General features: G+C 61.4%; 36 protein-coding genes and 1 pseudogene (1 of these 37 only partly in view). 19 read left to right on the top strand and 18 right to left on the bottom strand.

What is annotated here, in order from left to right:
• Window positions 1-122 precede the first annotated feature (122 nt).
• From QYH43_RS09855 to QYH43_RS09820, 8 genes and pseudogenes are all read right to left on the bottom strand, one after another.
• A pseudogene (locus tag QYH43_RS09855) lies at window positions 123-582 on the bottom strand (transposase).
• 175 nt (window positions 583-757) lie between these two features.
• Entirely contained in the window at window positions 758-2,560 is a 1,803-nt protein-coding gene (locus QYH43_RS09850) for an ABC transporter ATP-binding protein (RefSeq protein ID WP_301156954.1), read from the bottom strand.
• Window positions 2,557-3,402: an ABC transporter permease gene (locus QYH43_RS09845; protein ID WP_301156953.1), complete on the bottom strand. Its 846-nt coding sequence runs from the start codon at window positions 3,400-3,402 to the stop codon at window positions 2,557-2,559. The genes QYH43_RS09850 and QYH43_RS09845 overlap by 4 nt, the downstream gene beginning before the upstream one ends.
• A gap of 10 nt (window positions 3,403-3,412) precedes the next feature.
• Window positions 3,413-4,474, bottom strand: a complete 1,062-nt coding sequence (locus QYH43_RS09840; RefSeq protein ID WP_301156952.1) for an ABC transporter permease — start codon at window positions 4,472-4,474, stop codon at window positions 3,413-3,415.
• Entirely contained in the window at window positions 4,467-6,038 is a 1,572-nt protein-coding gene (locus QYH43_RS09835) for an ABC transporter substrate-binding protein (protein WP_095057702.1), read from the bottom strand. The genes QYH43_RS09840 and QYH43_RS09835 overlap by 8 nt, the downstream gene beginning before the upstream one ends.
• Before the next feature lie 10 nt (window positions 6,039-6,048).
• Window positions 6,049-7,248, bottom strand: coding sequence for an LLM class flavin-dependent oxidoreductase (locus tag QYH43_RS09830; protein ID WP_301156951.1), 1,200 nt, complete (start codon window positions 7,246-7,248; stop codon window positions 6,049-6,051).
• A gap of 221 nt (window positions 7,249-7,469) precedes the next feature.
• On the bottom strand, window positions 7,470-8,201 hold the full coding sequence (locus QYH43_RS09825) for a class II aldolase/adducin family protein (protein WP_301156950.1): 732 nt from the start codon (window positions 8,199-8,201) through the stop codon (window positions 7,470-7,472).
• 15 nt (window positions 8,202-8,216) lie between these two features.
• Window positions 8,217-9,272 carry an ABC transporter substrate-binding protein gene (locus tag QYH43_RS09820; RefSeq protein ID WP_301156949.1) on the bottom strand — a complete coding sequence of 352 codons (1,056 nt, stop codon included), beginning with the start codon at window positions 9,270-9,272 and terminating at the stop codon, window positions 8,217-8,219.
• A gap of 1,198 nt (window positions 9,273-10,470) precedes the next feature.
• Between QYH43_RS09820 and QYH43_RS09815 the strand changes: the two genes are divergently transcribed.
• From QYH43_RS09815 to QYH43_RS09750, 14 genes are all read left to right on the top strand, one after another.
• Window positions 10,471-11,739 carry an acyl-CoA dehydrogenase family protein gene (locus QYH43_RS09815; RefSeq protein ID WP_301156948.1) on the top strand — a complete coding sequence of 423 codons (1,269 nt, stop codon included), beginning with the start codon at window positions 10,471-10,473 and terminating at the stop codon, window positions 11,737-11,739.
• Window positions 11,740-11,923: 184 nt separating this feature from the next.
• Complete coding sequence (locus tag QYH43_RS09810; protein ID WP_095151358.1) at window positions 11,924-13,705, top strand: ABC transporter ATP-binding protein; 1,782 nt, start codon at window positions 11,924-11,926, stop codon at window positions 13,703-13,705.
• Window positions 13,698-15,566 (top strand): ABC transporter ATP-binding protein, encoded by a 1,869-nt coding sequence (locus QYH43_RS09805; RefSeq protein ID WP_095057696.1) that lies wholly within the window; start codon window positions 13,698-13,700, stop codon window positions 15,564-15,566. The genes QYH43_RS09810 and QYH43_RS09805 overlap by 8 nt, the downstream gene beginning before the upstream one ends.
• A gap of 368 nt (window positions 15,567-15,934) precedes the next feature.
• Complete coding sequence (locus tag QYH43_RS09800) at window positions 15,935-17,095, top strand: LLM class flavin-dependent oxidoreductase (RefSeq protein WP_301156947.1); 1,161 nt, start codon at window positions 15,935-15,937, stop codon at window positions 17,093-17,095.
• 20 nt (window positions 17,096-17,115) lie between these two features.
• Window positions 17,116-18,168 carry an ABC transporter substrate-binding protein gene (locus tag QYH43_RS09795; RefSeq protein ID WP_095151361.1) on the top strand — a complete coding sequence of 351 codons (1,053 nt, stop codon included), beginning with the start codon at window positions 17,116-17,118 and terminating at the stop codon, window positions 18,166-18,168.
• Between the two features lie 36 nt (window positions 18,169-18,204).
• A complete protein-coding gene (locus QYH43_RS09790) occupies window positions 18,205-19,263 on the top strand; it encodes an ABC transporter substrate-binding protein (protein ID WP_095057693.1) in 1,059 nt (352 codons plus the stop codon).
• Window positions 19,264-19,637: 374 nt separating this feature from the next.
• Entirely contained in the window at window positions 19,638-21,908 is a 2,271-nt protein-coding gene (locus tag QYH43_RS09785; protein WP_095057692.1) for a TonB-dependent receptor, read from the top strand.
• A 317-nt stretch (window positions 21,909-22,225) separates the two neighbouring features.
• Window positions 22,226-24,688, top strand: coding sequence for a TonB-dependent siderophore receptor (locus tag QYH43_RS09780; protein ID WP_301156946.1), 2,463 nt, complete (start codon window positions 22,226-22,228; stop codon window positions 24,686-24,688).
• A gap of 225 nt (window positions 24,689-24,913) precedes the next feature.
• Window positions 24,914-25,675 carry an ABC transporter permease gene (locus tag QYH43_RS09775; RefSeq protein ID WP_095057690.1) on the top strand — a complete coding sequence of 254 codons (762 nt, stop codon included), beginning with the start codon at window positions 24,914-24,916 and terminating at the stop codon, window positions 25,673-25,675.
• A 9-nt stretch (window positions 25,676-25,684) separates the two neighbouring features.
• Window positions 25,685-26,446, top strand: a complete 762-nt coding sequence (locus QYH43_RS09770) for an ABC transporter permease (RefSeq protein WP_095151365.1) — start codon at window positions 25,685-25,687, stop codon at window positions 26,444-26,446.
• Between the two features lie 11 nt (window positions 26,447-26,457).
• Window positions 26,458-27,252: an ABC transporter ATP-binding protein gene (locus tag QYH43_RS09765; protein ID WP_301156945.1), complete on the top strand. Its 795-nt coding sequence runs from the start codon at window positions 26,458-26,460 to the stop codon at window positions 27,250-27,252.
• 57 nt (window positions 27,253-27,309) lie between these two features.
• Entirely contained in the window at window positions 27,310-28,122 is an 813-nt protein-coding gene (locus QYH43_RS09760; protein ID WP_301156944.1) for an energy transducer TonB, read from the top strand.
• A gap of 86 nt (window positions 28,123-28,208) precedes the next feature.
• Window positions 28,209-28,931, top strand: coding sequence for a MotA/TolQ/ExbB proton channel family protein (locus QYH43_RS09755; RefSeq protein ID WP_095057686.1), 723 nt, complete (start codon window positions 28,209-28,211; stop codon window positions 28,929-28,931).
• A 1-nt stretch (window position 28,932) separates the two neighbouring features.
• Window positions 28,933-29,334 (top strand): biopolymer transporter ExbD, encoded by a 402-nt coding sequence (locus QYH43_RS09750; RefSeq protein WP_301156943.1) that lies wholly within the window; start codon window positions 28,933-28,935, stop codon window positions 29,332-29,334.
• 140 nt (window positions 29,335-29,474) lie between these two features.
• Here QYH43_RS09750 and hpaC read toward each other — a convergent pair whose 3' ends face one another.
• Entirely contained in the window at window positions 29,475-29,987 is a 513-nt protein-coding gene (gene hpaC, locus QYH43_RS09745) for a 4-hydroxyphenylacetate 3-monooxygenase, reductase component (protein ID WP_095057684.1), read from the bottom strand.
• Between the two features lie 260 nt (window positions 29,988-30,247).
• On the opposite strand from hpaC, the gene QYH43_RS09740 reads away from it, so the two are divergent.
• Window positions 30,248-30,877 carry a response regulator transcription factor gene (locus QYH43_RS09740; protein WP_095057683.1) on the top strand — a complete coding sequence of 210 codons (630 nt, stop codon included), beginning with the start codon at window positions 30,248-30,250 and terminating at the stop codon, window positions 30,875-30,877.
• A gap of 93 nt (window positions 30,878-30,970) precedes the next feature.
• Here QYH43_RS09740 and feaR read toward each other — a convergent pair whose 3' ends face one another.
• From feaR to QYH43_RS09695, 9 genes are all read right to left on the bottom strand, one after another.
• Entirely contained in the window at window positions 30,971-31,891 is a 921-nt protein-coding gene (gene feaR, locus QYH43_RS09735) for a transcriptional regulator FeaR (protein ID WP_095056729.1), read from the bottom strand.
• A gap of 152 nt (window positions 31,892-32,043) precedes the next feature.
• Complete coding sequence (locus QYH43_RS09730) at window positions 32,044-32,994, bottom strand: PDR/VanB family oxidoreductase (RefSeq protein WP_095056730.1); 951 nt, start codon at window positions 32,992-32,994, stop codon at window positions 32,044-32,046.
• Window positions 32,995-33,397: 403 nt separating this feature from the next.
• Window positions 33,398-34,138 (bottom strand): SDR family NAD(P)-dependent oxidoreductase, encoded by a 741-nt coding sequence (locus QYH43_RS09725; protein WP_095151371.1) that lies wholly within the window; start codon window positions 34,136-34,138, stop codon window positions 33,398-33,400.
• 10 nt (window positions 34,139-34,148) lie between these two features.
• Window positions 34,149-34,649 carry an aromatic-ring-hydroxylating dioxygenase subunit beta gene (locus tag QYH43_RS09720; protein ID WP_301156942.1) on the bottom strand — a complete coding sequence of 167 codons (501 nt, stop codon included), beginning with the start codon at window positions 34,647-34,649 and terminating at the stop codon, window positions 34,149-34,151.
• Complete coding sequence (locus QYH43_RS09715) at window positions 34,646-35,929, bottom strand: aromatic ring-hydroxylating dioxygenase subunit alpha (RefSeq protein WP_301156941.1); 1,284 nt, start codon at window positions 35,927-35,929, stop codon at window positions 34,646-34,648. Before QYH43_RS09715 ends, QYH43_RS09720 begins: the two co-directional genes overlap by 4 nt.
• Before the next feature lie 23 nt (window positions 35,930-35,952).
• Window positions 35,953-37,101, bottom strand: coding sequence for an amidase (locus QYH43_RS09710; protein ID WP_095056734.1), 1,149 nt, complete (start codon window positions 37,099-37,101; stop codon window positions 35,953-35,955).
• Window positions 37,098-37,568: a nuclear transport factor 2 family protein gene (locus QYH43_RS09705; RefSeq protein WP_095056735.1), complete on the bottom strand. Its 471-nt coding sequence runs from the start codon at window positions 37,566-37,568 to the stop codon at window positions 37,098-37,100. The genes QYH43_RS09710 and QYH43_RS09705 overlap by 4 nt, the downstream gene beginning before the upstream one ends.
• 3 nt (window positions 37,569-37,571) lie before the next feature.
• On the bottom strand, window positions 37,572-37,943 hold the full coding sequence (locus QYH43_RS09700; RefSeq protein WP_053161170.1) for a hypothetical protein: 372 nt from the start codon (window positions 37,941-37,943) through the stop codon (window positions 37,572-37,574).
• A gap of 37 nt (window positions 37,944-37,980) precedes the next feature.
• Entirely contained in the window at window positions 37,981-39,144 is a 1,164-nt protein-coding gene (locus QYH43_RS09695) for an acyl-CoA dehydrogenase family protein (RefSeq protein ID WP_095056736.1), read from the bottom strand.
• A gap of 352 nt (window positions 39,145-39,496) precedes the next feature.
• On the opposite strand from QYH43_RS09695, the gene QYH43_RS09690 reads away from it, so the two are divergent.
• From QYH43_RS09690 to mauD, 4 genes are all read left to right on the top strand, one after another.
• Window positions 39,497-40,969, top strand: coding sequence for a nitrogen regulation protein NR(II) (locus QYH43_RS09690; RefSeq protein WP_095056737.1), 1,473 nt, complete (start codon window positions 39,497-39,499; stop codon window positions 40,967-40,969).
• 330 nt (window positions 40,970-41,299) lie between these two features.
• Complete coding sequence (locus QYH43_RS09685; RefSeq protein ID WP_095056738.1) at window positions 41,300-42,448, top strand: amine dehydrogenase large subunit; 1,149 nt, start codon at window positions 41,300-41,302, stop codon at window positions 42,446-42,448.
• A gap of 11 nt (window positions 42,449-42,459) precedes the next feature.
• On the top strand, window positions 42,460-42,999 hold the full coding sequence (locus tag QYH43_RS09680) for a MauE/DoxX family redox-associated membrane protein (RefSeq protein ID WP_301156940.1): 540 nt from the start codon (window positions 42,460-42,462) through the stop codon (window positions 42,997-42,999).
• A 5-nt stretch (window positions 43,000-43,004) separates the two neighbouring features.
• Window positions 43,005-43,370, top strand: partial view of a methylamine dehydrogenase accessory protein MauD gene (gene mauD, locus QYH43_RS09675; RefSeq protein WP_301156939.1) — the 5' portion only. The gene runs 261 nt beyond the window's last position; 366 of the gene's 627 nt are visible here — the first part of the coding sequence; it begins with the start codon at window positions 43,005-43,007; its stop codon lies off the right edge, out of view.

Genomic DNA, 43,370 nt, shown 5'->3' with positions numbered 1-43,370 from the left:
CCCTTGTAGGAGCTGGCTTGCCAGCGATGACGGCGGCACATCCACCATCGCAATCGCCAGCAAGCCGGCTCCTACAGGACCTTGTTCACAACCATCCCTTGTAGGAGCTGGCAAGCCGGCTCTTACAGCCATTTCGCGTCCCATAACGGGTAATCATGTACTCGCCTGACAAGGCCTGCTGGTATGCGGTTGGCAATGACGTAACGTGCCACCGCCAGCAAATCTTCTTCACGTCGAATTGCCCGGTCGTGAAAGCCTTTTTTGCCATAGGCGGCCACTGCGTCCCAGGTGGGCATTGATGGCTCGTGCACTGCGAGATTTAGTAGCCAGCATCAACGCCGGCAGCGTGCTGTTCTTCAGTTCCACCAACCAATGGAAATGGTCGGGCATGACCACCCACGCCAGTGAGTCGGCCCATTCTTCTGCCTGGGTTTGGCGAAATTGATCCACCACCAGACGCCCCGTACGCCAATTGGCAAATACGGGATCACGGTGATAGGTGACGGCGGTGAGCAGGTAGATTTGCCCGGATTGGGAATAGCGCCCGGCGCGCAGGCGATTGGCGTGGGGAAGATCAGGCATTCCATTGCCCTCCTGTGTTTGAGACAAAAACAACAGGCTAGTAGGCAGGAGAAAGATCGTCGTCAAGCTCTGGTTCTGGATGTTTCTGGGCGGCCGCTATCGCCAGCAAGCCGGCTCCTACAATGGATCGTTGTGAATACAATCCCCGTAGGAGCCGGCTTGCTGGCGATTGGCGTCACCGCAATGTCGGCGAGTTTTCCAGCAATGTGCGCGTATAGGCCGCTTGCGGTTGGTCCAGTACCGCATCCACCCGCCCTTGCTCCACCACACGACCCAATTTCAACACCAACACCCGGTCGGCAATGGCGCGAACCACACCCAAGTCATGGGTGACGAACAGCAGCGTCAGTCCTTCTTCTTGCAGTTGCCGCAACAGCGCCAGGATCGACGCCTGCACCGAGACGTCCAATGCCGAGGTGATTTCATCGCAGATCAGTAGCCTTGGTTCGCAAATCAGCGCCCGGGCAATCGCCACGCGCTGGCGCTCGCCACCGGACAGGCTGTGGGGATACTGCGACGCCATCGATCCCGGCAGAGAAACCCGCTTGAGCACGGCATCCACGCGCACCCGGGCCGCGTCACCCTTGATGCCGAAAAAGTGCTCCAGCGGCGCACTCAGGGTCTGGAAAACCGTTTGACGAGGATTCAGCGCCCGATACGGATTCTGAAAGATGTACTGGATCTGATGACGCTGTCCGCCGTCACGCTTGCGCGCCGACAGGCTCAACGACTCGCCCGCATACCGCAACTCGCCCTCGGCGTTTTCGCCCAGCCCGGCAACGGCACGCGCCAGACTGGTCTTGCCCGAGCCGGACTCACCGACCAACGCCAGGCACTCACCCGCCGCCACGCGCAGAGAAACGTCAAACAACACCTGACGGTCGTAGGCCACGTTCAGGTCCTTGATTTCCAGCAGCGGCGTGCGCGCCTGTGCTTCGGCGACGGGCAACACCGGGCTTTGAGCAATCGGCGTCAAGGGCTGAAGATGCGGGGACAGGCAGGCCACCCGCTGCTGTGACGACAGGTCCTGCAATAGTGGCTCACCCGTCGAGCACCCGGCCAGGCGACGTGCGCACCTGGGTGCGAAGGCACAACCTGGCGGCCGTTGCCCCGGTGCCGGTGCATGCCCGGCAATCGCCAGCAATTCACGGCGCTGCGCCACATCCGGTATCGCCGCCAACAACCCTCGGGTATAGGGATGAGCCGGCCGGTTGAACAATGCTTCGCGGCTGGCGACTTCGACCAGACGCCCGGCGTACATCACCATCACCCGGTCTACCAGGTCCTTGATCACCGCCAGGTCGTGGGACACATACACCGCCGCGACGCCCAGGCTTTTGCACAACCGGCGCAACGTGGCCAGGATGTGCGCCTGGGTCGTGACATCCAGCGCGGTGGTGGGCTCATCGAGGACGATCAGCGCCGGGCGCAAGACGAACGCCAGCGCCAGCATCACCCGCTGCTGCTGGCCACCGGACAGTTGATGGGGAAAACGCTGCAAAAACTCTGCATCTTCCGGCAAACCCACATCGCGCAAGGTCTCGACGATGCGCTGCCGTTGCGCGGCGCGATCGAGGCCGGTCTGATGCGCCTCCAGCGTTTCACGCAGCAAGCTGCCAATGCGCAGCGCCGGATTGAGCGCGGTCGCCGGGTCCTGGGCGACATAGCCGATCAGACTGCCCCGGGCCCGGCGCAAGGCTTCGCCCTGCAGTGTCAGTAACGACTGACCGGACACTTCGACCTGCCCACCGACAATCCGCGCGCCGCGCCGGGCATGCGCCAACAACGCGGTGGCGAGCGTGGTCTTGCCCGAACCGGATTCACCGACCAATCCCAGAATTTCTCCGGCCTGCAGACTGAAGGTCACGCCCGACAACACATCGATCTGCCCCGCCAACTCGACGCGCAGTTCCCGAACCTGCAACACTTGCGCGCTCGCCACAGTGGGGCGCGCCTCGATCCCGGCAATGGCATTCATGGTTGTTTGTCTCCGATCCGTGAGGTGCTGCGGCCGATGCCTTCAGCCAGAATATTGGTGCCATAGGCGAAGATGCCGATCAGGATCGCCGGGGCCAATACCGCCCACGGCTGTACCAGCAACCCCGCCTGATTTTCATTGATCATCAGCCCCCAATCGGCGGTCGGCGGGGCCACGCCGTAACCGAGAAAACTCAGGCCCGAGAGCATGCCCACGCCCCAGGTCAACATGTTGCCGAAGTGCACCAGCAGCGGCGTGAGGATGTTCGGCAGGATTTCCTTGAACAGAATCCGCCGCTTCGAATAGCCCATCATCTGCGCAGCCTCGACGAACTCCTGCCCCGCCACTGCCACCGCGCTGCCACGGGCCAGGCGAATCACTCCCGGTGTGAACGCGATGGACACGGTCAACACGATCAGCCAAGGCGCGCGCCCCAGCATCGAGACGATCAACAGCACCAGAATCAGGTCGGGAAAAGCCAGCGACACGTCCGCCAACCAGGTGATCAATTGGTCCAGGCGCCGCCGGGAAAATCCCGCCAACAGGCCCAGCGTGCTACCGGTCAACAGTGCGATCGAGGCCGCAGCCACCGACATCCACAGCACCGACAGGCCGCCACTGAGCAAGCGCGACAACACGTCATGCCCGAGGAAGTCATAGCCCAACCATGCTGCACCCACAGGTGCGCCGTACACCGAGCCGACCATTTCCGTCGGGCTGTGTGGAGCTAAAAAAGGGCCAAACAACGCCAGCACCACCACCGACAGAGTGATCAGCGCACCCTTGCGGGTTTGCGGTTCCGCCAGCCACAGTTGCCAGCGCAAACGTCGGGAGTCAGTCATGCATCACCTCTTAAGGCGCCTTGGATGGGGAGCGACGCCACCAGGGCTGGATGCCCCGACGATTGCGCCGGATCATGGTTACCCGCCGTGCAGTACGCAGTTTCGGGGTCAGCAGCACCGTCAGCAGATCCGCGAACAGGTTGATCAGCACCACGCCCAGGGTGATCACCAGCACAATGGCCTGGACCATCGGCAAGTCGCGCATCTGAATCGCCGAGTTCAACGAGGTGCCGATACCCGGATAGCTGAAAATCACCTCGGCCAGCAGCGCCCCGCCGATCAGCGTACGCAAGGTCAGGGCTACGCCCTGGATCGCCGGAATCAATGCATTGGGCAACGTGTGCCGCCAGACGATTCGCCACTCGGGAATCCCCCGTAATCTGGCAGCGACGACATAGTCGGACTCCAGCGCTTCGATCATCGACGCCCGCACCATACGCGTGAGGTAGGGCAAGGCCGAAAGACTCAGGGCCAGCACGGGCAGTACCAGAAACTGCAATTGGCGCAGGAGCGATTTGTCGGGGTCGAGAATCGACACCGCTGGCAGCACGTCCATGTGCGGCATGGAAAACAGCAACACCAGGCCGATGGCCAAGAGAAAACCCGGCGTGGCCTTGAGGAAAATCAACAGCGACAGGCTCCAGCGATCCAGGCGACTGTCACGCCGCAAGGCCAGTGATACGCCGAGCAGTAACGCCGCTGGCACCACCACGGCAATCACGCCTGCCAACAGCGCCAACGTGTAGCCGAAGCGGCCGAACAGGATGCTGCCGACCGGCGCATTGGAGTCGAGCGACACGCCCAACTCGCCGCTCAGTGCGTGGCCGAGCCAGCGCAGGTATTGCTCGAGAATCGGCCGATCCAGGCCCAACTGCTTTTGCAGCGTGAGGATGCTTTCCAGCGGTGCGTCCGGGCCCAGGATCACCCGCGCCGGGTCCGAGGGCAGTGCCTGCGTGGCAATGAACACCACCAGGCTGATGACCCATGCGGTCAGCAGGCCATAGCCCAATCGTCCGATGAACCAGGACAACCAGGCTGGCGTGCGCGGGGTTTTGCAGGATGGCTCAGGCATGGTTCACCCACATCTCATCGAAACGCCATGAAGCAAACGTCGTCTGTTCAGGCGCCAACCCTCCGACCCGAACAGAGGCAGCATCCAGCACGTCATTGAAGCCCCAGATCAGTAAGCCGCCGCGCTCGTGCTGAATGCTTTGAGCCTCATGCACCAGCAGCTTGCGCCGCTCCAGATCGGGCTGCGCCAGAGCCTGTTGGTACAGCGAAGTGAAGCGCTCATCGTGGAAATTGCTGCGGTTGTAAATAGCTTGCGGCGCGTCGTTATGCAGCGCCGACGCCAGGAAACCCCGAGCCGGCGTCGAGCCCGGCGATATCAACCAGTTTTCCCGTTGCGGGCCGTTGAACACCGAGCCATCGACCTGGGTGACCTTTATCTCGACCCCGGCTTTTTTTGCTTGCTGGGCGAACACCAGCGCCGCATTCACGCCCGGGCCCGGCGTGGTGGTCAGCTCCACCCGCAGATCGTCTTGCCCAGCCTGGCGCAGCAGGGAACGCGCCTGTTCCAGGTCGTACGGTCGCTGGGCAATGCTGTGGTTGTAAGTCGGGTCGTGGGGGGAATACAGGTCATTGGCGATCCGCCCGAAACCATTGAGCCCACGGTCGACCAGTTCGCGACGGTCGGCCAGCAGCCGAAATGCCTGACGCACACGCTGATCCTGAAACGGCGCCTTGGCCAGATTCAGGTTGAAACCGGTAAACGATGTGCTAGGCGAGGCGTATAACTTGAGACGTGAATCGGCCTTGAGCAGCGCGCTGTGTTCGGCCTGCACGCCGCTGGCGACATCGATTTGTCCGGCTCGCAAGGCCGCGGCGCGGGACACCTGATCCTTGAACTCGATGATTTCAAGCTCATCGGCATAGGGTTGACCGGGTTTGTAGTAGTTTTCGAAACGCTGGTAGAGCGAGCGCTGACCCGGAATGAAACTCTTGAGCTTATAAGGCCCGGCCCCCACCGGATTGCTGATCGGGTCGTAATCGGTGGGGACGATGCCACCAAAACTGATCAAGGTTTCATCCAGCGGATAGAAGCTTTGGCCCTCCTTGAAGCGAATTTCAATGGTGCGCTCGTCCAGTTTGCGCAAGGCATTGCGGTCGATCGCGCCCACCAACCCGGCAAATGGCGAGGCCAGTTTCGGGTCCGTCAGGCGCAGGATCGAGAACAGCATGTCGTCGGCACCAATGCTCTTGCCGTGGTGAAACTCCAACCCCGGTTTGATGCGAATGGTCCAGGCGCTGGCATCTGCGTTGGGCTCGGCAAATTCGGCCAGGGCCAGACGCGTGCTGACATCGGTGTTCCATTCCCAGAACTTGCTGTACAACGCCCAGCCGCGAATGATCCCGCCGCCCACCGGTTTGTGCGCATCGAGGTTGCCGGATTGGTCGCCATCAATGATGCCCACCCGCAAGCGCCCGCCGCGCACCGGAGTGCTGGACAACGCTGCTGCGCCACTGACGGCCGCGCCACTGTCGCAACCGCTGAGCAGGCTGCTGCCGAGTATCAGGCCACCGCCGACCGCCAGGCCGTTACCGAGAAACCTGCGACGGGAAAATCCTTCTCTCATGACTGACTCCTCAGGCCTGCTCGACTACGTTGGCGCGTTGCAGAACCGGCGTCTCAGCCCGCAGGCGCGGCACCTCGAAACCGTGATCCAGGTCGAGCAACGGGAACAACAGATCGGCCACGCGGTGCGCTTCATCGATCAACGGGAAGCCTGAGAAAATGAACGCCGACGTGCCTTGCGCTTCGTATTCACGAATGCGCTCGGCGACCTGCTCGGCGCTGCCTACCAGATAAGTGCCAGCGGCCGGACCGAGGATATTGAAGCCGAACAGGCTCGGGCCGAGCCAGACGTTGGGGTAGATCTCCAGATCCCGTGCCTTCGGCAGGCGACCTGCACGAATGGCTTCGACGTTGCGCTGGATTTGCGGGTCGTCGCTGTGGAAGCTTTCCAGGGTTTGGCCGGGGGGCAGTTGCCGTTCGATGGCCGTGCGTGCAGTTTGCAGCGACGTACGCTGCAAGAGTTTTTCGGCATGAGCCCAGGCTTCCTCTTCGGTCTCACGGACGATGATTTGCAGGCGCGTGCCGAAGGTCAGCTCACGGCCGATCTTCGCCGCCTCCGCCGCCACTTTGCGAAACTTCTCGCCAAGCTTTGGTGGGGTGTTGGCGAAACTCAGGTAGACGTCGAGCAACTGCACCGAATGGGCAATGCCAGGGCCCGAGGTGCCAGCGCCCCACAAAGGAATGCCGGGTTTCTGTTTCGGCGGATGCCACCCGCCCAAGGGATGACTGGCAGCCGCTGGCGAGCGAGGGGCGAGTTTGACGTATTGACCGTCATAGCCTGAGGTGTCGCCGGCGTAGAAGTTTTGGAAGGCGCGCCAGTATTCGAGGCTGAAGTCATAGCGCTCATCGTGCGGGTAATGCACGCCGAGGGTAGCCAGGCCGGCGTCGTTGCCGTTGACGACGTTGAACAACAGACGGCCGTTGGAAAATTGATCGAACGTCAGCGCCCACTTGGCCAACACCGCTGGCGACAACTCGCCGGGGTGCTGCGCCACCAGAAAACGCAGGCGCTGGGTGGCATCGATCAACGCGGCAGAAACAGCCAGGCTTTCGTTGGGACTGGAACCCAGCAGCGACCCGTAATACCCCAGGCGATCACTGGCCACAGCCAGTTGCTTCAAATGTTCGAAATCGGTTTTCCAACGCCCTTCCGGTTCCCACGGATAAGGTCCGTCGGGGGTGGTGAGGTACCAGAGAATTTTTACAGCCATGGGCGTGTTCCTTGTTTATGTGTCGACCGTTCGGCCGCCATCGCCAGCAAGCCGGCTCCTACAGTTCAATCGCGTAAACCCGATGCATCGCTACAAACCCGATCCCTGCAGGAGCCGGCAAGCCAGCCGCCCACAGTTCAATCGCGTAAACCCGATGCATCGTGAAAACCCAATCCTTGTAGGAGTCGGCTTGCTGGCGATGGGGCCATCCAATACCGGGTTCAAGTGCGGCGATCGATCGCTGGCACCAGGCCCAGTTCGGTAGCGTGTTCGTACAGGCCGCTCATTTTCCATTGCTGGGTCAGAACGCCCGGACCATAGGGACGGGAACCGCCCACGGCATCGGCGAGCAATTGCAGTTGCGCGCCCTCTTCCAGCAACAGGATGAATTCGGCGGTGGCGCGCAAGCCTTGCTTGCCCCACACGGTGGAGCCGCCGTTGGCTTCAAGAATCGCCAGGTTGAAGGGGTTCTCGGCAATCTTGTCGAGGATGAAATCGACTTCCGGCTGACGACGGTCGATGTACACCGGCAGCTCCCGGGCCAGCTGGTAGCGCTGCACCGGCACGTAGTGAAATGGCAGGGTGCGATGGGTCTGCGCCCACGCGCCGAGGTACGGCGAATGCACATGGGACACCGTGGTGATGTCGGCATGCTGCTGGAACAGTTTGGTGTAGCGACCAAAACCGCCCTTGCCTTTGCCGTAGATCACCTTGCCTTCAAAATCGGTGACCGTCGCTTGCAGCGGTTTGCGGTAATTCCATGGACCGCCGTAGTTGACCGACACCAGCAGCTCCTGGCCCGGTACACGTTCGACGAAACCGACGGTGCCATTGGCAGTGATGGTGTTGGTTTCACGGAATACGGTGAAGGCTTCCTCAGCCTCGATCAGCACCTTGTCGATAAAGTTCTTCAGTTCTTCGCTGATCAATTGTTCGTTGATAAGTACGGTCATGGCAGATCTCCAGATTCAGGCGCGGCGCTTGGCCAACAGTTCATGGGCGGCTTGCAATGGACGCGGATCAACCCAGTCGGCGATGGAAAAATCGCGTTCCAGGAAGCCGTGCAGATACAGAAAGTCTTTCTGGGTATCGAGAAACTCCAGTCGCTGCGAGGACAGATCCGGTGCCAGCGTGGTGTGGAAATCGCCACGATAGGCCTCGGCGACTCCGGCGCTGCCGGCGCGGGTTTCCTCCTCGAGAATCGCGTTCAGTGCCTCGCGGTTATTGGCAGCCCAGTCAGCGGCGTTGAGGGTTTGCGCGAGAAAACGCACCACCAGGTCGAAATGGTTGTCGAGCAGGCTTTGGTGGACGGTGATCGGGCGCGGCGTGCCGTTGTTGATGCGATAGCGCGGCTCGGCGATCAGATCCAGGTCGATACCCACCACCAGCCCGAGACGCCGCGCGGCGTCGGCGGCGGAAGCGCCTTTGACGTAGACCGCATCCACCTCACCGCGAACCAGGTAATCGAGGCCCGACCACAGACGCTGCAACCCTTCCTGCGGATTGGCCGCACGCTCCTGGTCCTGCAGGGCGACTTCTACCAGCTCGACATCATCGAACCCCAGCCCGGCCAGGCTCAGCGCGCCTTTGTAGCCGTGCAGGCTCATGGCCCGAGCGATGCTCCCAGGACGGGTTTCACCCCAGGCGGGAAGCGCCAGTCGCTTGCCTTTGAGATCCTGCGGCCGGCTGATGCCGGAGTCCGGGCGAACCAGGATGGTCTGCCATTCTTCAATCCAGGTCAGGCCGATCAAGCGACTTGGCGCACCGGCCGCCCGTGCCGCCAATGCCGGTACGTTTCCGCCTTCGCGAAACAGCCCCGGAAGTTCGTGATCGTAGTGGTGATGACCCAGTTGACGGGCCTCCTGCAAGGTCGAAACCGGCAGGCCATCGGCGGCGAATTCGTCGCTGAGCCAACCGAGTTTGTAGGCGATTCCGGAGGCCGTCGGCACTGGGCAACGGGTGAACCAGATCTGGTCCAGATCGGTCTGGGTATCGGGTCGGGGTTGTTTGGCAGCAAGCGTCATGGGCAGCTCCATCGGGTTAGAAGTCAGTCGCGGTGACTGTTGCCAGAGCTATTGCAGTGCCCGTGCCAAAAGCTGAAAACCCCGATTTCAAAGGCCTTCAGACCTTCGCACGCCAATGCCGACCTCCCAACTGCTGGCCTGCCAGCAGCGTTGCGCGGCGACTGCTGCTGGTCGAGCAATCGGCGCAATCGCGCTGCTTCTCCAGAAGCACACGACACCCCTTCGCCACTCCAGCCCCTCCGCCTGGCTCGCTTTCAAGCCCTTGGCGCAGAACTTGCTCAAGGCCCTATCAACATCCGAGAAACCTGTAGGAGCTGGCTTGCCAGCGATTGGCCTTCGAACCTTGCGCCGCATTCAAGGACGCCATCGCCAGCAAGCCGGCTCCTACAAGGGGAATTTTGAAACACCGACAAACCTGTAGGAGCTGGCTTGCCAGCGATTGGCCTTCGAACCTTGCGCCGCATTCAAGGACGCCATCGCCGGCAAGCCGGCTCCTACAAGGGGAATTTGAAACACCGCAAAACCTGTAGGAGCTGGCTTGCCAGCGATTGGCCTTTGAACCTTGCACCGCACTCAAGGACGCCATCGCCAGCAAGCCGGCTCCTACAAGGGGAATTTTGAAACACCGACAAACCTGTAGGAGCTGGCTTGCCAGCGATTGGCCTTCGAACCTTGCGCCGTATGCAAGGACGCCATCGCCAGCAAGCCGGCTCCTACAAGGGGAATTTGAAACACCGCAAAACCTGTAGGAGCTGGCTTGCCAGCGATTGGCCTTCGAACCTTGCGCCGTATGCAAGGACGCCATCGCCAGCAAGCCGGCTCCTACAAGGGGAATTTGAAACACCGAAAAACCTGTAGGAGCTGGCTTGCCAGCGATTGGCCTTCGAACCTTGCACCGCACTCAAGGACGCCATCGCCAGCAAGCCGGCTCCTACAAAGGAAATTTGAAAACACCGACAAACCTGTAGGAGCTGGCTTGCCAGCGATTGGCCTTCGAACCTTGCGCCGCACTCAAGGACGCCATCGCCAGCAAGCCGGCTCCTACAAGGGAAATTTGAAACACCGCAAAACCTGTAGGAGCTGGCTTGCCAGCGATTGGCCTTCGAACCTTGCGCCGCACTCAAGGACGCCATCGCCAGCAAGCCGGCTCCTACAAGGGTTTCACATGGGCAGCAGATCAATTATCAGAGGTACACCAATGAGCAATGTTGAACATCATCCCGCCGGCCAACTGACCCAGGAGCAGGCCCCTATTCGCCTGCTGCAAAGCGAGGCCCAAGCCATCGCCGTGGCCAGAGAAATCGCCCTGGAGATTGCCGAAATCGCCGCCGATGCCAGTCAGAACGGCCAACTGCCCAAGCGTCAGGCACAACTGTTGTCCGAGAGCGGCCTGACCGCCATTGGCGTTCCCAAGGTTTTTGGCGGACTCGGTGCTTCGGTGGAAACCATCGTCGAAACCGTGCGCCTCATTTCAGTCGCCGACGGCGGAGTCGGCCAGTTGCTGCAAATCCACAACGTTATGCTGCGGGGGATTTTCACCGGGTATTCCGATGAGATCCGCGACCGGCTGATCCGCGATGTATTGGCCGGCAAACGTTTCGGCAATGCCTTGGCCGAAGTGGGCGGCAAGAACAAGTTCGCGCTCAAGACCCGAGTCGAGCGTCGTGCCGACGGCAAGCTGATCCTCAATGGGAGCAAGTTCTACTCCACCGGTTCCTATCTGGCCGAATGGATCTCCCTGACGGCGGCCAGCGATGACGGCGGTGCCGGGGTGCTGCTCAACCGCAACGCCAAAGGCCTGACCCTGGTCGATGACTGGGAAGCGTTTGGCCAGAAAAACTCGGTCAGCGGCACCGTGATCTTCGACAACATCGAACTTGACGAAGGCTTCGTCTCGCAGCGCAAAGGCCCGATGAAACGCACAGGCCTGACCTTCCCGCAGATTCTCCATGCGGCCATCGACACCGGCATTGCCGAGGGCGCGCTGTCGGCCGCCGTGCAATATCTCAATCACAACGCCCGACCCTGGGTGGAAAGCGGCGTCGATCAGGCCAATCAAGAACCGCACATCATCAAGCAGATCGGCGAATACGCCGTGGCCTTGCGGGGCGCGCAATCCTTGCTCAGGGACGCGGCACGGGTGTTTGACCAGCACGAACTGGACCCGGACAACAAGGAATTGCAGGACGAACTGATTCTCTCGGTGGCCACTGCCCGCGCCCATTCTGATTCGGCCTCGCTGAAGATCTCCAGCGACATTTTCTCCCTGCTCGGCGCCAGCTCATCACTGACCAAATGGAACCTCGATCGCTTCTGGCGCAACGCCCGGGTCCACACCACCCACGACCCGATCCGCTGGCGCCTGCATCACGTCGGCAACTACTACCTCAATGGTGTCGATCCGGGCGAGTACACCGCAATCCTCAATGCCAAGGAAAAACAGGGCGCCACCAGCCCCGGGCGATGATTTGACCACACCATCGCCAGCAAGCCGGCGCCTACAAGGGAAATTTGAAAACACCGCAAAACCTGTAGGAGCTGGCTTGCCAGCGATGAGGCCTAAGAAGTTTGCGCCGCAATCAAAGACGCCATCGCCAGCAAGCCGGCTCCTACAGGTGCGTGCGGTGCGGCACTTATCACAGAGCAATTACATGATCGAAAAACACCCTCTATTGCGCAGCCTGGCGATTTACCGGGAGATGCCCTGGCGCTTCGCACTGGTAGCGGCGCTGTTCATTGCAGCGAACCTCGGATTGGTCTGGCAGCAATGGCTGATCGGGCACGCGGTGAACGATGTCAGCGCCGGTCGCGCGGTGATCCGGCATGCCGATGGCAGCCTGGATGCCAGCCTCGGCTGGTACTGGCTGTGGCTGATGCTCGCCGTGGCGCTCGGCCGTGGCGTTTTGCAATACGCCGCCAGCGTGTTGTCGCTGGTCCTCAGCCAGGAACTGCTGACGCGTCTGCGCGAACGCATCCTGCAACAGGTACAAACGCTGCACCTGGGTTATCACTGGCAACACGGTATGGGCGAGATGATTACGCGCACCACCCGCGATGCCGACAAGGTTCGCGATGCGCTCATCAGCTTCTGGCGGCAGGTCGTGGAAACGCCACTGGTGGTGCTGGCAGCTGTCGGCCTGCTGGGTTGGTACAACCCGCTACTGGGTCTGGTTCCGTTGCTGCTGACCGTGTTCGGCCTATGGATTTTCGTGCGCCAGACCGAACGACTGGTCAGTCTCGATCGAGCCGTTGGCGAAGCCTATGACCGGGTCAATCAAGACCTCAGCGAGGGCATCAGCGGCGTGCGCGTGATCAAGTCGTTTGGCCTGGAACACAGCCGCAGTCAGCGCTTCGCCGCACAAGTGGCGGTGTTCGCCGACCACGCCCGTCAAGCCCTTGCCTATTCCAGCTCGCGTATCCCCCTGCCCCAGGCAGTCGTTGCATTGGGCCACGTGTGGATTCTGATTTACGGCGCTCATCTGGTGGCAACCGGCCAACTAGGAATCGGTGAATTGGTCACCTCCCTGTTGATCGCCACCACCCTGGTGTTTCGCATCGAAGGTATCGGCCGCGTCATGCAGACATTCGCCGATGCCCGTTCCAGCGCCGAGCGCATCTGGCAACTGTTGGACGAACCGGCCGCGATTCGAAGTGGTGACAACAGCCTGCCCGATTCGCCGCTGGGGTTGAAATTGGAGCACGTCAGCGTCAGCGCTCCGGGTGGTGGGCTTGAGATTCTGCGTCACTGCTCGCTGACGTTGCAGCCCGGAGAGATCGTCGCTCTGGTGGGTGCGACCGGCACCGGTAAAAGCCTTTTGGCCAGCCTGTTGCCGCGTTTGAGCGATATCAGTTCCGGTCGTTTACTGATCGGTTCGGACAGTGCGGGCTGGCAGGACATTCGTCAGTTGAACCTGGACGAATTGAGACGCCGGGTGCATGTGGTGCCGCAAGAAAGCTTTTTATTTTCCGACACGCTCGCGGCCAACCTGCGCCTGACAGCGCCACACGCCAGCGACCAACAGTTGCGTCACGGCTTGAGCCTGGCGGCTGCTGAAGACGTACTTGAACGTCTGCCCCAAGGTTTGGCCACGCCGCTCGGTGATCGTGGCGTGACGCTTTCTGGAGGTCAGCGCCAGCGCTTGAGCCTGGCCCGAGCGCTGCTCGGCGAGCCGGATATCCTGTGCCTGGACGATGCCACCAGTGCGCTGGATGCGATCAGCGAACGCCAGGTACTGAACAACATTCGTCAGCTGCGCCGTGATCAAGGCCGGGCCACCACCTTGCTGGTGATCTCCAGCAAGCTCTCGACCATCCTCTTGGCGGACCGCGTGCTGATGCTCCAGGACGGCCGGATCGCCGCCAGCGGCACCCATGCTGAACTCTTGAAGACCCATCCGGATTACCGCGACCTGCTAGGGATCGATCATGGCTAACCCAATCGCCGGCAAAGCCTTGAGCGATATCGAAATTGAAGAAATGCTGGCCAAAAAAGCCCTCGACCGCAGCATGTTCAGTCGGCTGCTACCGCTGCTGAAACCGATTCGCCGACACATTGTCGGCGTCATCGGCATCGAGCTGCTGCTGGTATTCACGGTGTTCCTGCGCCCCTGGTTCGTCCGTGAATTGCTCGACCGAGGGCTGATTCAACACAACGATCACTGGTTGCTCGATGAGCGACTCGTACTCTGGCTTGGCCTGGGATTGGCGGCCAGTTGGCTCGGGCGCTTTCTACTCGCGGGGGTTTCGCAGTTCGTGGCCGGTAGTGCGGCGATCCGGGTGTTGAATGACCTGCGGGTTCGGGTGTTTGCGCATGTCCAGAGCCTGAGCGTCAGCTATTTCGACCGGACCAAGGCCGGACGGATCATTTCCCGTGTCGACCGGGATGTCGATGCCCTCGAACCGTTGCTGATCCAGGGACCACCCGAGTTGTTGGGCGCTTTGCTGCGTTGCGCACTGGCGTCAGTGATGTTGTGGCGAATCGATCCACGGTTCTTTCTGAGCCTCGCTGCCACGGTGCCTTTGCTGGTGCTGGCGACCTGGAGTTTCAAACGCATCTCCCAGCGCAACTGGGCCAAGGTCGCGGAGAACCGCAGCCGCTTCACCGCGCATCTGGTGGAGAGTGTGAGCGGAGCGCGCATGTTGCAGCAGTGTGCCCAGCAAGCCCCGAACCTGCGGCGCTATCGCGGTCTGCTGGATGACTTCAATCAGGCGCTGATCCGCGGCAGCCTGCGGTCCGGCTGGTTCGCACCCTTTACCGCCCTACTCAGCTCGGCTGGCATGGCAGTGCTGTTGCTGGTGGGCGCTTACGGTCTGGCGCAGGCGGATGTGACCGTGGGCCAGATCGCGGAGAGTCTGTTTTATGTATTCCTGTTCCTCGGGCCATTGCAGGAGCTGTCGGACCTGTTCGAACGCTATGCCACGGGTTCGGCTTCGGCACAGCGAATCTTCCTGTTGCTCGACACGCGTGCGGAAATCAACGACAACGCTACACCGCAGCGCGTGGGCAAAGCTCGAGGTGAAGTGAGTTTTGAACGAGTGCGGTTCAGTTACGATGCCAGCAGTGCGTCGCCGGTGATCAACGATCTTGACCTGCACATTCCTGCCGGTGAGGTGCTGGCGATTGTCGGCCCCTCGGGTCATGGCAAGAGCACGCTGGTGCAGTTGCTCACGCGCTTCTATGAAGTGCAGTCGGGCGCAGTCAGGCTGGATGGCATTGATGTTCGCAACCTGACCCAACATGAACTGCGGCGTAACGTCGGCGTGGTCCTGCAAGACAATGTGTTGTTCAGCGGCAGCATCCTCGACAACCTGCGTCTGGCATCGCCCCATGCCGATGACGCGAGTCTGATTGCCGCAGCCCGGGAACTGGGCGCGGACGAAGTGCTGGAGCGTTTGCCACACCAATACCAGACCGAAGTCGGGCCACTGGGTGGGCACTTGAGTCATGGGCAACGGCAATTGGTCTGCCTGGTGCGCGCCTACCTTGCAGACCCGGCGGTGCTCGTTCTGGACGAAGCGACCTCTGCCGTCGACATCCATACCGAGCGTCGGATCCAGCGAGCGTTTCGCCGACTCTGCGAAGGTCGCACCGCCATCATCATCGCCCATCGCCTGGCCACCATCCGCGATGCCGACCGTATCGCGGTCATTCGTCAGGGGCGCCTGGTCGAACAAGGCCCTCACAGCCAATTGATCGATCAGGGCGGTGCTTATGCGGCGCTGTACCAGACGTACCTTCGCAGTGCCGAAGCCGGTTCGTCCATTGATGAGATCGTCGCCACAGCATCAGCGTGATTGAGGTCGCCATCGCCAGCAAGCCGGCTCCTACAAAATCGGGTTCACAACGCGGACTTGTAGGAGCTGGCTTGCCGGCGATGGCGCCCTCAAGATCGCATAAATTCCAGTGGCCTCATCGCCAGCAAGCCGGCTCCTACAGATGCACGGGCGATTAACATTGCTTGTTGCACCCTGAACACCCATTGCTGACGGGCTGCTGCTACAGCAGCACCGTCGCCTGCCTTCCCTCCGGGATTCCCCGCCAAACGTCCGGCCCTACTGGCCAGAACCCCCGCTTTTCGACCATGGCATGTCCGTTGCAATCACCCCCACAAGACGTCCTCGCACCTGCGCGAGGCAACGGGTAATTGAATCAGGAGCACCCCATGAGCACTGAATTTTTCTGGCGCCTGCCGCTGGGCACCGATGGTCCGCAACTGACCACCGACAAACACAACCGCGGCAACCCGCACTATCGCCCCGGCAACATCGCACCCGGGCGCCTGCCAAACGGTGAACCGGATGACTTCACCTACATCGATTACATCGCCCAAGTCGCCAAGGCCGCCGAACTGGCCGGTTTCGAAGGCGCCTTGTTGCCTACCGGCCCCGAGCCATGGATCGCCGCAGCCGCCCTCGCCCGGGAAACCCGACGCATCAAATTCCTGATCGCGTTCCAGGCCACCTGGACCTTGCCGGCCTATGCCGCGCAACAAGCGGCTATCTTGCAGAACCTCAGCCGCGGTCGCCTGGAGTGGAACATCATCACCGGCGGCAACCCAGCCAGTCAGCGGGCCAATGGCGACTTCCTGGAACATGACCTGCGCTACAAACGTACCGGCGAATTCCTCGACATCATCCAGGGGCTTTGGCAGAACGAGCGTTTCTCCTACGACGGCGATATCTATCAGCTGGAGAACGGCGCCCTGCCCCACGGTCTGCAAAATGAGCGCAAACCCGGGGTGTATTTTTCCGGTTTCTCCGACGCAGCCCTCGACGTGGCCGCCAAACATGCCGACGTCTACCTGAACTGGGCGGAGCCCATCGACAAGCTCAAGCCGCACATCGAACGCGTGCGTGAACTGGCAGACAAACAGGGTCGCAGCGTGCGCTTCGGCCTGCGGGTAGACCTGTTCGCCCGGGAAACCGAAGAGTTGGCGTGGAAAGATTTGCGTCGCCAGTTCGACAGGCTCGAAGGCAAGAGCAGCGCGGTGGCCAAGGGTTTCACCAGTGGATCCGATTCGGTCGGTGGCGCACGCCAGACCGCCTACCACCAGAACATCGACCGCTTCGACGACCTGATCATCGGACCGAACCTGTGGGCCGGTTTCGCCAAGGCCAAACCGGGTCCGACCGTGGGTCTGGTGGGCAGTCACGAGAACATCGCCGAACGCCTGGTGGAGTACCGCGACGCCGGCTTCTCGACCTTTATCCTCGCCGGCAACCCCCACTTGGAAGAAGCCCTGCGTATCGGCCAGGAAGTCCTGCCGCTGGTGCACCAACGCCCTGCCGTCCAAACGGCATCTCAATTGAAAGCCAGCGCCTGAGCGCTGCGGGAGAAACACTGATGACTCAACCCCTCGACACGCTGTGGTACACCCGTTGCCCGGTCCCTACCGGGCTGGGCATTGCCGTGCAAAAAGGCTGGCTGCAAGACACCGTCGGCGCGCTGGGCACGCAAGTCCAGTCACTGCGCGAATCCAGCGACCAGGCCGTGCGTGAGTCGCATTTCGACCATACCCTGCGCAACTCGGTACGCCACGGTGGCAACATCCCGGCAATCTGGGCCCGTGCCCAAGGCCGTGAGACGCGGGTCATCGGCCTGTCGTGGGCCGACGAAGTGCAATTGATCCTGACCCGCCCCGACAGCGGCATCAACACCGTCAAGGACCTCAAGGGACGCCGTTTCGGCTTGCCTGACTGGGCCGGCGCGCAGATCGACTTCACCCGTGCCCAGGCCCTGCGCGGCCTGGAAAACGCCCTGAAACTCGAAGGCCTGCAGGTCGGCGATGTGCAACTGGTGAATTTCCAGTACGCCGGCACCTTCAGCGACCCGCAGGTGAGCACCGTCAACGGCACGCCGGTCAGCACCCAACGTGTCGAAGGTCGCAACCTTGAGTTGGTCGGCTTGTTGCGAGGTGAAGTCGACGCGATCTTCCTCAAGGGCGCCAGCGCCGCCCGGCACGCCCATGAATTCGGCCTGCACACGGTCATCGACACCGGCTCGCACCCCGAACCACTGATCCGTAGCAACAACGGCACCCCGCGCACCCTGGCGGTGGACCTGAACCTGCTGGACCAGCATTTCGATGTCGCCACCGGGATTCTCGATTCCGTGCGGCGCGCCGAACACTGGGCCCACAAAAATCCGCAGGACACCCGCCGCTACCTCGCCCACGAAACCAACAGCAGTGAGTATTGGGTCAGCGCCGCGTATGGCGACGACGCTCACCTGCGCCTGCGCACTGAACTGGATGAACAGGCGATCGACGCCTTGCAGGACTTCACCCACTTCCTGCATCGCTGGCGCTTCATCCCGAAAAGCTTCGACGTGCGCGACTGGATCGATCGTCGACCGCTGGATGCGTTGCTGCAAACACCCACCGCACTGGCCGGATAACCCGCCAGGTTTCATGGATTCGAACTGAAGGCCTTTATGAGCAAGCCACTCGATACGCTTTGGTACACCCATAGCCCTGTTCCCACGGGGCTTGGCATCGCCGTGCAGTCCGGTCGACTGGCGGAAGCCTTTCTGCCGTTCGGCACCAACATCCAATCCCTGCGCGAGTCCAGCGAGCGGGAAGTTCGCGAAGCCCATTACGACCATCACCTGAAAAACTCGGTGCGTCATGGCGGCAATATCCCGGCCATCTGGGCCTATGCCAGCGGCGTACAAACCCGGGTACTGGGGCTGTCCTGGAGTGACGAGGTGCAGTTGATCCTGACCACCGAGGAAAGCGGAATCAAGAGCATTCGCGACCTGAAAAACCGTCGTTTCGGCCTGCCGAAATGGGCCAACGTGCAGATTGACTTCACCCGTGCCCAAGCCCTGCGCGGCCTGGAAAACGCCCTTAAGCTCGAAGGCCTGACAGTGGCCGACGTCGAACTGGTGGACTACCCCTATGGCGGGACCTACAGCGACGATCAGAAGCAGCATGTCTATGGTTCGGAAGTCAGCCTGGAAGTCACCCGCGTCAGCAAGCGCAACAATGAGCTGATCGGTTTGCTGCGCGGTGACATCGACGCGATTTTTCTCAAGGGCGCGCATGCGGTGCACCTGGCCCATGAGTTCGGCTTGCAGGTGGTGGTCGATACCGGCTCCCATCCGGACCCGCTGATTCGCTCGAACAACGGCACGCCCCGAACCCTGACCGTGGACACCCATTTGCTGCACGAGCATTTCGACGCCAGCGTGAAAATCGTCGATACCGTGCTGCGCACCGAGCAATGGGCCTGGGCCAATCCGGATGAAACCCGACGCTTCCTGGCCCGTGAACTGAACACCAGTGAGTATTGGGTAGCCGCCGCCTACGGTGAAGACGCCCATCGGCGCTTGCGCACCACGCTGGATTCGCGCTCCATCGAAGCGTTGCAGGATTTCACCGATTTCCTGCATCGCTGGGATTTCATCCCGCGACGATTCGATGTGCGCGACTGGATCGATTTCAGCGTGCTGGAAAATGTCATTGGCTCCACTTCCCGCCTGGCGGTTTGAGTGCCTCATCGCCTGTAATACCGCCATCGCCGGCAAGCCGGCTCCTACATGGTTTGCGCACGACCGGTAGGAGCCGGCTTGCTGGCGATGGCGTCCCCACGGCCAATGAATTGCTGGCCAGGCAACACTCTTTCCTGCGACGCCTGCTGCTCCAGCAACACCCACCAAACAACTTTCTGCTGAATAGCTGACAGGCTCTTGAACTCGCCCGCAGCCTAACTAAAAAAACGCTGGAAAATCTCCACAAACACAACTTTCAATAACAACATAACCCTTTAAATACAGTCACTTAACAAAACAAAATCACTCGTAAAACCTCTTGGCACGATCTCTGCTCTACCCCTACTAGCGAAACTTTATTGGGGGAAATATAAATGCATAAACTTAATCCGATCACCAAGAGTATCTGGCTAACCTTGTTGCTGGCCGGGGGCGGCGTCAGCGAGGGATTGCTGGCAGCAGAAGCCACAGAAGTGGACAGCCAGAAAACCGCAACCGAGCCTTCGCTCAAGACCGTGACCGTCACCGCCCAACACAAGGAAGAAACCCTGCAGGAAGTGCCGGTGGCCGTCTCCGCGGTACAAGGCACCAGCCTGGTGGCCGACGGCGTGCGCAACATGGGCGACATCACCACTTTCGTGCCCAACGCCTCGGCAAAAAACCCGGACGGCGATGGCCGGCCACGTTGGTACATCCGTGGTCTCGGCACCGGGGATACCGGCGCTGCAACGGTTTTCCCCGTGGGGATCTACGCCGATGACGTCTATCTGAACGCGCCCATTGCCGGCGGTGGGCCGCTGTTCGACCTGGAACGCATCGAAATCCTGCGAGGTCCGCAAGGCACGCTGTACGGCAAGAACACCACGGCCGGTGCGGTGAATGTCATCTCCAAAAAACCGACCTTCGACACGGACGGTTTCGGCACGATTGGATTTGGCACCAAGAACGAACGCATCGTCAGCGGCGCTCTGGGGGGAGCGCTGGTGGATGAGAAGCTCGCGGCGCGGGTCTCGTTGTATTCCGAAGAGCGTGACGGCTTCCAGGAGAACCTGGTGGACGACAACACTTACGGCGACGTCAACAAGAAAGCCGTGCGCCTGCAGTTTCTGGCGCAGATAAATGATGATCTTGAGGCGCTGCTGAAGATCCACAGTCGCGAGTACAAAGGTGATGGCAGCAACGGCTCGCTAACCTTGGGCCGTTACTACAATGTGGGCTATGAAAGACCTAGCGGGCGCGATATCGCCATCAACGTGAATGAAGATTCCAAACTCAATCACGACGGCACTTCGCTGACCCTGAACTGGCAATTGGGCGATTACACCCTGACCTCGATCAGTGCCTATGACTACATTCGCGGGCAGTCCACCAGCGACGCCGACTACACACCTTATGAGGTCAACGGCGCGGCGAGTGCCGATAACAAATACGCGCAGTATTCCCAGGAACTGCGCCTGGCCTCGTCGCAGCAGGAAACCCTGCGCTGGTTGCTGGGTGCGCACTACTTCCACGAAGACCTCGACAGCTCCGCACAGCGCATTATCACACCCGGCCCGACGCCTAACGGCACCGGTTCGAATCAGACGCGCGGCGCCACTGCCTTCCGTGACTTGAGCTACGACCACACCACAGACAGTTATGCGTTGTTCGGCAACTTGACCTACGACTTCACCGATAACTTCTCCGTGACCGGCGGCCTGCGCTGGACCCAGGAAAAGAAAGACATCGATCTTGACCTGACCCAACTGACCCGCATCACTGCCAACGGCCCATTGGTGCCGCTGCCCGGTGTCGGTACCAACGGCAATCGTCAGGAGGACAAGACCTGGGAAGCCTGGACCTATGACCTGACGCCGGAATACCGGATCAACGACAACGTGCGGGTGTTCTTCCGGTATGCCCATGGCTTCCGTTCCGGTGGCTTCAACACCGGGCTGTCGACCAGCCTCGCGCAGTTGACCACGGTCGATCCGGAACAGCTCGATGCCTATGAGCTGGGCCTGAAATCCGAATGGTTCGATCATCGCCTGACGGCCAACGCCAACATCTTCTACTACGACTATTCGGACATCCAGGTGAACCTGTTGACGGTCAACAACGGGGTGCTGACCACCGCGTTGACCAACGGCGCCAAGGGCACGGTCAAGGGCGCAGAGCTTGAGCTCGAGGCGCAACCGACGGAATACCTGCACTTGCGTGCGGCGGTGTCCTTCCTCGACACCGAGTACACCGACTTCAAGAACACCAACCCCAACACAGGTGCAGTCACCGGCGACTACAGCGGCAACAGCTTCGTGCGCTCGCCGCGTAACGTGGTGGCGCTGGGTGGCGACTACACCTTCCCGCTGGAGATCGGTGGCAAGCTGGTGGCCGGCGGCGACGTGAGTTTCCGCGACAAGGAATACTTCCTCGCCGATCGCCAAAGCAGCGTCGACAAGACCCTGACTCAACCGCATTACACCCTGGCCAACACCCGCCTGACCTGGTTCAGCCCGGATGAGAAGCTCAGCGTCACCGGTTTCGTCAACAACGTCACCGACCGTCGCTATCAGGTCCATGGCCGTCCAAACGGCACCGTTGGTCAATACGTCATCACCTACGGCGACCCACGCACCGTTGGCCTGAGCGTGACCAGCCGCTTCTGATCCCTGTAGGAGCCGGCTTGCCGGCGATTAGGCCCCCAGCCTTGCATCGCCATGGAGGCCGCCATCGCCAGCAAGCCGGCTCCTACAGAAAACATGTCGATTTCCGGGCCGCCGGTATCCACGCAAAACCCATCGATTTCCGGGCCGCCGGTATCCATTCAAACAATCGATTTCCGGTCCTCCGGAACCACACAAAACCCTGTAGGAGCCGGCTTGCCGGCGATGAGGCCCACAGACCTTGCATCGCTCTGACGGCCGCCATCGCTGGCAAGCCAGCGCCTACAAGGGGTCTTCATACGTCTGGAAGGAATTTACCCATGTTCCATCACACCCCGCTGGCCGGCGCTATCGCGCTGGTCGTTGGCAGCTTTGCCATACCCGTCGTTGCTGCCGAAACCCAACCCGCCGCAAGCAGCGAACACCTGGACACCGTGGTAGTACTCGGCACGCGGCGCAGTGATGTCACCGCTCTGGAAAGCGCCGCACCGATTGATGTGCTCACCAGCAAACAACTTGAAGAAACCGGTGCCAGTGACCTGTCCGGCGCCCTCACCGCCCTGTCGCCTTCGTTCACCTACCCGCAATCGCCGCAAGGTGCATTTGCCGGCTCCATCGCCCAAGGCGCATCGCTGCGCGGCCTGGCTTCCGACCAGGTGTTGGTGCTGGTCAACGGCAAGCGCCGTCATACCAGCGCCAACGTCACTCGCCAAAGCCTGGTGAATGGGCGTGGTGCGGCTGCCGTCGATTTGAGCCTGATCCCCCTGAGTTCAATCCAGCGCGTGGAGATCCTGCGTGACGGCGCTGCGGCCCAGTACGGCTCCGACGCCATCGCCGGGGTGATCAACATCGTGCTCAAGGAGAAAGACGACGGCGGCAACCTCGGCTATCGCTTCGGCGGCTACGACAAGGGCGATGGCATCCAGCGCAAACTCAGTGGCTGGAAAGGCCTGGCCCTGCCCAACGACGGCTTCCTGACCCTGAGTTTCGACGCTGGCAGCCAGGACCCGGCCAGCGACACCAACCCGGACAACCGGATCTTTTATCCCGGTTCCACCAGCATCAACACACCCCGCGAGCAGAACAACCGCTACCGCACCTGGCGCTGGGGCTCGGGCAATGTGTCGGACCAATACAACTTCGCCGCCAACAGTGAAGTCGGCATTGGCGACGGCCTGACCGCCTACGGGTTCGCCACCTACTCGCATAAAAACACCGATGCCGAAGGCTTCTTCGACCCGCCCACGACGCTGCGCAACAACTACGGCAGCACCGCGTTGCAGCGCTACCCGGACGGCCGCCTGCCGGTCACCCGCTACTCGCTCGAAGACTATGCGTTGACCGGTGGCGTACGCTACGAAACCGAACAACTGGGCAAGTTCGACTTCGCCATCAACCACGGCGACAACACCCTGGATTCCACCGACCGCAACGCCATCAACCCCAGCTGGGGCGTCACCAGCCCGGAGAAAATCTACACCGGTGAACGTGAGGCCGATCAGACCAACGCGACCCTGGACTGGGTGCGGGACTTCCCCACCGACCTGTTGTTCAAACCCCTGACCCTCTCCGCCGGCCTGGCCTGGCGCGAGGAGAACTACGAGCTCAGCGCGGGCGAAGCCGCAGGTTGGCAGAACGGGCCGCTGTTCAACACCGTCGACCCGATCACCCGTCGCCGCATTCCGGGTTACTACTCGGGCATTACCCAGGTCGACGCCGCGTCACTGGACCGCAATGTACTGGGCGCCTACGTCGATATCGAAGGTCAGGTCACCGAGAAATTCCAGGCCGGCGTCGCGGTGCGTACCGAGCACTACTCGGACTTCGGCGACACCACCAACGGCAAACTGTCGCTGCGATATGACTTCACCCCGCAGATTGCCGCCAGGGCCACTGCCAGCACCGGCTATCGCGCGCCGTCACTGGTGCAGAGCGGCTTGTCCTCGTTCAGCGTGCAGGTGGTCGAGCAACCGCCCGGCAGTGGCAATTACGTCGAGGTGCAGCAACGCACGCTGCGCGCCGACAGCCCGGAAGCCGCGTTGTTGGGCGGTACCTCGCTGAAGCCGGAAGAGTCCACCAGCTACTCGCTGGGCCTGGTCTGGCGCCCGCTGGCCAACGCGTCGGTGACGCTGGATGCCTACCGTATCGATATCGACAACCGCATCACCCTGTCCGACCAGTTGCCCGCATCGGTGGTCTCGCCGATTTTCGCCGGCACGCCTTACTCGAACATTCAGAGTGCCGCGTTCTACACCAACGTCGCCGACACCCGCACCGATGGTGTCGAACTGGCCGGCAACTATCAGCTGGACTTGCAGCAATTCGGACGCCTGAACCTCAACGCCGGCGTGAGCCAGAACAACACCAAAATCACCGCACTGCGTGATGTCGGCAACATCAAGGGCTCGCAGATTGTCGGGCGCACTACCCAGGGCCTGATCGAAGACGGCACGCCAGACTCCAAATTGATCCTCAGTGCCAACTGGCTGTATGAGGGTTGGGGCATAACCGTGGCTCAGCGCCGGTATGGCGAATGGAAAAGCCTCAACGCCACCAATCCGAACCTGGACCAGACCTATAGCCCGCAATGGGTAACCGACCTGGACCTGTCCTACACCTTCAACAAAACCCTGAAGGTTTCGCTGGGCGCGATCAACCTGTTCGACACCCACCCGGACAAGGCTGACGGTACGCAGTTGTATGGCGTACCGAAGTACTCGATCACCAGCCCTGAGGGTGCCCAGGGCGCGTTCTACTACACCAGCGTCAGTTACGACTTCTGACGAAACTGCTGGCGAGGTGTTGCTGGGGCAGCAACGACTGCTGATGAAGCACCATTGCCATTGTAGGAGCCGGCTTGCTGGCGATGGCGGACCGCACGATTTGTGGTGTTTGCACCGCAGCTATCGCCAGCAAGCCGGCTCCTGCAAGGATGTATTGCCTGACCCGTCGCGGCTGGCACAGCTCTTGCGATACCCCTTCGGTACTTCGCCGAAATAAGACCTGCCATGCGTACCCAACGTCTGTTGTCCTCCCTGACCTGGCTCATCTCCCCTGCTGCTCTGCTGTTGCTGTGGGCAGTGGTGGCCGAGGCCGGAATTTTCCCGCGCAACCTGCTGGTCCCTCCTGCACAGGTATGGCAAACCTTCAAAGACCTGTCGGTCAGTGGCGAGTTGCTCGAACACCTGCTCAACAGCCTGTCGCGCCTTGGACTGGGATTCGCTATCGGCTCGTTGTCAGGCCTGGCTTTCGGGGTGCTGATGGCCCTCTCGAAAAACGTCGAGAACTACTGCTCGCCGTTGTTCCATACCCTGCGCCAGATTCCCAGCATCGCCTTGATCCCAATGTTCGTGCTGCTGTTCGGTATCGATGAAACCTTCAAGATCATCATCGTCGCCAAAACCGCCTTCTTCCCGGTGGCACTGGCTGCCAGCGAAGGCGTCAAAGCCATTCCGCGCAGCTACTTCGAGGTGGCTGACGTGTATCGACTGCGCTGGCCGACGTTCGTCCGCGAGATTGCCTTGCCTGCCGCCGCGCCACCGATCATCACCGGATTCCGTATCAGCCTCACCCGTGCCTGGGTGGTGTTGGTGGCCACCGAGTTGCTCGCCGCCGACAGTGGCCTGGGGCAGATGATTGAAATGAGCCGGCAAATGCTACGCATCGATGTGGTGATGGTCGGTGTGGTCGTTACGGGTGTGATCGGCTTCGTACTCGACTTCAGTTTTCGTCAACTCGAACAGCGGATGTTCCGCTGGCAGACTCGCTAGGAGCCGCTGATGTCTCGACTACTTGCCAATTCCCGCGGCTTGCTGCTGCCCCTGTTGTTGATCGGCGCCTGGGAGTATCTGTCACGCCAGGGCGCCGCCGGGGCTTACGCCTTTGTCCCGTTGTCAGCCATTGGCTCGGCCTTGATCGAACTGCTGGCCAATGGCGAGTTGTTGGTCAATCTGTTGGCCAGCCTGGCTCGCACCAGCACCGGTTTGGCCCTGGGCATCTTCTTCGGCGTGTTGCTGGGGGTGCTGATGGCGCTGTCAGCAGTGGCCAATCGGTTGATCGGGCCATTGTTCCATTCAATCCGACAGGTGCCGATGCTCGGCTGGATTCCGCTGATCGCCATGTGGTTCGGCAACGGCGAGTTCTCCAAGGTGTTGATCGTCAGTCTTGCCGCGTTCTACCCCATGGTCCTCAACACCTATCAGGGCTTCAGCCATGTCGAGGTGCGATACCGCGAAGTCGGTCAGGTGCTGGTGCTGACCCGGTGGCAACGCTTGCGTCATGTGCTGTTGCCCGCAGCGCTGCCAAGCATTGCCACAGGTGTACTGCAAGCCCTTGCGTTTGCCTGGGTCACCGCCGTGGGCAGCGAATTGTTCCTGTCCTCCGGCGCTGGCCTGGGCAACCTGATGATGAACGCAGAAGCCGGTTCACGCATGGAAGTCATTGTCCTCAGCGTGTTGTGCATCGGGCTGTGCGGTTACCTGATGACCCTGCTATTCACCCTCCTGAGCCGCCAATTGCTGCGCTGGCGCAACATTCGTTGAAAGGCCACTCCATGAACGCTATTGCCCAACATGCCCCGCTACACAGCACTTCCTTGCAGTCCGGTGCGCTGCAGATCCGCGGCCTGAGCAAGGTTTACCGGATCGAAGGCAAGCCTCTGCCGGTGCTTGAAAACATCAACCTCGACGTGCGTCCCGGCGAGTTCGTCAGCATCGTCGGCGCCAGCGGTTGCGGCAAATCCACCCTGCTGCGTCTGATCGTCGGGCTGGAAGCCGACTATGCAGGCGACATGCTGCTCGACGGCAAACGGGTCGTGGCCACCAGCCTGGAGCGTGGCATCGTGTTTCAGGATCACCGCTTGTTTCCGTGGATGACCCTGAGCCAGAACATCGCCCTGGCGTTGAAAAACCATCCGCTGTCGCCTGCGGAAAAAAACCGGTTGGTGGCGGAACACATTGCGCTGGTGAATCTGGAAGGCTTTGAAAACGCCTACCCGCACCAGCTCTCCGGCGGCATGGCGCAACGCGCAGCCATTGCCCGCGCGCTGATCAACAAACCGAAAGTATTGCTGCTCGACGAACCGCTCGGCGCGCTCGATGCGTTGACCCGGATACGCCTGCAACACGAGTTGCAACGCATCTGGGTGCAGCAACGCTGCACCGTGATCATGGTCACCCACGACATCGAAGAAGCGCTGTACCTGGGTGACCGGGTGATCGTCATGGACGCCCACCCGGGACGGATCAAGCACGAAATCAGGGTTGACCTGCCCCATCCGCGGGATCGCGCTTCAACTGTGCTGCAAGGCTACAAGGAACAACTGCTGGAAGAACTCGTGGGGCATTAAGCACCGGACCGGTCCGTTGCAGCATGGAAAATACTGAAGATGCACAGGAGTAAACACATGGGCAATGTCCAAAGCCCCGCCAGTCTGCCGCAGGTATTCCAGGGTCCGGCCCTGGGTGAACTGCTGAACCTTGGCCGGGTATTTCGCGAGCCCCTGGCACTGTCACGCCTGCAACGCGCCCCGAAACGCGTGTTGCGTCGTCGGGAAGCGGTCCTGTTGGGGGCGCTGGCGCTGGTGCTGCATGGCGCGGTGATTGTCTGGGTCAACCAGGCGCCGCCGCTGGTCCTGCCGGTGGTGCCACCGGAAATACCGCCGATGACCATTGAATTTTCGCAACCGGCACCGCCCGTGGTGCAACCGCCACCCCCCCAGCCGGCACCGCAACCGGTGGTCGAGCCGCCACCGCCGGTGGAAGATGAACTGGCCGTCAAACCGCCACCGCCCAAGCCGATCCCCAAGCCCAAGCCTGTGGTCAAGCCCGCGCCCAAGCCGGTTGCCAAACCCGTCACGCCGCAGCCTCCCGCGCCTGTTGCACCACCACCGGTGGCCGCAGTGCCCGCACCCGCGGCGCCGCCTGCACCACAGCCCGTCACCCCGGCGTCGGCCAACGCCGGTTACCTGCACAACCCGGCACCGGAATATCCATCGCAGGCAATGCGTCGCGGTTGGGAAGGCACGGTGGTGTTGCGTGTGCATGTGTTGTCCAGCGGCAAGCCCGGTGAAATCCAGCTGCAGAAAAGCAGTGGCCGCGACTCGCTCGACACCGCCGCACTGGCCGCCGTGAAGCGCTGGAGTTTTGTGCCGGCCAAACAAGGCGACGTCGCCCAGGACGGTTGGGTCAGCGTGCCCATCGACTTCAAGATCAAGTAGCACCCCCCTGAACACCCAGGCAGCCGCGGGCCACCCCACAAAAGGAGCACCGCCACTCAAGCAACCGATATCAGAGAACACCGACCATGAACCTGCTCAGCTCGCCTTTTGAATCTATCGAACACGCCGTGATCTGGCTGTTGATCCTCTTCTCCATCGCCACTTGGGGCCTTGCGTTGCTCAAAGGGCTGCAGTTTGTGCGCCTGAAGGCCCAGGATCGAAAATTCCACAAGCAATTCTGGGCGGCCTCGAGCCTCGAGTCGGCAGCCGAGTACGCCAACAACCTGCCCGGCTCGGCGGCCCGCGTGGCCTTGGCCGGCTACAACGCCATCCAGTTCAGCGACAGCCCAGGCGCCGATCTGAGCCAGTCGATCAATCATCAGGACCGCCTTGAGCGCGCCTTGCGCCAGCAGATCGTGCGCGAGCGGCGCTCACTGGAAACCGGGCTGGCCATTCTCGCCAGCATCGGCAGCACCTCGCCCTTTATCGGCCTGTTCGGCACCGTTTGGGGAATCATGTCGGCGTTGAAAGGCATCAGTGCCGCGGGCTCGGCCAGCCTCGAAACGGTGGCCGGCCCGATCGGCGCCGCGCTGGTCGCGACCGGCGTGGGGATCGCCGTCGCCGTACCGGCCGTGCTGGTCTACAACTACTTTTTGCGTCGCCTGAAGTTGGCGGCGGCGGACCTGGACGACTTCGCCCATGACTTCTATAGCCTGGCGCAGAAACACGCCTTTCGCGTGTTGCTAAGCCCTGTGGCGGGCAAGTCCGGTGCCAGCAATGCTGGTCAGAAAGTCAAGGAGGCATCCTGAGATGGCGTTTTCTACCCAGGACAATGACGAGGTGCTCAGCGAAATCAACGTCACGCCGCTGGTGGACGTGATGTTGGTGCTGCTGGTTGTGTTCATCGTCACCGCGCCACTGCTGACCAATGCGATACCGATCAACCTGCCGAAAACCGAGTCGGTGGCGCCGGTCGAGCAAAAGGACCCGTTGGTGGTGAGCATCGATGACAAAGGCAAGTTGTTCATCAACAAGGACGAAGTGCAGCCTGACCTGCTTGAGACCAGCCTCAAGGCCGCCAAGGCCAAAGACGCCGAGGTCCGCGTGCAGTTGCAGGCTGACAACGGGGTGAACTATGGCGAAGTCGCACGGACGATGGCGTCCATCGAACGCGCGGGCATCACCAAGTTGTCGGTAATCACCGCAAAGTAACTGACCGCGGCCAAGGGCCTCATCGCCGGCAAGCCAGCTTCCACAGGATTCGGTGTGTACCCGTCCTCCGCCATCCACACATCCCTTGCAGGAGCCGGCTTGCCGGCGATGGCGGTTTCAAGCGCTGGAGGCTGCCGGGTTCAGCAATGTGCTCCGGCATGCTCAACGCGATGAAACAACCGGTTGAAATACACCAGGCTGTCACGCGGTTCGCGCACGCCCACTTTCGTCAGTTCCACGAACATCACCGAATGCGAACCCACTTCCTTGCACTCGCTGATCCGCCCTTCGAGCTGCACCAGAGCATCACGCAGCACCGGCACATCGGCGGCGCCGTCGTCCCACAGGTCCCAGGCGAAGCGTTCGTCCATCGGCACTTTGGTCATGCCGGCGAAATGACGCGCCAGCTCTTCCTGCTCGCCACACAGCACGTTGATGCACAGGTGGCCGTTGGTGCGGAACACGTCGTGGGTGGCGCTGTTGCGGTTGACGCACACCAGCACGGTGGGCGGCGAGTCGGTCACCGAGCACACGGCGCTGGCGGTGATGCCGCAACGACCGCCAGGGCCGTTGGTGGTGATGATGTTCACCGCAGCAGGCAGCTGCGCCATGGCGTTGCGAAAGTCGATTTGCTGCTGGCTCAGGTCGGCCATGTCGATGCCCCTTCCTTCAGGAGGACCGCTGTCTTGCGGCCCGTAGGTGATGGAACAAGACTAAGGCTGCGGACGCGGCGCAACTATTCTGACGATCCCCATGGTGAGGTTGGGTTTCCGCTAGTCGACTAGGTGGTTTCTTTATCGCAAGGGCCGGCCACAGTGGGTATTCTGCAGACTGGCTACAGAAAGTTGAGCCAATGCGTGCCGCACGCTCGCGTGCGAAAACAATAATTAGAAAAACATACGTGGCAGCCCCGATGGAAACCCGTAAACCGATTGTTTATATCGTTGACGACGACAAAGACCTGCGCACTTCCCTGGCGTGGTTGCTGGAGTCTGTCAGTGTGCAGGCGCAATGCTTTGCCGGCGCCGAAGAGTTCCTCAGCCAATACGACCCCAAGCAGCCCGCCTGCCTGGTGCTCGACGTGCGCATGCCGGAAACCAGCGGCTTTCAGTTGCAGGAAATCCTCAACCAGCGCGGCAGCACCTTGCCGACCATTTTCGTGTCTGCCCATGGCGACATTCCGATGTCGGTCGCGGCGATGAAAAACGGCGCGCTGGATTTCGTCGAGAAGCCCTACAACCCGCAGCAGATGATCGACCGCATCCAGGCCGCGCTGAAGACCGCCGTGCACGCCCAGGCGGATCAGCAACAGCGTCAGAACCTGCAAGGCAAGCTGGCGCTATTGACCAGCCGTGAGCGTGAAGTGTTGATGCTGGTGATCGATGGCAAGGCGAGCAAGGTGATTGCCCGCGAGCTGAACATCAGCGTGAAGACCGTTGACGTGCATCGCACCAAGATCAAGGAAAAGATGGGCGTGAGCAGCATCGCCATGCTGGTGCGCGAAGTGCTGCATTTGCCGGTGGATGAGCCGGTGCGGCATTGAGGGATTTGTGGCGGCCGTGAGGCCGCCATCGCTAGCAAGCTAGCTCCTACAGTGGTTTTGTGTTCGCTAGAGGTCCCTGTAGGAGCTGCGGTGTCAGATCTGACTGTAGCGCTTGCGATAAGCGCCCGGTGACACGCCGAAGCGCGATTTGAAGGCCGACGAGAAGTAGCTCGAATCCGAGAAACCCCAGGCATAACACAGTGCCGAGAGCTTCTGCTCGACATCGGCGCGGCGCAGGTTTTCGGCGCAGAAATCCAGGCGGCGGTGCTTGATGTATTGCGCCACCACCAACCCGCGCTTGGAGAACATCCGGTACAGGCCGCGCACGGATATCCCCACTTCACGGGCGATCAGCTCAGGGCACAGTTCTTCGTCGCTGAGGTGCGCATCGATGAAGGCGATGATCTTGCGAAATTGCCGCTCATGGGCGTCGGCACCACAGTCACGGGAGCTGATGCCCGGCAGCAACAGGCTGGCGAGCGCATCGAGTACCGCTTCGCTTTCCTGCATGTCCAGGCCTTCCTGCTGGCGGGTGTCCAGCACCAGCTTGTTGGCCATGGCCGCCAAGGGAGTATTGGCCGCGATGCGCGTGGCGCAATTGACCGCATTGAAATGCGACCCACGCTCGACCACCTGGCGCGGCAGAATCAATGACAGCTGCCGGCAATCGTCGTTGTAGATCATGTCGCTCGGACGGCTGGCGTCGATCAGGGCGATGTCGCCGCAGCCCAGTTGCGTGCGGTTGTCGCCCTGCTCCAGGTGCGAGCTGCCGCGCAACTGGAACACCGCGTAATAGTGGCCGTCGCTGCTAGTGCTGACGTCCTTGCTGGTGCGATACAAATGCACGTGCGCCATGTCGACCACACTCAGGTTGATCGCACCGCTGCGAAACTCCGCCAGTTCGCCATAGAAATCAGTATCCAGCGCCCGGGCATCGAAACGCCCACAGGCCTGGTTCACCTGGCTCAACCAACTTTCGAACGCCTCGTTGCGCACCGTCGATGCTGTAATCATGTCCGCAAAGCCTCACGTTTTTGTTGTTATTTTTCGACCGCTTCATCGAGCGGTTCGTCAAAACGGTTATTTCTGTAGCCATCTCCTCCCTCGACGGCCGCCGGGCGCCCATTCAACAGGCTCCGGCCCAAGCTTTCCAGTGAACTTTCGGTTTAAAGGTCCAGTACCAGACGAGCGGAAAGCGCCCGTGATACACACGCGCAAATCTGCTTGTTGGAGGCCTTTTCCTTGTTCGACAAACAGTTGTCGCGGTGCTCCGGCAAACCGTCCAGCACCTCGACGATGCAGGTGCCACAGATACCTTCGCGGCACTCGGTGTCGATGTCGCAGCCATGGGCCTGCAACACGTCGACCAGGCTGGTGTTGGCCGGTACTTGCAGCACCACGCCGGAACTGGCCAGTTCGACTTCGAACGTGCCGGCCGGGGCGCTGTTGGCGGCCGGGTCTGCAGCGAAGTGCTCAAGGTGAATGGCATCATCCGAGCGACTGCGGGACGCCACTTCCACCACTTTGTTCATGAACGGTGCCGGGCCGCAGGTGTAGACGTGGGCCGCCGCATTGGCGCGGTTCAGGCATTCGCTCAATGCGCCGTCCAGATCGGCAGGTTCCACGCCGTAGTGAAACTCTACGTTATCCGCGAAGTTCGTCGCCAACAGTTCGGTAAACGCCGCGTACTGCGCCGAGCGGGCGAAATAGTGCAGGCGATACGGTTGGCCGCTTTCCGCCAGTTTGTAGGCCATGCTCAGCAGCGGCGTGACGCCGATACCGGCGGCGAACAGCACGTGCTCGCTGGCCGTTTCATCGAGACGGAACAGGTTGCGCGGTGCACCCATTTCCAGCTCCATGCCCTCTTCCACTTGCTCGTGCAAGGCCAGCGAGCCACCCCGCGACTGCGCTTCTTTCTTCACCGCCACCAGATAGGCGCGGCGATCCTGTGGCGGGCTGCACAGCGAATACTGGCGGGTCACCCCGGTCGGCCCGGTCAGGTCGACGTGGGCACCCGGTTCATAGGTGTCGAGCGGCTGGCCGTCACTGCGCACGAGGCGAAAGGAACGGATATCCAGCGCTTCGTCGACGATCCTTTCGATTTTCACCTTCATCATGGCATCACCTGAATACAAATTTTTCGTTTAACACAGCCCCCTGTAGGAGCTGGCTTGCCGGCGATGGCGGTCTTGATTACTGCATCGCCAATCCGGGTGCCATCGCCAGCAAGCCGGCTCCTACAGAGGGCCCATCTGCCACAAATCTCACTCATCCCGGGCCCTTGTAGGAGCTGGCTTGCCAGCGATGGCGGTCTTGATTACTGCATCGCCAATCCGGGCGCCATCGCCGGCAAGCCGGCTCCTACAGAGGGCCCATCTGCCACAAATCTCACTCATCCCGGGCCCTTGTAGGAGCTGGCTTGCCGGCGATGGCGGTCTTGATTACTGCATCGCCAGTCCGGGCGCCATCGCCGGCAAGCCGGCTCCTACAGGGTTATTTGTCCTGCCATAAAATCTGCTGTCAGCGCATGAACAAGCCGCCGTTGACGTCCAGGCACGCGCCGCTTACGGAGTTCGCGTTGTCGGCGATCAGCAGCAATACGCTGTCGGCGATGAACGTCGGGTCACCGAGGGTGCCGGACGGGATCATTTTCAGGATCTGTTCCAGACGCTCCGGGGCCACACTTTCACGCACTATCGGCAAATCCAGCGGACCTGGGGAGATGCTGTTGACCGTCACCCCTTGCGGTGTCAGCTCGCGGGCGAAGACCTTGGTCAACGTTGCCACGCCACCCTTGGCCGCCGCGTAATGCGCGCCGGTGGCGGTGCCGCCGTTCTGCCCGGCCAGCGACGCGATGTTGACGATGCGACCGAAGCCACGCTCGGCAAAGTGCGCGCCGAACACCTGGCAGGCGACAAAAGTGCCGCGCAGGTTGATCGCCATCGACTCGTCGAACTCTTCCGGCGTGATGTCCATCAGCGCCGCGACTTTCGACACACCGGCGTTGTTCACCAGAATGTCGGTGCCGCCCCACTGCTCAGTGAGCAGGTCGCGAGCACGCTGGAAGTCGGCTTTGCTGCGCACATCCAGCTCGATGGCGACAGCGGTAGCGCCGCTGCCATCCAGTTCGGCGGCCAGTTGCTGCACGCCATCGAGGCGCACATCCGCCAGGCCGACGCGATAACCCGCTGCGTGCAGACGACGGGCGATGCACTCGCCCAGTCCGCGCGAGGCACCCGTTACAAGGGCTACTCGACTCATGATGTTGTCCTCACAAAAGGAAGCCGAGCGCGCTCAGGCTGTCCGTGGAGTTGATCAGCCGCACCACTTTGCGCTCCAGGGTCGGCACGCCATAGGTGAAGCGAATGCGGTGGTTCAAGTCGGCCACGAACGGCGTGTGCACGCCGCGCTTGTAGGCGTACAGCACCTGCGCCGAGTTGACTTCGACGATGTCGCCCGCCGCTTCCACCAGGCGGAAACGCGAGATGGTGCGAATGGTCTTCGCCGCGTCGACGGCCGACGGCGAGTAGCCGGCGGTCAGGCGTTCGATGCGCAGATCACGCATGCGCGCATCGTCGTAGGCGTAGTTCAGGGTCGCTTCGAAATCTTCGGTGTCCGGGTCGATCGGCACGATGTACTTGCCGCTTTCGCTCCACAAGGTCGCCCATTCGGCGTAGTTCTTGTGGTCGAGCAGTTCGGCTTCGCGCCAGATGAATTCGATGGCCTGGGCCAACTGGCCGGAAAAACCGTTCAGGGTGTCTTGATTGCTCATTGGCTCATCATCCTTTTCCACATGTCGTAGGCACCGCGCATGCCGCCTTCGTCGGTGGCGTGGCTGACCTTGTCGCCGTTTTCAGCGGTGATTTCGCGGTTCAGGCCGCGGTTGACCAGGATTGGTGCGTTGACGCCGGCATACGAGCCGCGCTGTACGCGGTCCCAGGCTTCGGCATCGTCAGGGCTGCCGAAACCGAACGGGCCCTGGAAGTGTTCGTGGATGCGCATGCGTTCGCGGTTGGCGATTTCCGGGCCGCCGTCCATGCCGAGCGCCACGTGACGGATCTCGGTTTCGGTGACCGACACCGGGCGCAGTACGCGGAAGAACGACATCGACATCGCCACGTTCGGGAACAGGTTCAGGTTGAAACCGGCGCCGTGCAGCGAGCGCACGATGCGACGGACCTGATCGGCCGGCAGGGTTTTCGACAGTTCTTCAGTGACGTGTGCGAAACGCTCCTGCAACTGTTCGGTGCCGTCGTCGTGATCGAGATCGACGTGCTCAGGCACCATGACCATCACGCTGTGGCCGTTGCCCAGGGAGTGGGTCACGGCTTGTTCGTCGGTCATGAACGAGAGCATTTCCGAGGTTTCTTCATCCACCGACGACATGAACGACTTGTGCACGATCGGGAAGTGGTAACCGTCGGTGGTGTTTTCCAACTGGATCTTCCAGTTGCCCTTGAAGCTGAACTTGTGTTCGCCCTGGGTCTTGATCGGGTAACCGGCGCCCTGTTTCATGAACAGGTCCATCCAGTGTTTCGCGCCGCCGAGGAAGTCTTCCAGCGGTTCGATGTCGTCGTTGTAGCTGGCGAAGACCATGCCGGCGTAGCTTTCGACGCGCAGGCTGGTCAGCGGCAACTCGGATTTCTCCAGGATGCCTTCGTAGCCATCCGGATACGGCAACGCACGCAGCTTGCCGTCCAGGCCATAGGACCAGCTGTGGTACGGGCAGGTGAAACCGGTGGCGTTGCCCTTGTGCTTCTCGCACACGGTGGCGCCACGGTGACGGCAACGGTTTTCCAGCACGTTGATGTTGTTCTTCTTGTCGCGCACGACGATCACCGGGCGACGGCCGATCATGGCGGTCTTGAAGTCGCCGCTGTTGCGCACTTCGCTTTCGTGGGCAACCCACACCCAGGTGCGGTAGAAAATCTTGTCCAGCTCGACTTCGAACAGCGCCGGGTCGTTGTACAGCGAGACGTCGACGCGGTCATGCTGGACCAGGTCTTCGGGGCTTTTCGACGATGCGATCAGCTGATATTCATGAGTGCTCATGCGGTTCTCCTCATGGCTTCTTTTTATGATTTGGTTTTAGCAGCCGGTCGTTGACCGGCCATGCTGAGTTGCAGCTGCGCACCGAAGGCGCAGACGAGTTCGTCCTGACCTTTACGGCCAACGATTTGCAGGCCGACGTTCAATCCGCCGCAATCGAGTTCCACCGGCACCGTCAGGGCCGGATGACCGCTGAGGTTGAATGGCCGCACCAGCGGGGTCATGCCGGCCACGGCTTTGCTACCGGCGCGGGCCTCGCTGAGGGTCGGCGGCAGGGTCGGCATCGTCGGCAGCAGCAACACCGCAAAGTCTTCCAGCGCCGCATCCACTTGTTGGGTGAACGCTGTGCGCACGGCTTCGGCCTGGGCCAGGTCTTCGCGGGTGGTACGGCCGGCCGCCAGCAAACGTGTTTCCACATCCGCGCCGATCAAGCCTTTACCGGTCAGGTGACCGAAGGCCGCCCAGTTTTCAAAATTGATCACGGTCAGGCCGGCGGCGAACGCTGCTTCGAACTCGCTTAGATGCAGGTTGCCGCGACGCCATCCGGCGCGGTCGGCGGCGGCACCCAGGCAAGCTTGCAGGTGCGGGTCGCAGCCCACGTCCAGAAAGGCGACCTTGGCACCGGCACCCGGCAGGCCCTGCATTTCAAAGCCCGGGCAAATCACCTGCATCGCGGCAATCAGGTCGCCCATGGATCTGGCGAACGGACCGACGCAATCGAGGCTCGATTCCAATGGATGGGCACCGACACGGCTGACACGGCCATAAGTCGGCTTCAGCCCGGCAATCCCACAGCACGCCGCCGGCACCCGCACCGAACCACCGGTGTCGGTGCCGATGGCGATGTCTGCCAAGCCCGCCGCGACCGCCGCAGCCGAACCGCTGGACGAACCACCCGGCACGCGATCCGGTGCTTGCGGGTTGATCGGCGTACCGGTGAAGTCGTTGATGCCGGTGACGCCGAACGCCAGTTCATGCAGGTTGGTCTTGCCGACGATCTGCCAGCCAGCGTCGAGGATCGCATCAACCACTTCGGCGTTTTTCGTCGCGGCCGGTGCATCGGCAAACGCACGGCTGCCCGAACGGGTCGGATAACCGGCGATGTCGATGGAATCCTTGATCGCAACGCGTTTGCCATTGCCACCGAGGAGGAATTCGCTGATGAACGTACTCATGCGCTCAACTCCGTATTGAACAGACGCTGCGTACGGAAATGCGCGATCAGCCAGACGCCGTCGACACAACGAAAATCGATGTTCAGGCGGGTGCCGAACAACTCGTTGCGTCCATCGGCGTAAGTGGAAACCTGCTGCATGATCCATTGCCCTTGCGCAGCCTTGCCGTCGACCACAATCGATTCGCTGGTGAGGTAATGCAGGTTCAGCTTGAAGTGGTCGGACGGCGGCAGGTAACCACCGACAAACGCCGCCACTGCTTCACGCCCTTGATGCTGACCGAAGGTCTGTGCGGTCTGGGTGCCGAGGCCTTCCCAGATCGCATCTTCGGTGAACAACTGCGCCAACTGGCTTTGATGAATCGCCGCCCGCGGCACGTCGCACAGGTCCATGTAGCACGCCATCAAGCGGCGCACGGCACTCTCCCCTTCAAGCGTCGCCAGACGCTGCAGCAAGGCCTCGTTCATGGCTTACACCTTGGCCGCATCAGGAATGGTCAGCGGGCGACCGATGCGCGCTTCGATCTTGGCGTAGCGCCACAGGCTGTACTGGCCGACCGGCGTGGTGCGGAACAGGTTGCAGGCGTCGATCACCGACTGGTGGCAGTCAACGTCGGCCATGATGTACACGGTCCACGGCGAGGTGGTGGACGGGCCGACCATCAGACGGTCGTCGTCCATCGCGCCGAGCACGTTAATGCCGGGCATCGCGCCGAGATCGCCCATCATCTGGCTGAAGCCTTTCCACACGCTCAAGCCTTCGCCGGTAGGCAGGTCGAAAAAATTCTGGGTGATGCCGATGCAGAAGACGACGCGCAACGGTTCCTGGGTAGCTTGGGACATGCTGTTGATCCTTGAAAAAGTGAAAAATGAATAGGGTTCAGATGTAGCCCGGGAACGGCTGGACGCCGAGGAACACCGAGCCGGCGCCGTCGTACAGGCCTTCGCTGAGGAACGCGTGCTGGGTCACCACCATCGAGTCGCGCAGGTAGCGTTGCAGCGGATGGCGCAGGTAAATGGCGGTGGTGCCCGCCAGGCTGTAGGCGCTTTGCACGACTTCGGCACCGGCCTGGGACACGTGAATCGCAGACAGGCGCAACAGGCTGGTCTGCTCTGGCGTGACCGGGTTGCCGGCAACGATCGAGTTCCACACCTGTTCGGTGGCGTTGTAGAAGAAACCGCGTGCGGCGCTGAGCTTGGCTTCAGCCTTGGCGATCTCGATGCGCACGTAGGCGCGGTCGGACAATTTCGGCGCGCCGGTAATGCCGCTGCCGCCAGCCATACGGCTGATTTCGTCGAGGGCCGCACGGGCCAGGCCGAGGTTGACCACTGCCAGCACTTGCGCGGCGTAGGCGATCGACGGGTAGCGGAACAGCGGTTCGTCGATGGTCGAGGCACCGCCACGGATGAAGGTCCAGCGCTCATCAACGTGTTGATCGGTCACGCGCAAGTCATGGCTGCCGGTGCCTTTGAGGCCGACCACTTCCCAGTTCTCGACGATGTCGACCTGCGCCGGACGAAACACTGCGGTGCGTGGCTTGCCGCCGGCAGCGCCGATGCCAACGCCCAACAGGTCCGCGCCTTTGCAGCCGCTGGCGAATTTCCAGGTGCCATTGACCTGATAGCCGCCTTCTACGGCCTCGGCCGGTTGCAAGGGGAACAGGCCGCCAGCGAATACGAGATCAGGGCTTTCGGCGTAGAGCTCAGCCAGGGTTTCCCGTGGCAAGGCGGCGAGATAAACTCCGGCGCTGCCGAAGCTGGCCACCCAGCCTGCCGAGCCGTCGGCTTCGGAGATGCGTTCGATCATTTCCAGGAACAGTGCCGGTGCCAGGGCGTCACCGCCGAAGCATTTCGGCGTGGCGGCGCGATAGATGCCGACCTGCTTGAAACGCTCGATCATGTCCCGCGGTACGTGGGAACCTTCGTCGAATTCATTGCGACGCTGGCGAACTTCTTCCAGTACCTGCGCAAAGGCTTGGCTGTCGACGACATTCTCGTCAACGCCAATCAGTGCGTCTTGTTGCGCAACCGCTGAACGCAGCATGGGGCATTCTCCGTTTTGATTATTGTTAGTGGGCTGAACCGGTATCTTCTGTAGGAGCGAGCTCGCTCGCGAAAAAGTCTGAACAACGCGGTCATTCAGACAGGACGCGTTTTCGTTGACGTCCATCGCGAGCAAGCTCGCTCCTACAGGTAGCCGTTTCGTAGCCTTTGCATTGCGGTCCAGTGTAAAAACCGAGTCCGGCCGCAACTATTGGTGCGTGCAGCCCCCCGGCTAAAGAAAACCCCTAGTTCGACGCCGGTTACCTCTGAGCGCATCCCCATGCGCGAGCGGGTATAAAAAGCCATACTTCTGACTTCACCGGTCGGACCCCTCTGCCGCCAAGGGCTGTGCGATGTATTTGCCAAAACCGAACGACTTTTATGCGCTGATCGAAGCCATGCCGCTGTGCATCATTCTTCACGATGCGCACACCAAGGAAATTCTCTGGGCCAACGCTGCCGCCCTGGCGGCGCTGGGCTTCACCCTGGAAGAACTGACGCCGCTCAAAGCCCCGGACATGACTCGCAACGCACCCAAGTACCGCCGTTCAGTGGGTCTCCGCTGGCTGGAAGGCGCCGCGCGCACGGGCCAACGGGCCATCGAGTGGTGCTATCGGTCCAAGCAAGGCGTGGAGATTCTGTCCGAGGCGGTGGCGACGCTGGTGCACCTGGACGGTCGCGATGTACTGATGGTGCAGTTCCGCGACATCTCCAAGGAAGACAAGGTCAAGCGCGACCTCAAACGGTTCGAAAGCCGACTCACGGCCTTCATGCAAGACCTGGCCGAAGGCGTGGCCGTACTCGGGCCAGAGGGCGATATCCGTTTTATCAGCGACTCCGGCGCGCTCCTGCTCAACAGTGAAGTGCGTGAGTTGATGGGTAAAAACTTCCTGGCCTGGTGCGACGATGCTTCGCGCCGGCGCCTGCTGCAACAGCTTGCCAACGAGACACCGGAACACGCGCCGTTCAGCGTCCACTATAAATTGCAGCGACGTGACGGCCAGTGGCGCTGGCATCACGCAACGTGCCGCTACATCGAGATCGAAGACGATCTGGTCGGTCACCTGCTGTTGTTCCGCGATGTCACTGAACAGGTGCAGGCAGAAGAAGCACGGCGGGTCAGCGAGCAGAAGATCGAATACCTGGCGCGCTACAACGCCATGGGCGAAATGGCCGTGGCCATCGCCCATGAACTGAGTCAGCCGTTGGCGGCGACCCGTAACTTTATTGAAGGGGCCGTGATTCGCCTGAGCAAATCAGCCGATGCCGACCAAGGCGTGGCCTGGGGTTTGCAGAATGCGGTGCGGCAAATCGAGCACGCCTCTGTGATTATCAAGAGCGTGCGTGATTACGTGGTCAAGCTTGAGCAATCGGAGGAACTGGTCGACCTTAACGAGCTGCTGCGTGAAACCCGCTACTTCATCAGCCTGCGCGCCGATCCGAGCCTGGTGCGCGTGGAGATCGTGCCCTCGCCCGTGCCGCTCCGTGTGAGCTGCGAGAAAGTGCTGATCGGCCAGGTAATCCTCAACCTGGCGTTCAATGCCATCGAAGAAATGGCCGACCTGCCGACCGAGCGGCGCTTGTTGCGCATTCAGGCCAGTGCCGACAACGGCGTGGCGCTGGTGCGGATTGAAGACAGCGGCCGAGGCATTCAGGCCGCGGCGCAAGAGAAACTGTTCGACGGCTTCTTTTCGTCCAAGGTCAGCGGCAACGGGATCGGGCTGGCGCTGTGCAAGAACATCATCGGCCGCCACCGCGGTGATATCTGGGCGCAAAACCAGGAGCCGTGTGGCGCGGTGTTCAGCTTTTCCCTTCCCCTCGTCTGACACCCCCCTTTTTGACATACACATTCCCTGTGGCGAGGGAGCTTGCTCCCGCTGGGTCGCGAAGCGGCCCCTGAATTTCCCCAATCACACCTTGCTGGCAGGTTTTGCGGCTGCTGCGCAGCCGAGCGGGAGCAAGCTCCCTCGCCACAAATGCTCCTTTGCCCCCCGCCTTATCAGCTTGTGCAGCCACTTTCATGACACTGGCACAGACACACAAACACTTGGCAGGCAGCGCAATTCACCCGGTCGCCGCTCAAGGCAGAATCAAACGGTAAAAATCTGCCAAAGCATCCGCGATCCGCGTTACCAACAATTCAGGAAGTTCCCCTTATGCGAACAAACAGGATCTCCGTACAGTCAGCGCTAGGCCTGAGCCTGCTTGTACTCGGTTTGAACAGTGCCCGTGCGGATCTGCCCGCCGGTACGATTGGCCAGACCGTTCTGGCGTTCCCGCCCGAAGCTCACCGCGCATTCGTTGTCGACGTCGAGTTCGACAGCTTCGTGGCTGGCCGCGTGACCGTTGTCGATCCGGACCAGAAACGCATTCTCGGCATGGTACCGACCGGTTTCGCCGCACCATCGGCCCTGAGCCATGACAAGAAAACCCTCTTCGCCGCCGATATCTGGTATTCGCGCGGTACTCGCGGTACTCGCACCGACGTGCTGACTGCCTGGGATACTTCGACCCTGTCGCCGGCCTGGGAAGTGCTGATCCCGAACAAGCGTGCCGAGTCGCTGACCCAGCGTTACTCGCTCAAACCAAGCGGCGACGACAAGTTCGTCTACGTCTACAACTTCACCCCGTCGACGTCGGTGACCGTGGTCGATACCCAGGCCAAGGCCGTTGCCACGGAAATCGCCATCCCCGGTTGCGTGCTCAACTACCCAATCGGCAACCGCCGCTTCGCCTCGCTGTGCGGCGATGGCAGCCTGCAGGTGGTGACCCTCAACGATCAGGGCCAGGAAACCGCGCGCAGCCGCACGCCGTTCTTTGATCCGAACGCAGAAAAACTGGTCGAGCGCGCCGTCAATGTCGGCGACACCTACTACTTCACCACCACGACCGGCACCGTGCGCCCGGTGGATTTCGCCGGTGATGCACCGAAAATCCTGCCGTCCTGGTCGCTGATCACTGACGAAGAAAAGAAAGCCGGTTGGGCCCCGGGTGGCTGGCAGCTGATGGCCGTGTCGCCGAAGCTGAACCGCTTGTACGTGCTGATGCACGACGCCCACGAAGCCATGAAATGGGAAGACCCGAGCCCGCTGATCTGGGCGTTTGATCTCAAGACTCACCAGAAAGTCGCGACCCTCGAAGCACCGGTGCCGGTGTGGAGCATGCAGGCGACCGGCGATGACAAACCGCTGCTGCTGGGCACCGACGTCGAAGGCGGCTTGCAGATCTTCGACCTGAAGACCAACAAGCTCACGGGCAGCATGCCGAAAGTCGCCAAAACCGCGACTCAGGTCATGAGCTACTAAGAGGTTCGGCCATGCACATAGATCCGATCTTCATCATTGCCAGCGCCGTCGCCATTGCGGTGTTGCTGGCCAGTGCCGCGACCCACAAGGTGCGCGCACCGGCCCGCTTCAGGAAGCAATTGGCGGACTACCAACTGTTGCCCGAAGTGCTGGTACGCCCGAGCGCGCGGTTGATTCCATGGATGGAACTGGCCATCGCGTTTGCCCTGCTGGTGCCGGTCAGTCGTGGCTACGCCGCAGTAAGCGCCGCCAGCCTGCTGGCGCTGTACGCCGCGGCCATCGGCATCAACCTGTGGCGCGGTCGCGCAGACATCGACTGCGGTTGCGCCGGGCCTGATCAGGCGCAACCACTGCGCCCGGTCCTGCTGCTGCGCAACAGCGCACTGGTAGCGCTGGCACTGGTTGCCAGCCTGGCGCCGGTCGCCCGCGACCTCAACGTATTCGATGGCTTCGTGACCCTGGCTGCGGCCGCGGTGGCACTGCTCATCTACGCCGCGGCCGATGGCCTGCTGGCGAACTCCCCTCTTCTGCTCAAATTGATTGGTAGGTAACTCAAATGGAAGGCTTGATAGTTTCCAACGTTCTGCTCTGGGTGCTGCTGGTGGCCGTGGCGTTTGTCGTCATGGGCCTGGTTCGTCAGATTGGCGTGCTCCACGGTCGCCTGGCCCCGGCCGGTGCGCTGATGGTCGACAAAGGTGTGGCCGTCAACGAAGCCGCGCCGCAAGTCACCGCTTCCGACCGAAATGGCCGCCCGGTGAACTTCGGCTATGCCGGTGAAAAATCACAGCTGCTGTTCTTCCTCTCGCCAACCTGCCCGATCTGCAAATCGCTGCTGCCGGCGATCAAATCCATCGCCAAGGAACAGGCCGGTACGCTCGACGTGGTATTCGTCAGCGACGGCGATATGGATGCCCAGCAAGCG

Source organism: Pseudomonas sp. C32 (assembly GCF_030417915.1).
In the GTDB taxonomy this organism is placed as follows: domain Bacteria; phylum Pseudomonadota; class Gammaproteobacteria; order Pseudomonadales; family Pseudomonadaceae; genus Aquipseudomonas.
This window is presented reverse-complemented; position numbering and strand designations above follow the sequence as displayed.

Bases quoted from the DNA above. Each gene is read 5' to 3' on its own strand.
- QYH43_RS09850 (WP_301156954.1), bottom strand. From the start codon at position 2,560: ATGAATGCCATTGCCGGGATCGAGGCGCGCCCCACTGTGGCGAGCGCG.
- QYH43_RS09845 (WP_301156953.1), bottom strand. From the start codon at position 3,402: ATGACTGACTCCCGACGTTTGCGCTGGCAACTGTGGCTGGCGGAACCG.
- QYH43_RS09840 (WP_301156952.1), bottom strand. From the start codon at position 4,474: ATGCCTGAGCCATCCTGCAAAACCCCGCGCACGCCAGCCTGGTTGTCC.
- QYH43_RS09835 (WP_095057702.1), bottom strand. From the start codon at position 6,038: ATGAGAGAAGGATTTTCCCGTCGCAGGTTTCTCGGTAACGGCCTGGCG.
- QYH43_RS09830 (WP_301156951.1), bottom strand. From the start codon at position 7,248: ATGGCTGTAAAAATTCTCTGGTACCTCACCACCCCCGACGGACCTTAT.
- QYH43_RS09825 (WP_301156950.1), bottom strand. From the start codon at position 8,201: ATGACCGTACTTATCAACGAACAATTGATCAGCGAAGAACTGAAGAAC.
- QYH43_RS09820 (WP_301156949.1), bottom strand. From the start codon at position 9,272: ATGACGCTTGCTGCCAAACAACCCCGACCCGATACCCAGACCGATCTG.
- QYH43_RS09815 (WP_301156948.1), top strand. From the start codon at position 10,471: ATGAGCAATGTTGAACATCATCCCGCCGGCCAACTGACCCAGGAGCAG.
- QYH43_RS09810 (WP_095151358.1), top strand. From the start codon at position 11,924: ATGATCGAAAAACACCCTCTATTGCGCAGCCTGGCGATTTACCGGGAG.
- QYH43_RS09805 (WP_095057696.1), top strand. From the start codon at position 13,698: ATGGCTAACCCAATCGCCGGCAAAGCCTTGAGCGATATCGAAATTGAA.
- QYH43_RS09800 (WP_301156947.1), top strand. From the start codon at position 15,935: ATGAGCACTGAATTTTTCTGGCGCCTGCCGCTGGGCACCGATGGTCCG.
- QYH43_RS09795 (WP_095151361.1), top strand. From the start codon at position 17,116: ATGACTCAACCCCTCGACACGCTGTGGTACACCCGTTGCCCGGTCCCT.
- QYH43_RS09790 (WP_095057693.1), top strand. From the start codon at position 18,205: ATGAGCAAGCCACTCGATACGCTTTGGTACACCCATAGCCCTGTTCCC.
- QYH43_RS09785 (WP_095057692.1), top strand. From the start codon at position 19,638: ATGCATAAACTTAATCCGATCACCAAGAGTATCTGGCTAACCTTGTTG.
- QYH43_RS09780 (WP_301156946.1), top strand. From the start codon at position 22,226: ATGTTCCATCACACCCCGCTGGCCGGCGCTATCGCGCTGGTCGTTGGC.
- QYH43_RS09775 (WP_095057690.1), top strand. From the start codon at position 24,914: ATGCGTACCCAACGTCTGTTGTCCTCCCTGACCTGGCTCATCTCCCCT.
- QYH43_RS09770 (WP_095151365.1), top strand. From the start codon at position 25,685: ATGTCTCGACTACTTGCCAATTCCCGCGGCTTGCTGCTGCCCCTGTTG.
- QYH43_RS09765 (WP_301156945.1), top strand. From the start codon at position 26,458: ATGAACGCTATTGCCCAACATGCCCCGCTACACAGCACTTCCTTGCAG.
- QYH43_RS09760 (WP_301156944.1), top strand. From the start codon at position 27,310: ATGGGCAATGTCCAAAGCCCCGCCAGTCTGCCGCAGGTATTCCAGGGT.
- QYH43_RS09755 (WP_095057686.1), top strand. From the start codon at position 28,209: ATGAACCTGCTCAGCTCGCCTTTTGAATCTATCGAACACGCCGTGATC.
- QYH43_RS09750 (WP_301156943.1), top strand. From the start codon at position 28,933: ATGGCGTTTTCTACCCAGGACAATGACGAGGTGCTCAGCGAAATCAAC.
- hpaC (WP_095057684.1), bottom strand. From the start codon at position 29,987: ATGGCCGACCTGAGCCAGCAGCAAATCGACTTTCGCAACGCCATGGCG.
- QYH43_RS09740 (WP_095057683.1), top strand. From the start codon at position 30,248: ATGGAAACCCGTAAACCGATTGTTTATATCGTTGACGACGACAAAGAC.
- feaR (WP_095056729.1), bottom strand. From the start codon at position 31,891: ATGATTACAGCATCGACGGTGCGCAACGAGGCGTTCGAAAGTTGGTTG.
- QYH43_RS09730 (WP_095056730.1), bottom strand. From the start codon at position 32,994: ATGATGAAGGTGAAAATCGAAAGGATCGTCGACGAAGCGCTGGATATC.
- QYH43_RS09725 (WP_095151371.1), bottom strand. From the start codon at position 34,138: ATGAGTCGAGTAGCCCTTGTAACGGGTGCCTCGCGCGGACTGGGCGAG.
- QYH43_RS09720 (WP_301156942.1), bottom strand. From the start codon at position 34,649: ATGAGCAATCAAGACACCCTGAACGGTTTTTCCGGCCAGTTGGCCCAG.
- QYH43_RS09715 (WP_301156941.1), bottom strand. From the start codon at position 35,929: ATGAGCACTCATGAATATCAGCTGATCGCATCGTCGAAAAGCCCCGAA.
- QYH43_RS09710 (WP_095056734.1), bottom strand. From the start codon at position 37,101: ATGAGTACGTTCATCAGCGAATTCCTCCTCGGTGGCAATGGCAAACGC.
- QYH43_RS09705 (WP_095056735.1), bottom strand. From the start codon at position 37,568: ATGAACGAGGCCTTGCTGCAGCGTCTGGCGACGCTTGAAGGGGAGAGT.
- QYH43_RS09700 (WP_053161170.1), bottom strand. From the start codon at position 37,943: ATGTCCCAAGCTACCCAGGAACCGTTGCGCGTCGTCTTCTGCATCGGC.
- QYH43_RS09695 (WP_095056736.1), bottom strand. From the start codon at position 39,144: ATGCTGCGTTCAGCGGTTGCGCAACAAGACGCACTGATTGGCGTTGAC.
- QYH43_RS09690 (WP_095056737.1), top strand. From the start codon at position 39,497: ATGTATTTGCCAAAACCGAACGACTTTTATGCGCTGATCGAAGCCATG.
- QYH43_RS09685 (WP_095056738.1), top strand. From the start codon at position 41,300: ATGCGAACAAACAGGATCTCCGTACAGTCAGCGCTAGGCCTGAGCCTG.
- QYH43_RS09680 (WP_301156940.1), top strand. From the start codon at position 42,460: ATGCACATAGATCCGATCTTCATCATTGCCAGCGCCGTCGCCATTGCG.